53 protein-coding genes and 2 pseudogenes (1 of these 55 cut by a window edge) are annotated in these 55,999 nt (G+C 58.2%); 23 read left to right on the top strand and 32 right to left on the bottom strand.

Going from position 1 to position 55,999, the window contains the following annotated elements:
- Both ACRC4F_RS26740 and ACRC4F_RS26735 read right to left on the bottom strand, forming a co-directional pair.
- Nucleotides 1-126, bottom strand: partial view of a hypothetical protein gene (locus ACRC4F_RS26740; protein ID WP_178082308.1) — the 5' portion only. It extends 51 nt beyond the left edge of the window; the window shows 126 of its 177 coding nt (coding positions 1-126); its start codon is at nt 124-126; its stop codon lies beyond the left edge, outside the window.
- Between the two features lie 29 nt (nt 127-155).
- On the bottom strand, nt 156-458 hold the full coding sequence (locus ACRC4F_RS26735; protein WP_007946189.1) for a DUF1883 domain-containing protein: 303 nt from the start codon (nt 456-458) through the stop codon (nt 156-158).
- A gap of 212 nt (nt 459-670) precedes the next feature.
- On the opposite strand from ACRC4F_RS26735, the gene ACRC4F_RS26730 reads away from it, so the two are divergent.
- Both ACRC4F_RS26730 and ACRC4F_RS26725 read left to right on the top strand, forming a co-directional pair.
- On the top strand, nt 671-1,027 hold the full coding sequence (locus ACRC4F_RS26730; protein ID WP_438662050.1) for a hypothetical protein: 357 nt from the start codon (nt 671-673) through the stop codon (nt 1,025-1,027).
- A 72-nt stretch (nt 1,028-1,099) separates the two neighbouring features.
- Complete coding sequence (locus ACRC4F_RS26725; protein WP_438662049.1) at nt 1,100-1,330, top strand: hypothetical protein; 231 nt, start codon at nt 1,100-1,102, stop codon at nt 1,328-1,330.
- An 11-nt stretch (nt 1,331-1,341) separates the two neighbouring features.
- Here the strand turns inward: ACRC4F_RS26725 and ACRC4F_RS26720 are convergent, their stop codons facing one another.
- Both ACRC4F_RS26720 and ACRC4F_RS26715 read right to left on the bottom strand, forming a co-directional pair.
- Nucleotides 1,342-1,623 carry a hypothetical protein gene (locus ACRC4F_RS26720; protein ID WP_438662048.1) on the bottom strand — a complete coding sequence of 94 codons (282 nt, stop codon included), beginning with the start codon at nt 1,621-1,623 and terminating at the stop codon, nt 1,342-1,344.
- A gap of 141 nt (nt 1,624-1,764) precedes the next feature.
- Entirely contained in the window at nt 1,765-1,953 is a 189-nt protein-coding gene (locus tag ACRC4F_RS26715; protein ID WP_438662047.1) for a hypothetical protein, read from the bottom strand.
- A gap of 258 nt (nt 1,954-2,211) precedes the next feature.
- Here ACRC4F_RS26715 and galU point away from each other — a divergent pair, with 258 nt between their 5' ends.
- The gene (gene galU / locus ACRC4F_RS26710) at nt 2,212-3,051 is read left to right on the top strand and encodes a UTP--glucose-1-phosphate uridylyltransferase GalU (RefSeq protein ID WP_064678069.1); all 840 of its coding nucleotides are present in this window, start codon (nt 2,212-2,214) and stop codon (nt 3,049-3,051) included.
- Between the two features lie 130 nt (nt 3,052-3,181).
- A complete protein-coding gene (gene gorA, locus ACRC4F_RS26705; RefSeq protein ID WP_438662046.1) occupies nt 3,182-4,540 on the top strand; it encodes a glutathione-disulfide reductase in 1,359 nt (452 codons plus the stop codon).
- On the opposite strand, the gene ACRC4F_RS26700 is transcribed toward gorA, so the two are convergent.
- Nucleotides 4,537-5,556 carry a DNA-binding protein gene (locus tag ACRC4F_RS26700; RefSeq protein ID WP_438662045.1) on the bottom strand — a complete coding sequence of 340 codons (1,020 nt, stop codon included), beginning with the start codon at nt 5,554-5,556 and terminating at the stop codon, nt 4,537-4,539. The genes gorA and ACRC4F_RS26700 overlap by 4 nt on opposite strands.
- Nucleotides 5,557-5,734: 178 nt before the next feature.
- Here ACRC4F_RS26700 and ACRC4F_RS26695 point away from each other — a divergent pair, with 178 nt between their 5' ends.
- From ACRC4F_RS26695 to ahpF, 3 genes are all read left to right on the top strand, one after another.
- On the top strand, nt 5,735-6,673 hold the full coding sequence (locus ACRC4F_RS26695) for a site-specific integrase (RefSeq protein WP_438662044.1): 939 nt from the start codon (nt 5,735-5,737) through the stop codon (nt 6,671-6,673).
- A 150-nt stretch (nt 6,674-6,823) separates the two neighbouring features.
- Nucleotides 6,824-7,387 carry an alkyl hydroperoxide reductase subunit C gene (gene ahpC / locus ACRC4F_RS26690; protein ID WP_438662043.1) on the top strand — a complete coding sequence of 188 codons (564 nt, stop codon included), beginning with the start codon at nt 6,824-6,826 and terminating at the stop codon, nt 7,385-7,387.
- A 128-nt stretch (nt 7,388-7,515) separates the two neighbouring features.
- Nucleotides 7,516-9,078 carry an alkyl hydroperoxide reductase subunit F gene (gene ahpF, locus ACRC4F_RS26685; protein WP_438662042.1) on the top strand — a complete coding sequence of 521 codons (1,563 nt, stop codon included), beginning with the start codon at nt 7,516-7,518 and terminating at the stop codon, nt 9,076-9,078.
- 175 nt (nt 9,079-9,253) lie between these two features.
- On the opposite strand, the gene gloA is transcribed toward ahpF, so the two are convergent.
- Nucleotides 9,254-9,775: a lactoylglutathione lyase gene (gene gloA / locus ACRC4F_RS26680; protein ID WP_438662041.1), complete on the bottom strand. Its 522-nt coding sequence runs from the start codon at nt 9,773-9,775 to the stop codon at nt 9,254-9,256.
- Nucleotides 9,776-9,920: 145 nt separating this feature from the next.
- On the opposite strand from gloA, the gene ACRC4F_RS26675 reads away from it, so the two are divergent.
- Entirely contained in the window at nt 9,921-10,445 is a 525-nt protein-coding gene (locus ACRC4F_RS26675; protein ID WP_438662080.1) for a DUF4946 domain-containing protein, read from the top strand.
- Nucleotides 10,446-10,620: 175 nt separating this feature from the next.
- Here ACRC4F_RS26675 and ACRC4F_RS26670 read toward each other — a convergent pair whose 3' ends face one another.
- The 3 genes from ACRC4F_RS26670 to ACRC4F_RS26660 all read right to left on the bottom strand — a co-directional run bounded on the left by ACRC4F_RS26670 (nt 10,621) and on the right by ACRC4F_RS26660 (nt 13,740).
- Entirely contained in the window at nt 10,621-10,983 is a 363-nt protein-coding gene (locus tag ACRC4F_RS26670) for a histone-like nucleoid-structuring protein, MvaT/MvaU family (RefSeq protein WP_403097998.1), read from the bottom strand.
- A 233-nt stretch (nt 10,984-11,216) separates the two neighbouring features.
- Nucleotides 11,217-12,752, bottom strand: a complete 1,536-nt coding sequence (locus tag ACRC4F_RS26665) for an EAL domain-containing protein (RefSeq protein WP_438662040.1) — start codon at nt 12,750-12,752, stop codon at nt 11,217-11,219.
- Between the two features lie 115 nt (nt 12,753-12,867).
- Complete coding sequence (locus tag ACRC4F_RS26660; protein WP_438662039.1) at nt 12,868-13,740, bottom strand: LysR family transcriptional regulator; 873 nt, start codon at nt 13,738-13,740, stop codon at nt 12,868-12,870.
- A 78-nt stretch (nt 13,741-13,818) separates the two neighbouring features.
- Between ACRC4F_RS26660 and ACRC4F_RS26655 the strand changes: the two genes are divergently transcribed.
- Together ACRC4F_RS26655 and hppD are read left to right on the top strand one after the other, a co-directional pair.
- Complete coding sequence (locus ACRC4F_RS26655) at nt 13,819-14,757, top strand: DMT family transporter (RefSeq protein WP_438662038.1); 939 nt, start codon at nt 13,819-13,821, stop codon at nt 14,755-14,757.
- A 249-nt stretch (nt 14,758-15,006) separates the two neighbouring features.
- Nucleotides 15,007-16,083 carry a 4-hydroxyphenylpyruvate dioxygenase gene (hppD, locus tag ACRC4F_RS26650; RefSeq protein ID WP_438662037.1) on the top strand — a complete coding sequence of 359 codons (1,077 nt, stop codon included), beginning with the start codon at nt 15,007-15,009 and terminating at the stop codon, nt 16,081-16,083.
- A 127-nt stretch (nt 16,084-16,210) separates the two neighbouring features.
- Here the strand turns inward: hppD and rarD are convergent, their stop codons facing one another.
- The 3 genes from rarD to ACRC4F_RS26635 form a co-directional block, all read right to left on the bottom strand.
- On the bottom strand, nt 16,211-17,092 hold the full coding sequence (gene rarD / locus ACRC4F_RS26645) for an EamA family transporter RarD (protein ID WP_438662036.1): 882 nt from the start codon (nt 17,090-17,092) through the stop codon (nt 16,211-16,213).
- Between the two features lie 344 nt (nt 17,093-17,436).
- Nucleotides 17,437-18,450, bottom strand: coding sequence for an aldo/keto reductase (locus ACRC4F_RS26640; protein WP_438662035.1), 1,014 nt, complete (start codon nt 18,448-18,450; stop codon nt 17,437-17,439).
- Between the two features lie 393 nt (nt 18,451-18,843).
- Nucleotides 18,844-20,154, bottom strand: a complete 1,311-nt coding sequence (locus ACRC4F_RS26635) for an MFS transporter (protein WP_438662034.1) — start codon at nt 20,152-20,154, stop codon at nt 18,844-18,846.
- 170 nt (nt 20,155-20,324) lie between these two features.
- Between ACRC4F_RS26635 and ACRC4F_RS26630 the strand changes: the two genes are divergently transcribed.
- From ACRC4F_RS26630 to ACRC4F_RS26615, 4 genes are all read left to right on the top strand, one after another.
- Nucleotides 20,325-21,437 carry a sugar diacid recognition domain-containing protein gene (locus tag ACRC4F_RS26630; RefSeq protein ID WP_438662033.1) on the top strand — a complete coding sequence of 371 codons (1,113 nt, stop codon included), beginning with the start codon at nt 20,325-20,327 and terminating at the stop codon, nt 21,435-21,437.
- 331 nt (nt 21,438-21,768) lie between these two features.
- Nucleotides 21,769-22,911, top strand: coding sequence for a glycerate kinase (locus tag ACRC4F_RS26625; protein ID WP_438662032.1), 1,143 nt, complete (start codon nt 21,769-21,771; stop codon nt 22,909-22,911).
- A 395-nt stretch (nt 22,912-23,306) separates the two neighbouring features.
- The gene (locus tag ACRC4F_RS26620; protein WP_438662031.1) at nt 23,307-24,932 is read left to right on the top strand and encodes a methyl-accepting chemotaxis protein; all 1,626 of its coding nucleotides are present in this window, start codon (nt 23,307-23,309) and stop codon (nt 24,930-24,932) included.
- Between the two features lie 43 nt (nt 24,933-24,975).
- Entirely contained in the window at nt 24,976-26,163 is a 1,188-nt protein-coding gene (locus tag ACRC4F_RS26615; protein WP_438662030.1) for a pyridoxal phosphate-dependent aminotransferase, read from the top strand.
- Nucleotides 26,164-26,290: 127 nt separating this feature from the next.
- Here ACRC4F_RS26615 and ACRC4F_RS26610 read toward each other — a convergent pair whose 3' ends face one another.
- From ACRC4F_RS26610 to ACRC4F_RS26590, 5 genes are all read right to left on the bottom strand, one after another.
- Nucleotides 26,291-27,268 (bottom strand): NAD(P)-dependent oxidoreductase, encoded by a 978-nt coding sequence (locus ACRC4F_RS26610; RefSeq protein ID WP_438662079.1) that lies wholly within the window; start codon nt 27,266-27,268, stop codon nt 26,291-26,293.
- A gap of 21 nt (nt 27,269-27,289) precedes the next feature.
- Complete coding sequence (locus tag ACRC4F_RS26605) at nt 27,290-28,582, bottom strand: MFS transporter (protein WP_438662029.1); 1,293 nt, start codon at nt 28,580-28,582, stop codon at nt 27,290-27,292.
- Nucleotides 28,583-28,627: 45 nt separating this feature from the next.
- Nucleotides 28,628-29,689 carry a sugar kinase gene (locus ACRC4F_RS26600; RefSeq protein WP_438662028.1) on the bottom strand — a complete coding sequence of 354 codons (1,062 nt, stop codon included), beginning with the start codon at nt 29,687-29,689 and terminating at the stop codon, nt 28,628-28,630.
- On the bottom strand, nt 29,682-30,464 hold the full coding sequence (locus ACRC4F_RS26595; protein WP_438662027.1) for a sugar phosphate isomerase/epimerase family protein: 783 nt from the start codon (nt 30,462-30,464) through the stop codon (nt 29,682-29,684). Before ACRC4F_RS26595 ends, ACRC4F_RS26600 begins: the two co-directional genes overlap by 8 nt.
- Before the next feature lie 166 nt (nt 30,465-30,630).
- On the bottom strand, nt 30,631-31,656 hold the full coding sequence (locus ACRC4F_RS26590; RefSeq protein WP_438662026.1) for a LacI family DNA-binding transcriptional regulator: 1,026 nt from the start codon (nt 31,654-31,656) through the stop codon (nt 30,631-30,633).
- A 229-nt stretch (nt 31,657-31,885) separates the two neighbouring features.
- Between ACRC4F_RS26590 and ACRC4F_RS26585 the strand changes: the two genes are divergently transcribed.
- The 3 genes from ACRC4F_RS26585 (at nt 31,886) to ACRC4F_RS26575 (ending at nt 37,273) form a co-directional block, all read left to right on the top strand.
- Nucleotides 31,886-32,692 carry a hypothetical protein gene (locus ACRC4F_RS26585; protein WP_438662025.1) on the top strand — a complete coding sequence of 269 codons (807 nt, stop codon included), beginning with the start codon at nt 31,886-31,888 and terminating at the stop codon, nt 32,690-32,692.
- Between the two features lie 103 nt (nt 32,693-32,795).
- A complete protein-coding gene (locus tag ACRC4F_RS26580) occupies nt 32,796-34,814 on the top strand; it encodes a hypothetical protein (RefSeq protein WP_438662024.1) in 2,019 nt (672 codons plus the stop codon).
- 206 nt (nt 34,815-35,020) lie between these two features.
- Complete coding sequence (locus ACRC4F_RS26575) at nt 35,021-37,273, top strand: autotransporter outer membrane beta-barrel domain-containing protein (protein ID WP_438662023.1); 2,253 nt, start codon at nt 35,021-35,023, stop codon at nt 37,271-37,273.
- A 63-nt stretch (nt 37,274-37,336) separates the two neighbouring features.
- On the opposite strand, the gene ACRC4F_RS26570 is transcribed toward ACRC4F_RS26575, so the two are convergent.
- The 7 genes from ACRC4F_RS26570 to ACRC4F_RS26540 all read right to left on the bottom strand — a co-directional run bounded on the left by ACRC4F_RS26570 (nt 37,337) and on the right by ACRC4F_RS26540 (nt 45,648).
- Nucleotides 37,337-37,819 carry a hypothetical protein gene (locus ACRC4F_RS26570; protein WP_438662022.1) on the bottom strand — a complete coding sequence of 161 codons (483 nt, stop codon included), beginning with the start codon at nt 37,817-37,819 and terminating at the stop codon, nt 37,337-37,339.
- Between the two features lie 162 nt (nt 37,820-37,981).
- The gene (locus ACRC4F_RS26565; protein WP_438662021.1) at nt 37,982-38,602 is read right to left on the bottom strand and encodes a LysE family translocator; all 621 of its coding nucleotides are present in this window, start codon (nt 38,600-38,602) and stop codon (nt 37,982-37,984) included.
- Between the two features lie 48 nt (nt 38,603-38,650).
- Complete coding sequence (locus ACRC4F_RS26560) at nt 38,651-39,490, bottom strand: AraC family ligand binding domain-containing protein (RefSeq protein ID WP_438662020.1); 840 nt, start codon at nt 39,488-39,490, stop codon at nt 38,651-38,653.
- A 76-nt stretch (nt 39,491-39,566) separates the two neighbouring features.
- The gene (locus ACRC4F_RS26555; RefSeq protein WP_438662019.1) at nt 39,567-40,208 is read right to left on the bottom strand and encodes a DUF1345 domain-containing protein; all 642 of its coding nucleotides are present in this window, start codon (nt 40,206-40,208) and stop codon (nt 39,567-39,569) included.
- A 77-nt stretch (nt 40,209-40,285) separates the two neighbouring features.
- Nucleotides 40,286-41,245: a hypothetical protein gene (locus ACRC4F_RS26550; protein WP_438662018.1), complete on the bottom strand. Its 960-nt coding sequence runs from the start codon at nt 41,243-41,245 to the stop codon at nt 40,286-40,288.
- A 125-nt stretch (nt 41,246-41,370) separates the two neighbouring features.
- Nucleotides 41,371-44,475: a multidrug efflux RND transporter permease subunit gene (locus tag ACRC4F_RS26545; RefSeq protein WP_438662017.1), complete on the bottom strand. Its 3,105-nt coding sequence runs from the start codon at nt 44,473-44,475 to the stop codon at nt 41,371-41,373.
- A 15-nt stretch (nt 44,476-44,490) separates the two neighbouring features.
- Nucleotides 44,491-45,648, bottom strand: coding sequence for an efflux RND transporter periplasmic adaptor subunit (locus ACRC4F_RS26540; RefSeq protein ID WP_438662016.1), 1,158 nt, complete (start codon nt 45,646-45,648; stop codon nt 44,491-44,493).
- Nucleotides 45,649-45,943: 295 nt separating this feature from the next.
- Here ACRC4F_RS26540 and ACRC4F_RS26535 point away from each other — a divergent pair, with 295 nt between their 5' ends.
- Together ACRC4F_RS26535 and ACRC4F_RS26530 are read left to right on the top strand one after the other, a co-directional pair.
- On the top strand, nt 45,944-46,645 hold the full coding sequence (locus ACRC4F_RS26535; protein WP_109631796.1) for a response regulator transcription factor: 702 nt from the start codon (nt 45,944-45,946) through the stop codon (nt 46,643-46,645).
- Between the two features lie 4 nt (nt 46,646-46,649).
- A complete protein-coding gene (locus tag ACRC4F_RS26530) occupies nt 46,650-47,951 on the top strand; it encodes an ATP-binding protein (protein ID WP_438662015.1) in 1,302 nt (433 codons plus the stop codon).
- 163 nt (nt 47,952-48,114) lie between these two features.
- Here the strand turns inward: ACRC4F_RS26530 and ACRC4F_RS26525 are convergent.
- Nucleotides 48,115-48,634 (bottom strand): annotated as a pseudogene (locus tag ACRC4F_RS26525) (isochorismatase family protein).
- 177 nt (nt 48,635-48,811) lie between these two features.
- Between ACRC4F_RS26525 and ACRC4F_RS26520 the strand changes: the two are divergent.
- Nucleotides 48,812-49,072, top strand: coding sequence for a hypothetical protein (locus ACRC4F_RS26520; protein ID WP_438662014.1), 261 nt, complete (start codon nt 48,812-48,814; stop codon nt 49,070-49,072).
- Nucleotides 49,073-49,135: 63 nt separating this feature from the next.
- Here ACRC4F_RS26520 and pncA read toward each other — a convergent pair whose 3' ends face one another.
- The 5 genes from pncA to ACRC4F_RS26495 form a co-directional block, all read right to left on the bottom strand.
- Complete coding sequence (gene pncA, locus ACRC4F_RS26515; RefSeq protein WP_438662013.1) at nt 49,136-49,765, bottom strand: bifunctional nicotinamidase/pyrazinamidase; 630 nt, start codon at nt 49,763-49,765, stop codon at nt 49,136-49,138.
- A gap of 50 nt (nt 49,766-49,815) precedes the next feature.
- Nucleotides 49,816-50,583, bottom strand: a complete 768-nt coding sequence (locus ACRC4F_RS26510) for an anti-sigma factor family protein (RefSeq protein ID WP_438662012.1) — start codon at nt 50,581-50,583, stop codon at nt 49,816-49,818.
- Nucleotides 50,580-51,065 carry an RNA polymerase sigma factor gene (locus tag ACRC4F_RS26505; RefSeq protein ID WP_438662078.1) on the bottom strand — a complete coding sequence of 162 codons (486 nt, stop codon included), beginning with the start codon at nt 51,063-51,065 and terminating at the stop codon, nt 50,580-50,582. Before ACRC4F_RS26505 ends, ACRC4F_RS26510 begins: the two co-directional genes overlap by 4 nt.
- Before the next feature lie 66 nt (nt 51,066-51,131).
- A complete protein-coding gene (locus ACRC4F_RS26500) occupies nt 51,132-51,662 on the bottom strand; it encodes a tetratricopeptide repeat protein (protein WP_438662011.1) in 531 nt (176 codons plus the stop codon).
- A gap of 27 nt (nt 51,663-51,689) precedes the next feature.
- Entirely contained in the window at nt 51,690-52,250 is a 561-nt protein-coding gene (locus ACRC4F_RS26495) for a cytochrome b (RefSeq protein WP_438662010.1), read from the bottom strand.
- A gap of 127 nt (nt 52,251-52,377) precedes the next feature.
- Between ACRC4F_RS26495 and ACRC4F_RS26490 the strand changes: the two genes are divergently transcribed.
- The 3 genes from ACRC4F_RS26490 (at nt 52,378) to nudC (ending at nt 55,019) form a co-directional block, all read left to right on the top strand.
- Nucleotides 52,378-53,151, top strand: a complete 774-nt coding sequence (locus ACRC4F_RS26490; RefSeq protein ID WP_438662009.1) for a methyltransferase domain-containing protein — start codon at nt 52,378-52,380, stop codon at nt 53,149-53,151.
- Nucleotides 53,152-53,369: 218 nt separating this feature from the next.
- Nucleotides 53,370-54,182: a crotonase/enoyl-CoA hydratase family protein gene (locus ACRC4F_RS26485; protein WP_438662008.1), complete on the top strand. Its 813-nt coding sequence runs from the start codon at nt 53,370-53,372 to the stop codon at nt 54,180-54,182.
- Between the two features lie 6 nt (nt 54,183-54,188).
- Nucleotides 54,189-55,019 carry an NAD(+) diphosphatase gene (gene nudC / locus ACRC4F_RS26480; RefSeq protein WP_438662007.1) on the top strand — a complete coding sequence of 277 codons (831 nt, stop codon included), beginning with the start codon at nt 54,189-54,191 and terminating at the stop codon, nt 55,017-55,019.
- On the opposite strand, the gene ACRC4F_RS26475 is transcribed toward nudC, so the two are convergent.
- Both ACRC4F_RS26475 and ACRC4F_RS26470 read right to left on the bottom strand, forming a co-directional pair.
- Nucleotides 54,987-55,766 (bottom strand): TSUP family transporter, encoded by a 780-nt coding sequence (locus ACRC4F_RS26475; protein WP_438662006.1) that lies wholly within the window; start codon nt 55,764-55,766, stop codon nt 54,987-54,989. The two genes, nudC and ACRC4F_RS26475, sit on opposite strands and share 33 nt — an antisense overlap.
- A 107-nt stretch (nt 55,767-55,873) precedes the next feature.
- Nucleotides 55,874-55,999, bottom strand: a pseudogene (locus ACRC4F_RS26470) (IS481 family transposase); the annotation flags it as partial.

The raw sequence follows: 55,999 nt of genomic DNA, 5'->3' as shown, positions 1-55,999 counted from the left end.
ATGAATGGCGTCCAGCGCGGCTTTGGCTTCTTCTTCGGTGCCGTTTTCAAGCTGGGCGAATTCGAAGCGGCGTTCGCCGTTGAGTTTGTATTTGATGACGTACTTGGTCGTTTGGGCCACGGTCATACCTTCCTGTCGTTGTGTGGGAACGTCACTCAGCTCAGTTTCGTGCTGGAGCGACGGATGATCTTGATCGAGTGCGTGAGCGTCGGTTTGCGGGTCACGCTGATCGGTCGGCGATTGACCGTGTCGATGGTGATGTTCCAGAAACCGGTGCTCGGTGCAGTAATTCGCGCAGGGAAAGTGTCGAACGCACCGCCGTGATAAGTGTGACGGCCGCCGTTCTTGAAGCTGCGGAAGTTGGCGTCGTTCATCAAGCGGATGTTGCATGTTTGGGAGCACTGGATGACGACGATGTCGTCTTCGTTGAGGTGCTCGCGCTGGTGGATAAATTTCATGAGGCGCCTCCAGAAGGGCTTTTTCTACAAAATCAAAACGATAGCATGGGCGATTGGCGCAGTTTATCAGCCCGAACAGGTTATTATCCGGTCGTCGAGGTGCGCTTTGACAATTAAAAACTGTTATTCGGAATTCTATGAGCGATAAACGCAACGAGCCTCGGAGAAAATCAGCATTTGTGCTGTCGGAGGGTCTTTATCGGAGGTTTTGTATGAAGTGGGGCGTGTTGGTATTGCCGTTGGCATTGGTAGTGGGTGGCTGTGCGAATGTTTCGGAGATTAACGAGACACTGCCTACCATGAACGTGATCTCAGGTAAAAAACCCAATGAGTACGCGCAATGCCTGGTTGAAAAACTGGCCGACAGTCGTGGCGCCCTGCAAGTGGAGTCGCACAAGGACGGGATGCGCGTGATCGTTCCGGCGAAATTCTCGTCGGCCCCGGCAGCCGTATTCGATATCGAAGACCGCTCGGGTGGCAGCGGTATCAAGCTGCATGAGCGTATGTCCAATGTGCCGGTGCGTCCGAGAGACGTGCAGAAAGCCGCCAATGCGTGCATTTCCGGCTGATAGACTGACCACCGTTCATACCGATGCCGTCAAAGTCATGCTTTGGCGGCATTGTCATTTCTGGAGTCGAGCATGAAGCGAGAGCAAGTTCGGGAGTGTCATGCAGAGGGGCTGATCTCTGCCACTCACGTCATTCAAAATCCGGCGAACCCCGGGGAGTGGATCGTGTTTTTCAAGAAAAGCGCCGGACGCAGTTATTTCCTGGTGGATGATAACGATGAGGTCGAATCGTTTGGTCGTCTCGACGAATTGATCGAGACCGTGCGTGGTCTCGGGATCAAATTCGCGGAAATTCACATGTAGGGCAGGGCGCCCTACTTGCAGACCACCACAACGCTGCGGTTCTTGAAGTTGCCGACATCGACGCCCAGGGTCTTGTCGCTTTCCCGGGTGGAAGGCGTGCCGTCGGTACCGACGATCCGGTAGCCGGTGCCGGCGCAAGAGGCATCGGCTTTTTCATAGCATGTGGCCCAGGAATTGGCTTCGCCGGAGCAGTCGATCGTCAGGCCCAGTTCGCCGTTGTTCAGGACTGTCTTTTCGGAAGTGGCGCAGCCGCTCAGGGCCAGGATCGCAATCAGGGGCAAAAATCTGTTCATGTTCATAGTCGTCTTCAGCGAGGGGGGGCTAGACGCTCTGACAGCGCCAGTGTGAAAAGGTTATAGCGATTGGCCACTTGTTTGCACCTGGCCACAAAAAAGCCCTGCTCGATGACAGGGCTCTGCGAGTGCCGCAGGAGATCAGTCCTGACTCTTGCCGCGTCGCTTCGTCGCGGGAGGTGTGTAGTCGAGCACCGACGCCACTTCAACCGCCATCGCTTCGGTGGGTAACGGCCCGGAAACATCTTCGCCATTGGTGGCGGTAATGTGCCACTGGCCATCTTTTGCTTTATCGACCGTGTACCCGTTGATGATTTTTGCTGCGGTCATCTATCTGTCTCGTTCACTGGTTCAAAGTCGCCATGATACCGGCAAACGCTCGCATTGGGGGACGATAAGCGTATGGTGGTCCAGTTTGCCGGCGTCTTTGAGCTACGCTGATTTGACCGCGCAAAAATCCGGATGGAACTATCCGCGGGATTATTTCTCTATGATGGCATCGGTTAGCCAGTGCGGGGCATTGTAAGGTGCTCACTGCCTGATTAGACTGCGCCGAAACTCGTACACACAGCCCTTTCAAGGACTTATATGATCAAGAAATGCTTGTTCCCAGCAGCCGGTTACGGTACTCGCTTCCTGCCAGCGACTAAAGCCATGCCCAAAGAAATGCTGCCGGTGGTAAACAAGCCACTGATCCAGTACGGCGTCGAAGAAGCACTGGACGCCGGTTTGACTGAAATCTCCATCGTCACCGGTCGCGGTAAACGCGCCCTGGAAGACCACTTCGACATCAGCTACGAGCTGGAAAACCAGATCAAGGGCACCGACAAAGAGAAATACCTGGTCGGTATCCGCAAACTGCTCGACAACTGCTCGTTCTCCTACACTCGCCAGACCGAAATGAAAGGCCTGGGTCACGCGATTCTGACCGGTCGTCCACTGATCGGTGATGAGCCGTTCGCCGTGGTACTGGCGGACGACTTGTGCGTCAACCTCGATGGCGACGGCGTCCTGACCCAGATGGTCAAGCTGTACAAGCAGTTCCGCTGCTCGATCGTTGCCATCCAGGAAGTCGATCCGCAGGAAACTCACAAGTACGGCGTGATTGCCGGTGAGATGATCCGCGACGACATCTATCGCGTTCACAGCATGGTCGAGAAGCCAAAGCCTGAAGATGCACCGTCGAACCTGGCGATCATCGGTCGATACATCCTGACTCCGGACATCTTCGACCTGATCGAACAGACCGAACCAGGCAAGGGCGGTGAAATCCAGATCACCGACGCCCTGATGAAGCAAGCCCAGAACGGCTGCGTCATGGCTTACAAGTTCAAAGGCAAGCGGTTCGACTGCGGTGGCGCCGAAGGCTACATCGACGCGACCAACTTCTGCTTCGAAAACTTCTACAAGACTGGCAAGGCTTACTGATAGCGCCTGACCTGCTTGTATTGAAAAGCCACCTTCGGGTGGCTTTTTCGTTTTTCGCCCCCATATCGCTTGCAGCGCTTGCCCAACAGACGGCTGCGGGTATGCTGGTTGCCTGCCGAGGAGATTGAAAATGGCCTTTGATTTTGACCTTTATGTAATTGGCGCCGGTTCCGGCGGTGTACGGGCTGCGCGTTTTGCCGCCGGGTTTGGCGCGAAGGTGGCTGTCGCCGAAAGCCGTTACCTGGGCGGTACGTGTGTGAACGTCGGCTGTGTGCCGAAGAAGTTGCTGGTCTACGGCGCGCACTTCGCCGAAGACTTCGAGCAGTCTTCGGGCTTCGGCTGGACGCCGGGCGAGGCGAAGTTTGATTGGGCAACGCTGATCGCCAACAAGGATCGCGAGATCAATCGACTGAACGGCATTTACCGCAACCTGCTGGTCAACAGCGGTGTGACCCTGCATGAAGGCCATGCCAGGATCGTCGACCCGAACACGGTCGAAATCAATGGCGAGAGCTTCACCGCCAGGAACATCCTGATTGCTACCGGTGGCTGGCCGCAAATCCCGGAGATTCCGGGGCACGAGCACGCGATCAGTTCCAATCAGGCGTTCTTCCTCAAAGAACTGCCCAAGCGCGTTCTGGTGGTGGGCGGTGGTTACATCGCTGTCGAATTTGCCGGGATCTTCCACGGCTTGGGTGCCGAGACCACGTTGTTGTATCGCGGTGAGTTGTTCCTGCGCGGCTTCGATGGTGCGGTACGCAAGCATTTGCAGGAAGAGCTGACCAAGCGCGGCATGAATCTGCAATTCAACGCCGACATCGAGCGCATCGACAAGCAATCCGATGGCAGCCTGAAGGTGACGCTCAAGGATGGTCGCGCGCTGGAGGCCGATTGTGTGTTCTACGCCACCGGTCGCCGTCCGATGCTCGACAACCTCGGGCTGGAAAACACCGGTGTCAAACTCGACAAGAAAGGTTTCGTCGAGGTCGATGATCAATATCAGACTGCCGAGCCGTCGATCCTTGCGCTTGGCGATGTGATCGGCCGCGTTCAGCTGACGCCGGTCGCTCTGGCGGAAGGCATGGCTGTGGCGCGTCGTTTGTTCAAGCCTGAGCAATATCGTCCGGTGGACTACAAGATGATCCCGACCGCCGTGTTCAGCCTGCCGAACATCGGCACGGTCGGCCTGACCGAGGAAGAGGCTCGCGAAGCCGGCCACGAGGTTCAGATTTACGAAAGCCGCTTCCGGCCGATGAAGCTGACCCTGACCGAATGCCAGGAGCGCACGCTGATGAAGCTGGTGGTCGATGCCAAGACCGACAAGGTGCTGGGCTGCCACATGGTCGGGCCGGATGCTGGTGAGATCGTTCAGGGTCTGGCGATTGCCTTGAAGGCTGGCGCGACCAAGCGCGACTTCGATGAAACCGTCGGCGTGCATCCTACTGCCGCCGAAGAGTTCGTCACCATGCGCACGCCGGTTGCCGGTTAATCGCTTTTTTCGCTCCCTGAAGCGTCTGGCGCTGTCGCAATGACAGCCGCCAGACGCAGGCTTTCATCGAGGCTTGCCTGAGTCTTGAGCAATTCGATTTCCAACCCTTTGTTTACCTGCGACTGCTCGTCGACGCTTTGCTTGAGCGACTGACTTTCCAGCAAGGCGGCGCGCAAGCGTTCCTGGAGGAGGGTGCGTTCGCTGTCGATGCGGTTGACCTGCTCCAGCAGTTGATCCTGGCGGCTGTGGGTGTGTTTGAGTTGCTCCTGCAATAGCCCCAGTTCACGTAGCGTTCCACGGTTCTCGGTGAGCAGGCGCTCGTTGTCGCGGTGCAGTTGAGTGATCTCGTCCTGGCGCACCAATGCGCTTTGCTGGGCCTGGCGCAATTCCATCTGAATCTGCTGCACCTGACCTTCATGGCGACTCTGCTCCTGCTCGCGCTGTTCCTTGACGGCGTTGCGGTAGTGTTCCAGGGCGTCGCGTGCGTGCAGATGCTTTTCTTCCAGTGAGCGGATCTGCTCATCCTTGTCTTGCAACCGCAGTTCGAAGTCGGCCAGCGCCTGATTCAGTCCGGCGTTGCGGGTTTGCTCGGTCTGCAGCATGGCGTGGGTTTCTTGCAGGGTCTCGGACTCTTGAGTCAGCGCAAGGCTTTGAATTTCGTATTGCTGGTTGAGTTCGGTGTTGGCTTCCCGGGCCTCAGTCAGCTGGATTTCCAGCTCCTTTCGTTGCTGATCGAACTGCGCGCGTGCCTGCTCGATGGGTTCTTGCGCCTGTTCCTTGAGGCGTTGTGCCAGGCGCGAGACCAGGCTCGCCAGCTCGTCATCAATGGGTTCTGCAGGCGTTTCGGCGCGTTCGCTGCCGTCATCCAGCTCTTTCAGATAGCGGTGGATAGTGGTTTTCGAGCCGGTATTGCCCATCTCGATCCGTACTGCGTCGATGCTGGGGTTTTCACCGCGGGCGAGAATTGCCAGGCGTGCCGCCTGAACTACCGCTTTATTTACGCCGCCACGAGCCATGTGTTCTCCTACGATTTCATACTGTGGTACATACCACTAAAGTACACAGTGTACCATCTTTGCCAAAAAGATAAAAAGCGTAAGTTCTTGATGCGGGATATACTGGTATTACCCCGCGTGATGCGCTTTTCAGCGCGTTTTCACCTGCCATCGCAGTACGTTTTAGAGAATTGAGCGAATGACCGATCTGGATCGCTATCTGCAAGCCGCCACCCGCGACAACACGCGTCGCAGCTATCGGGCGGCCATCGAGCACTTCGAAGTCGGTTGGGGTGGTTTTCTGCCCGCAACAAGTGACAGTGTGGCGCGCTATCTGGTGGCTCATGCGGGCGTGCTGTCGATCAATACATTGAAGCTGCGGTTGTCAGCGCTGGCGCAATGGCATAACAGCCAGGGCTTCGCCGATCCCACCAAGTCGCCGGTGGTGCGCAAAGTCTTCAAGGGCATCCGTGCGCTGCACCCGGCGCAGGAGAAACAGGCCGAGCCGTTGCAGCTTCAGCATCTGGAGCAAGTGGTCGCGTGGCTGGAGCTGGAGGCGCAAACCGCCAGGGCGCAAAACGATCAGCCGGGCTTGCTGCGCGCCAGGCGCGACACCGCGCTCATCTTGTTGGGCTTCTGGCGTGGCTTTCGCAGTGATGAGTTGTGTCGTGTACAGATCGAGCACGTGCAGGCAAGCGCCGGTTCCGGCATCACCCTCTACTTGCCGCGCAGCAAGAGCGATCGCGAGAACCTGGGCAAGACGTACCAGACCCCGGCACTGCAGCGGCTCTGCCCGGTGAACGCCTATATCCAATGGATCACCGAAGCCGCCCTTGTCCGCGGGCCGGTGTTCCGGGGTATCGACCGTTGGGGCCATCTGAGTGAGGAGGGCTTGCACGCCAACAGCGTGATCCCCTTGCTGCGCCAGGCCCTGGAGCGTGCCGGCATCCCCGCAGAACACTACACCAGCCATTCCCTGCGACGCGGCTTTGCCAGCTGGGCCCATCAGAGCGGCTGGGATTTGAAATCGTTGATGAATTACGTGGGTTGGAAGGATGTGAAGTCAGCCATGCGCTATGTTGAAGCCAGCCCATTTCTCGGGATGGCCCGAGTCGCTGAAAAGCCGTTGGTGCTCTAGATACCGTTTTCTTCTATTAATACTGTCCGCTAATAGCGAAAACCAATCAGCAGCATGAGCTTTGCCAATGAGCCAGGCGGCGATCGAGTGGGTAGGATTCACTCCATCAACTTTTCAACCAAACATTTCAACCCTGACGGAGAGTCATCGATGCCTATCATCAACAGCCAAGTTAAACCGTTCAAAGCTGACGCCTTCAAAAATGGCGACTTCGTAAAAGTCTCGGACGCTGACCTGAAAGGCAAGTGGTCTGTCGTGTTCTTCTACCCAGCAGACTTCACCTTCGTTTGCCCGACCGAACTGGAAGACCTGGCTGACAACCACGACGCTTTCCAGAAACTGGGCGTCGAGATCTATAGCGTTTCCACCGACACTCACTTTGCTCACGCTGCCTGGCACAACACTTCGCCAGCCATCGGCAAAATCCAGTACACCATGATCGGCGACCCGACTCACGCCATCTCCCGCAACTTTGACGTGCTGATCGAAGACGCTGGCCTGGCTGACCGTGGCACCTTCGTGATCAACCCTGAAGGCCAGATCAAAATCGTTGAACTGAACGATGGCGGCGTTGGCCGTGACGCTTCCGAGCTGCTGCGCAAAATCAAGGCCGCTCAATACGTCGCTGCTCACCCAGGCCAGGTTTGCCCAGCCAAGTGGAAAGAAGGCGAGGCCACTCTGGCTCCGTCCCTGGACCTGGTCGGCAAGATCTAAGTCTGTGAAAGCACTATCAGGGCGGGTTTCCGCACCTAAGTAAGCTGCAACCGCCCTGAAAAACGCCCGGGCGAGATTCGCTCGGGCGTTTTTTTTCGTCTCAAGTAAAGTAAAAGGAAATCGCCCGTATGTTGGACGCCACTCTTAAAGCCCAGTTGAAATCGTACCTGGAACGGGTCACCCAGCCGATCGAGATCGTTGCCTCCCTCGACGACGGTGCGAAATCCCAGGAAATGCTCGCATTACTCAAAGACGTTGCCAGTCTTTCCAACCAGATTATCTTGCTCGACAACGGTGACGATGCACGCAAACCATCGTTCTCGATCAACCGTCCGGGTGCCGATATCAGCCTGCGTTTCGCCGGCATCCCGATGGGCCACGAATTCACTTCCCTGGTGCTCGCCTTGCTGCAAGTCGGCGGTCATCCTTCGAAAGCCAGCGTTGAAGTGATCGAACAGATCCGTTCGCTCAAAGGCGAGTTCAGCTTCGAGACTTATTTCTCGCTGTCCTGCCAGAACTGCCCGGACGTGGTCCAGGCGCTGAACCTGATGGCGGTCCTGAACCCGAACATCCGCCACGTCGCCATCGACGGCGCGCTGTTCCAAGCGGAAGTCGATGAACGTCAGATCATGGCCGTGCCAAGCATTTACCTGAACGGCGTGAACTTCGGCCAGGGCCGCATGGGCCTGGAAGAAATCCTCGCCAAGATCGACACCAGCGGTATCGAGCGTCAGGCCGAGAAAATCAGCGCGAAAGAAGCGTTTGACGTACTGGTCGTCGGCGGTGGCCCGGCCGGTGCGTCGGCTGCGATCTACGCTGCCCGTAAAGGCATTCGCACCGGTGTAGCGGCTGAGCGTTTTGGTGGGCAGGTGCTCGACACCATGGCCATCGAGAACTTCATCTCCGTACAGGAAACCGAAGGGCCGAAACTGGCCGTGGCGCTGGAAGAGCACGTCAAGCAATACGACGTGGACATCATGAACCTGCAACGCGCCGACAAACTGGTGCCGGGCAAGAACGGCGAGCTGCACGAAGTCCACTTCGCCAGCGGCGCGACCCTGAAAGCCAAAACCGTGATCCTCGCGACCGGTGCACGGTGGCGTGAAATGAACGTCCCGGGTGAGCAGCAATACCGCAACAAAGGCGTGGCGTACTGCCCGCACTGTGACGGCCCGCTGTTCAAAGGCAAGCGTGTGGCAGTGATCGGTGGCGGTAACTCCGGCGTCGAAGCGGCCATCGACCTGGCGGGCATCGTGTCTCACGTCACGTTGCTGGAGTTTGATGTACAGCTACGCGCCGACGCGGTATTGCAGCGCAAGTTGCACAGCCTGCCGAACGTCACCGTGATCACCAGTGCACAAACCACTGAAGTGTTGGGCGACGGTCAAAAGGTCAATGGCCTGCGTTACAAGGATCGTCAGTCGGACGAGTTGCGCAACGTCGAGCTGGAAGGGATCTTCGTGCAGATCGGTCTGCTGCCTAACACCGATTGGCTCAAAGGCACCATCGAGCTGTCGCCTCGCGGCGAGATCATCGTCGATGCCCGTGGTGAAACGTCGATGCCCGGCGTGTTCGCGGCCGGTGACGTGACCACCGTACCGTACAAGCAGATCGTGATCGCGGTGGGCGAGGGCGCCAAGGCTTCGCTGAGCGCATTTGATCACCTGATCCGAACCTCCGCGCCGGCTTGAACGCAGACGCTGAAAACACAAAACCCCATGAGTGATCATGGGGTTTTTTTGTGCCTTACACATCCTGATGTGGGAGTGAGCCTGCTCGCGATTGCGGACTGTCAGTCACATCCATTTTGAATGTACCGACGCCATCGCGAGCAGGCTCGCTCCCACAGGGGATCTGTGGTGGGGCTTACAGCGGGGCTGGCTGGATGATCTCAACCCAGTAAGCGTCTGGATCCTTGATGAACGCCAGGCTCTTCATGCGACCGTCGTTCAGACGTTTCTGGAAATCGCAGCCCAGCGCTTCGAAACGTTCGCAAGCAGCACGAATGTCCGGCACGGAGATGCAGATGTGGCCAAAGCCGCGAGGGTCGGTGTTGCCGTTGTGGTAGGCGAAATCCGCGTCAGTCTCGGTGCCGTGGTTGTGGGTCAGTTCGAGAATGCCGGGGATCGATTTCATCCATTCGGTACGGGCCGCAGCGTCGGCTGGAATCTGGCTTTTATCGACCAGTGCCAGGAAATACAGGCTGAACTCCGCTTCTGGGAAGTCGCGTTTTTCGACCAGCGTAAAACCCAGGATGCGCGTGTAGAAATCCAGGGACTTGGTGATGTCCTTGACCCGCAGCATGGTGTGGTTGAAGACGAACTTCTGGGTGGCGCTGTCAGGTTGGGCGGTCACGCCAGGGAAAGTATTCAATTCGTGCAGGCTCATGGGCCCTCCGGAAAATAAGTGGGGCTAACGAATGGTGACAATGATACGCAAGGGCTGGGACATCACCAAACGCAAACAGTCGGCTATTGCCTGACAGGCGGGCGGGGCTCAGACTTTACGGTTCAAACCGTGAGTGCTCATTGCAATGATCCGATTCTGTAAATCGACTTTGATCCTGATTTGCCTGGCCTCAGGTGCTACTGGCGCTCAGGCTGATGCGCCAGTGGTGACCTGGCCAAATGGCTGGGAGGTCGAAGCTGTGCCGCAAGATGAAGCCAAACCAGAAGTCGTCCGTCAGCGCGCGGTGAAAGTCGACCCGGGCGGAACGCCGGTGATGGTGATGGAATTGACCATGACGCCAGTGGAAAGCGGTCATCAGGTCAATCTGCAAGGCGTGTTGCTGGAAATGCGCAAGTCGGTGCAGAAGGACTTTTTTCAAAGCGGCTATCAAAGTGTCTGCAATAAAATTCACCCAGCGACGTTGAGCCGTTTATCGGGATTGGAAACTACCTGCACGATTACACAGAATGGTCGACATGTGCTGTCGCAAACATTGGTCGCGGCGGTGGATGCCGATAACGCCTATGTTCTTTCCTACGCCGGGCAGGCTGAGGCTTATAAGGCGAGTCAGGACGAAATAGAAGCAGCTCGCAACAGCTTGAAACTTTAATTGAGGGTTTGCTTGACTGCGGATTTCCGCACGATCCGAAATCTTTAGATACCCAAACGGATTAAGCATAAAGTTCGGTTGGCAAGTAGCGAGTTGCTCGACTCCTTTCGTTGTATGAGCGAGCGTCCATAAAAAAAGCCCTGCATTGGCAGGGCTTTTTTATCACCGAAAGTGCTTAGCCTCGCAGCCAGGAGTCAACGGTAGCGGCACCGTACTGTTCCTTCCAGGCTTTCAGGCCGCGGTGGTTGCCACCCTTGGTTTCAATCAGTTCGCCGGTGTGCGGGTTATGATAAACCTTGACCACGCGAGCACGGCGGGTTTTGGGGGCTGCTGCCTGCAGACCGGATTTTGCCGGGTTCGGATCGAGGATGGCGATGATGTCCTTCAGGCTTTTGCCGTAGGTTTTCATCAGCCCCTGGAGCTTTTCTTCGAATTCGATTTCTTTCTTGAGCCCGGCGTCATTCTTCAGCGATTCCAGCTGCTTGAGCTGTTCTTGAAGGGCCTTCTCAGCGGCACGAAATTCAGCGAGTCTGGACAAATTCATTACTCCAATAGTGTGTTTGGCTGATACCAACCGCAAACAAAGCTATAAGCCAAGAGCCTTGAAGCGACTCGGTGATAGTGGCTCACCTGCCAATCTTGCACAGGCATGAAAAATTGTAGTAGTTAATTGGCCAAGAGTAAATCCTGACTTTTTCTTCATGTAACAACAGTAGTCTTTTGATTCAATTTGGTGCGCCGTTTCGTTGCCTCGTCGCTTAAAACCACCGGTTAATGGTGCCTTAATGCATTAATGAATTCTGCGCCGGGCATCGGTCGACCGAACAAATAACCTTGCAGGAAGTTCACGCCATGGGCCGCCAGATAGTCACTTTGCTCTTCGGTTTCCACGCCTTCGGCGACGATCCCCAGATCTAGCTTGGCCGACAGTTCGATAATACTGTCCAGAATGTGCCGTGAAAGCGCATCTGCGCCGATCATCGCGACAAAACTCTGATCGATCTTCAGAAAGTCCACGTTGAACTGTCGAAGGTATCCGAGGCTTGAGTGACCCGTGCCAAAGTCATCGATCGCGATCCTTACGCCCAATGCGCGGAGCTGTTCGAACAATTGGTAAGTGATGGCCGTGGGCTCGATGAGTTCGCGCTCGGTCAACTCCAGCACCAGATGGACCGCACCCGGCGTAAAGGCACCGAGAAACTCCCGGCAATCCTCGATCAGGTCCAGATCCTTGCAATGGCTGGCGGTAATGTTGATGCCGATGTGGAATGGTGCGCCGAACGAGGATACCGCTGGCGCCAACAACGCCGCGGTCTGTCGCATCAACGAACGAGTCATCGGCACGATCAACCCGGAATGCTCCGCAAAAGGAATGAACAGGTCCGGGCGCACCAGGCCTTCCTGCGGATGATTCCAGCGCATCAACACCTCGGCGCCGGACCACGTTTTGGTGTCGCCATGCACCACGGGTTGAAAATACGGGACGAACTCGGCAGCCTCCAGCGCACGTTGCAGTTCGTGGCTGGGGGATGACGAGCGCTTCTGCAAGACATGCCCGATTGCACCCGATACCACCCCGAAGAAGATCAGCAAACTGAACAGCGATGGGTATTCGCTTTTCATGTAGCGCCAGGTTTCTCCCTCGGGGAAACCGGCCGCGACCTTAAAGGCGTAACGCGAGGATGTCAGTTCATTCGACGCCACTGGCGAAGCCGGCGGAACACCTTGATGAAACGCACCATCGGCGGATAACCAGCTGGGACCGACCTGCAGCAGCAACACGGTCTTGCGGCCGATCATGCGCAGCACGTTGCTCAGGTGATATCCGTCCAGCGTGCTCATTGCACCGTGTTTACCTTCACCGAGTCGATACACCAGTAACGCCGAATCGGGCGTGACCGGGTTGCCTTTCATCAGCAGCAACTGGCCTTTGGAGTAGTCGCCGTTACTGGTTTTTTCCTGGACGTCGCCGAACAGCGAACTGCAATAAATGTTGTTGTCCCACACCAGATTCGTCGAGCGCACGAACGGCCGGCGGGTGACCTGTTCGCGCAGGGCCAGTTTGACGTCATTGCAAGGCTGGCCGGCCAGCGGCAGCAGTTCGCGTGCGGCCTGAGAGGTATTGTCGAGCATCAACTCGAATTGGCGGACGGCTTCTTCGGCCGTCAACTCAGTACTTTGCTGGAGCGCACGTTCAGCCTGCATATAAAGGATGACGACCCCCAGCAGCACCGGGAGCAATCCGCTCAGCAAGGTTAAAAACATTCGTTTGCCGCGTTTTCGACGGCTTTTGACGTTCAGTGGCATTCGCGAAGCCTGTGACGTTGAGTGACGGCTCTCAAATGCTGGAAGAACAAAGGCGCGCCTTCCAAAAAGAGTTCAGGTAGTGGGCATGATAGATGGCCGGCGGTGCTTATGCTGCTCAACGATAGTTCAGGCTTGACGCCAGTTGGATAAATGCCAGTGTGGCGGGCGACGACTGACGCTGGTCGAGCACCGCCAGGCCCACCTGCCGATTGACGGAGGGTGACAGTGGTTTTTTCACATAACGGCTATCGTTGTCGTCGGGTAATGAGCCTTCGGCGACCACGGTGACGGCATCGCCACGGCCCACAGTGTCGAGGGTGCTGAGCAACTGCGAGCAGCGATAACGGATGTTCGGTGTCAGCCTTGCAGCACTGAACAGTCGCGAAACCAACTCCGAAGAGCCGGCCTCGGTCAGCACGAACGGGTCGTGACACAAGTCGCTCAACCCCAGGCTGTCGCGACCCGCCAGCGGATGATCGGCGGGCAGTAACGCGACCATCCGGTCTTCGATCAACGCGAAGGTATCGAAGCGTTCTTCAGGCAGCACCACAAAACCGACATCGATTCGCCGCTCTTCCAGCCACTGGATTATCTGGCGGTCCGGACCTTCGTCGATGTGGACTTCGATACCGGGGTGAGCGGCGCGGTAGTGCTGCAGGATCTGTGGCAGCAGTTTGATCGACGAAGTCGGGCCGAACGAGCCGATGCGCAAGGTGCCGCGCTTCATTCCGCGGGCATCGGCGGCTTCCTGGCGCAAGGTGTTGGCCAGCCCGAGCATCGCCCGGGCGCGCGACAGGAGTTGTTGGCCGATGTCGCTCAATTCGATTTGAGACTGGTGGCGCCTGAATAACTCGACGCCCAATTCCTGTTCCAGCGATTTCAGGGCATGAGACACCGCGGACTGGGAAATCCCCAGCCGATTGGCCGCCGCCGTGAATCCACGTAGTTCGGCGACGAGAGAGAAAATCTCGAGTTGTGTAAGGGTCATGAGTCTTTACTCATTTTACGATGATCGCGCATTAGCCGAATGATACGTCATCCATCCCTCAAACAGTCCTTCCGCCTTATGAATAGCTATGCGCAAACAACCTCATCCGATGTCCCGGTTTACCTGAAGCTCGCCGCCGTCACCATGATTTGGGGCGGGACTTTCGTGGCTGGCCGGTTTCTCGCGGACAGCCTGAGCCCCTTGTTCGCTGCCAGCCTGAGATTCCTGCTGGCTAGCGTGGCGTTGCTGCTGTACGTGCTGTTGGCCAGGGTGCCATTGGCGAAACCGAGCGCCAGGCAATGGCTGCAACTGGCGCTGCTGGGGTTTTTCGGGATCTTCTTTTACAACCTGTGCTTCTTTTACGGGCTGCATTATATAAACGCCTCACGGGCGTCATTGATCGTGGCGCTGAACCCGGCGGTCATCGGCCTCGCATCGTGGCTGCTGTTCAAGGAGCGCCTGAGCCGGGCGAAAGTCTTCGGCATCGCGGTTTGCATTGCCGGGGCAAGTCTAGTGATCGTAAGCCGCAACCCGCAACTATTGGCCGGCAATGCCGATGCCTGGGTCGGCGACCTGTTGATTCTCGGCTGCGTGCTCGGCTGGGGAATTTACTCGCTGTTCTCCAAAGAGCTGAATCACACGCTGGGGCCGGTGCAGACGGTGACGTATTCGATTCTGCTGGGCACGCTGATGCTCTGGGTGACCAGTGCGGTGCGCGGTGAACTGAGTGTCAGCGCGCTTATCGGCCTCGGTCCACAACAATGGTTGAGCGTGATGTATCTCGGCGTATTGGGCTCGGCACTGGCCTACATCGGCTATTACGACGGTATCCGCCAAATCGGCGCGACCCGTTCGGGGGTGTTCATTGCCTTGAATCCGCTGACCGCGGTCATCCTCGGCGCGCTGCTGTTGGGCGAGCAGTTGACACTGGCGATGTGCCTGGGAGGAGGGCTGATTGTCGCGGGGATTTTCCTCTGCAATAAACCCCTTGCGCGATCAGGGAAAAAGGGGATTTGATACAGAAGGCGGACAAACCTATTTACGCTGTGTAGAATCGGGTTACGCATACAATAATAATCGTCTTCTGGAAACAGAAGCCTCGCCCGTATCAGCCTTGGGTCGACAATGAAAAGTTTCGGGTTTCAATTGATCTACGGTGACTTCCTCGCCCGCAGCGTGCGGGGCATCTCCTGCGCGCCACCCGCCGACTTCAGCATTCTTAGCATCTAACGTTCCGTTAATTCTAAAAAATGATGAGGCGCCAAAATGGCAGATTTATACGAAAACCCAATGGGCCTGATGGGCTTTGAATTCATCGAGCTCGCATCGCCGATCCCGAATACCCTGGAGCCGATCTTCGAGATCATGGGCTTCACCAAGGTCGCGACCCACCGCTCCAAAGACGTGCACCTGTATCGCCAGGGCCAGATCAACCTGATCCTCAACAACGAGCCGCACAGCGTCGCCTCGTACTTCGCGGCCGAGCACGGCCCGTCGGTGTGCGGCATGGCGTTCCGCGTCAAGGATTCGCAACTGGCCTACAAGCGCGCGCTGGAAATCGGTGCCCAGCCGATCCACATCGAAACCGGCCCGATGGAGCTGAACCTGCCGGCGATCAAAGGCATCGGCGGCGCGCCGCTGTACCTGATCGACCGTTTCGGCGAAGGCAGCTCGATCTACGACATCGACTTCGTGTTCATCGAGGGTGTGGACCGCAACCCGGTCGGCGCCGGTCTGAAAATCATCGACCACCTGACCCACAACGTCTATCGCGGTCGCATGGCTTACTGGGCCAACTTCTACGAGAAGCTATTCAACTTCCGCGAAATTCGTTACTTCGACATCAAGGGCGAATACACCGGCCTGACCTCCAAGGCCATGACCGCACCGGACGGCATGATCAAAATCCCACTGAACGAAGAATCGTCCAAGGGCGCCGGGCAGATCGAAGAGTTCCTGATGCAGTTCAACGGTGAGGGCATCCAGCACGTGGCCTTCCTCAGCGATGACCTGATCAAGACCTGGGATCACCTGAAAAGCATCGGCATGCGCTTCATGACCGCACCACCGGAAACCTACTACGAGATGCTCGAAGGCCGTTTGCCAAATCACGGCGAGCCCGTCGATCAGCTGCAGTCGCGCGGGATCCTGCTGGACGGCTCGTCCGAGTCGGGCGACAAGCGTCTGCTGTTGCAGATCTTCTCGGAAACCCTGATGGGCCCGGTGTTCTTCGAATTCATCCAGCGTAAAGGCGACGATGGCTTCGGCGAAGGCAACTTCAAGGCGCTGTTCGAATCGATTGAGCGAGATCAGGTTCGTCGTGGCGTGCTTGCCACCGAGTAAACCGCCTCACCGCTAAAAAACTGTGGGAGCCAGCCTGCTGGCGATAGCGTCTTCAGAGCCAACATTGATGTTGACTGACAGATTGCAATCGCCAGCAGGCTGGCTCCCACATTTGTTTGTGCTGTATTTAAGGTCTGCGATGGCGCATCAGGTGTTTGAACCCTTCAAACACCAACACCACTACCGCCAACCAGATCGGTATATAAGTCAGCCATTCCCCCGGCTTGATGCTTTCCCCAAGCAGCAACGCAACGCCGAGCAACAACACCGGCTCTACGTAACTCAACAGCCCGAACAGACTGAACGGCAACAGCCGGCTGGCGATGATGTAGACCACCAGCGCCGACGCGCTGATCACCCCGAGTAGCGGGATCAGCAGCGACAACCACGGGTATTGATCAAACACGCCGAAACCCTGTTCACCACTCTGCACGAACCAGAACGCCACCGGCAGCGTCAACGCCATGTCCAGCCATAAGCCGCCAAGGTTGTCCGCCGCCAGACGCTTGCGCAGGATGAAATACAGGGGATAGCCGATGCAGACCAGCAAGGTGGCCCAGGAAAAACCACCGACCTGATACACCTCGTTGATCACGCCAAGGCAGGCCAGCACCACGGCGATTTTCTGCAGATAGGAGAGACGTTCTCCGTAGGCGATCCGGCCGGTCAGCACCATGGTCAGCGGCAACAGGAAATAGCCGAGCGACACATCCAGGCTATAGCCGTTGAGCGGCGCCCACATAAACAGCCAAAGCTGCACACCGAGCAGGGCGGAGGAGGCGACCAGGCCCGCCATCAATTTGCGGTTGCCAGCGATGCGTCGAAAGATTTCGAGCACACGCTTCCATTCTCCGGAAACCACCATGAACACGGTCATGCACGGAACGGTCAGCAACATGCGCCAGCCGAAAATCTCCACGCCGCTCAGGGGGGTGAGCAACGATGTGTAGTAATACATGACGGCAAACAGCACCGAGGCCGAGACCGATAAAGCAATACCTTTAGACAAACTGCCCTCGCGAAGCTGGACGTGAAACGGGCGCAGAGGATACGTGTTTTTTGTGCTGAATATTGGCCGGGCGATCAATATTTCCAACATCCCGGTGAATGATAGACCGCCATCGCGAGCAGGCTCGCTCCCACATGAGTCCTGCGCCGAACACCACATCCGCGTCCGGCACAAATCCCCTGTAGGAGCGAGCCTGCTCGCGAAGAGGCCATCACATCCAAAATCAACGTTGCCCGACACACCGCTATCGCGAGCAGGCTCACTCCTACATGAGTCCTTTGCTGAGCACCAAATCTGTGTCCCACACAAATCCCCTGTGGGAGGGAGCCTGCTCGCGATAAATCTCAAGCCGTACGCGTTTTACGCCCCGACACGAAATGGCTCACATCATTAAACCCCGGTGTCGACGAATGCCCCGGTGTCACCAGCGAATCAATAAATGCCTCGTCCTGCGCCGTAATCTTCACCGCTTGAGCCTTGGTGTAGGCATCCCATTGTTCCTCGGTCCGCGGGCCAACGATGGCCGAGGCAACGGCGCTATTGTTCAATACCCAGGCAATCGCAAACTCGACAATGCCCACGCCACGTTCCTGCGTGTAGCGCTGAATCTGCTGGGCGATGCGCAACGACTCGACTCGCCATTCAGTTTCCAGAATGCGTTTGTCGGCGCGGCCGGCTCGGCTATTGGCATCCGGCTTCACGTCCGGCGCGTACTTGCCGCTGAGCACGCCACGCGCCAACGGACTGTATGGCACCACGCCCAACCCATAATTTTGCGCGGCGGTGATCTGCTCGGTCTCGGCCTGACGGTTAACAATGTTGTACAACGGCTGACTGATCACCGGCCGATCGACCCCCAGTTGATCCGCCACCCGAATCACCTCGGCAATCCGCCAGCCGCGATAGTTTGACAGCCCCCAATAACGAATCTTGCCCTGGCGAATCAGATCGCCAATTGCCGACACGGTCACTTCCAGCGGCGTGTTGTGGTCTTCGCGGTGCAGGTAATAGATGTCGAGGTAGTCGGTGCCCAAACGCGTCAGGCTGGCGTCGAGGCCATTGAAAATGTGCTTGCGGCTCAACCCGCTGCGGTTCGGCACACCGTCCACCGGGCCGAAACCGACCTTGGTCGCCAGCACCCATTCGTGGCGGTTCCCGGCAATCGCTTCGCCGACGATCTCTTCAGAACGGCCACCGGTGTACACGTCTGCGGTGTCGATGAAATTGATGCCCTGGTCCCAGGCCTTGTCGATGATCCGCAGGGAATCTTCAGTGCTGGTCTGTTCGCCGAACATCATGGTGCCCAGTGTCAGGGTCGAGACCTGTAAACCCGAATGACCCAGCGTGCGATAGCTCATGTCGAAATCCTTTTACCGGTGGGAGAAAGGCTCAATCAAATACCAGAACCGTTACGCGTAGCAAAGTGAATTATCGGAGTAGGGCGTGACACCGGGTGTTGGATAACGTAGCCCCGCAGGGCTAAACGCCAATTTCGAAGAACGCACAATACCTGTGGCGAGGGAGCTTGCTCCCGCTCGGCTGCGCAGCAGTCGTAAAACCGGTTAACGCGGTTTGCCCGAAAGTCCGAGGTTGCAGTTTTTGGGGCCGCTTCGCAGCCCCGCGGGAGCAAGCTCACTCGCCACAAAAGCCAAGGTGGTCACAAAAGTGCGTCTGACCCGATAAAGCCTTCAGCACACGCGCAATGAAAAACGGCCCGAAAGGGCCGATTTTGTAGGTGCGGATCAGCCTTATTACACCCGCAGCGTCCGCGTCATGCGCAACGCCAGCAAACTCCCGCAAACAATCACACCCGCCAGCAGATACAGCGCCGCATCAGTCGACCCAGTGCTGTCCTTGACCCAACCCACCAGGTACGGGCTCAGGAAACCCGCCATCTGCCCCATGGAGTTGATCAACGCAAGACCACCCGCCGCCGCACCCGCGCTCAGCAGCGCCGTCGGCACTGGCCAGAACATCGGCAAGCCGGTGAGGGCGCCCATAGTGGCAATGGTCAGGCCGAGAATCGCAATGGCCGGCGTGGTCGCAAAGTTCACGGCGATCAGCAGACCCACCGCGCCCATCAGCATCGGCACCACCAAGTGCCAGCGACGTTCTTTGCGCAAGTCCGCCGAACGGCCCACCATCAACATGAACAGCGCCGCCAGCAGGTACGGAATCGCACTCAACCAGCCGATCACCAGGTTATCGCTGAAACCCAGGTTCTTGATGATCGACGGCAGCCAGAAGTTGATCGCGTAGACGCCGCTCTGGATGCAGAAGTAGATCAAGCCGAACGCCCAGATCGCCGGGTTCTTGAACACGGCCAGCAGCGAGTCGGTGGTAGTTTTCGGTTTGTTGGCCAGGTCCTCGGCGTGGTCGGCTTCCAGCACCGAACGCTCGAACGGCGTGAGCCACTTGGCGTTGGCGTAGCTGTCGCTCAGCAGGAAATAGGCGAGGGCGCCGAGGATCACGGTCGGAATGCCTTGCAGCAGGAACATCCACTGCCAGCCGGCCAAACCGCCCTGGCCCGCGGCGAAGTGGTTGAGGATCCAGCCGGAAAACGGGCTGCCAAGCAGGCCGGACACCGGGATCGCCGACATGAACAGCGCCATGATGCGGCCACGGCGGAAGGTCGGGAACCACTGCGAGAGGTAAAGCACCACGCCCGGGAAGAACCCGGCTTCGGCCGCGCCGGTGAACAGGCGCAAGGTGTAGAACTCGGTCGGGGTGGTGACGAACAGCAGGCAGGTCGACAGCGTGCCCCAGACGATCATCATCAGCGCGATCCAGCGCCGTGGGCCGAATTTGGTCAGGGCCAGGTTGCTCGGCACGCCGCACAGCACGTAGCCGATAAAGAAGATCCCGGCGCCGAGGCCGTACACGGTTTCGCTGAATTTCAGCGCGTCGAGCATCTGCAGTTTGGCGAATCCAACGTTGACCCGGTCGAGGTAGTTGAACAGGTAGCAGATGAAGATGAAGGGGATCAAACGCAGGGTAATGCGTTTGTAGACGGCGTTTTTGTCGTCAACGATGGCCTGGGTAGCGGCGGCGCTCTGTGACATGGCGGGCTCTCTCTTTATTATGATTTTTTGCGATGCGCAGGGTAACGTTGATCGCCCTGAGAGTCTCGGCCACCCTCGGGGTTGCTGTCTTTGTGCCTGCGCACAGGGTTTGCAACCAAGCCCTGTGCGGGTGAACAACCCCGTCCCATCACGCTTTGAAGGATCCCGTTATGTTCGAACTCGATCACGACCTGGCCCAGGACATCGTCGACCGGGCGATGGCCATCCTGCCGTACAACGTCAACGTCATGGACAGTCAGGGCTTGATTCTCGGCAGCGGCGAACCGGAGCGCATCAATACCCGCCATGAAGGTGCGCAACTGGTGCTGGCCAACGGGCGGGTGGTGGAAATCGATGCGCAGACGGCGATTCATCTCAAAGGTGTGCAGCCGGGGATCAACCTGCCGTTGCTGCTCGATCAGCGCTTGATTGGCGTACTGGGGATTACCGGAGAACCCGAGCAATTGCGTACCTATGCCGAGCTGGTGCGCATGACGGCGGAGATGCTGGTGGGCCAGCGCAATCAGCAGGCCGAGCAGCAATGGCGGCGTCAGCGCTGCGATGATCTGCTGGCGTTGCTGTTGAGCGAGGCGGGGGATTCGCCACGATTGCTGGACGAAGCGCAGCAACTGGGACTCAAGCCGCAGATGACGCGAGTGCCGTATCTGTTCGAGTTGGGCGTGGAGCACGGGCCGGGACAAACGGTGGATGCACTGAGTGCGTGGCTGACGTCTCGATACCCCGACAGTTGGTGCGTGAGTTCGGCGAAGTCTTCGTTGCTGTGGTGCCGACCGGCTTCCCAAGCGATCGAGAATGATCGGCTGCTGGAGAAACTCGACGGGCTGGGCTGGAACATTGTACGCATTGCCGTGGGCGGGCAGGCGGATGGCCTGTCCGGGTTGCGTCGCTGTTATCGACGGGTCGGCGACTTGTTGGCGTACGGGCGTGATGTGTTGCCGCGTTCGCGCCTGTTGACGCTCCACCGTTATCGGCTGCCGGTGATGCTGTGGCGGCATCGCAACGACGATGCGCTGGATGAATTGCTCAAGCCACTGCGCAAAGTCATCGCCAAGGACGGCAACGGTCAACTGCTGGCGACCTTGCGCAGTTGGTGCGAGCACGACGGGCAAAGCCAGGCGTGTGCCGATGCGCTGGGGATTCATCGCAACAGCTTGCGCTATCGGATGGAGCGGATTGCCGAGCTGAGCGGGGTTGATCCGCTGAAACTCGACGGGATGCTTGCGCTGTACTTGGGCGTCCAACTCCTCCCCCAAACCGACTGACAAACCCCAATCTTGTAGCTGCCTTGTGGCGAGGGGATTTAGCGAAACGTCGCACCGCCCCGTTCGGCTGCGCAGCAGTCGTAAAAACCTGAGCACACGGGCTTTCTGATGCACCACATTGTCTGAATTCACGACTGCTTCGCAGCCGAACGGGGCGGTGCGACGTTTCGCTAAATCTCCTCACCACAACGGCAGCTGCTACAACAGAGAGTGTGAGCCGGGAGGGTTTTGTGGAAATGAACAATAAACGCCACACCCGCTTGTGCAGCGGACCGGCGTTATTGTTCGGGGCTGCTGGCAGCATGGAATGCATTGGAACTGGAGAATTCGCATGAAAATCGTCATCGCCCCCGATTCGTTCAAGGACAGCCTGAGTGCCCAAGGTGTGGCCGACGCCATCGCCCTCGGCCTGGCGCAGGTCTGGCCGGATGCGCAACTGGTCAAGTGCCCGATGGCCGATGGCGGTGAAGGCACGGTCGAGTCGATTCTGGCAGCGTGCGAAGGTCAATTGCGCAGGACGCAGGTTCGCGGCCCGCTCGGGGTGGCCGTCGATGCCGCGTGGGGCTGGTTGCCGCAAAGCCATACCGCGATCATCGAAATGGCCGAAGCCAGCGGCCTGCAATTGGTGCCGCCGGGGCAACGCGATGCGTGCATCAGCAGCACGTTCGGCACCGGCGAGCTGATTTGCGCGGCGCTCGATGCCGGGGCACAACGGGTGATCCTGGCCATTGGCGGCAGCGCCACCAATGATGCCGGTGCCGGCGCGATGCAGGCGTTGGGGGTGAAGTTGCTGGACGCGCACGGGCAAACGCTGGCACCGGGCGGTTTGGCGTTGGCGCAACTGGCTCAGATCGATCTGAGTGCAATCGATCCGCGCCTGGCCAACGTGCGTTTCGACATCGCCGCAGACGTCAACAATCCATTGTGCGGTCCTCACGGCGCTTCTGCGATTTTCGGTCCGCAGAAAGGGGCTTCGCCCGAGCAGGTCCGGCAACTGGACGCTGCCCTCGGGCACTTTGCCGAGCAGTGCGCCCAGGCGTTGGGCAAGGACGTCCAGGACGAGCCGGGCAGCGGCGCGGCGGGTGGCTTGGGGTTCGCGGCAAAGGCGTTTCTGGAGGCGCAATTCAAGGCAGGCGTGGAAGTTGTCGCGGAGTTGGTCGGGCTGGCTGACGCGGTAAAAGGTGCCGACCTGGTGATTACCGGCGAAGGGCGTTTCGATGCGCAGACCTTGCGCGGCAAGACGCCTTTCGGCGTGGCGCGTATCGCCCAAGGGCAGGTCGTGCCGGTCATTGTGATCGCTGGGACGTTGGGCGAGGGATATCAAGAATTGTATGCGCATGGCATCGACGCGGCCTTTGCCTTGGCCAGTGGGCCGATGACGCTGGAACAGGCCTGCGCCGACGCGCCGCGGTTGTTGCAGGATCGCGCCAGTGATATCGCACGGGTCTGGCGCATGGCCCGCCGTAAAACCTGAAGTTCAACCCTTTCCTGTAGCAGCTGCCGAGCCTGCTTAGTGGTGAGGGGATTTATCCCCGTTGGGCTGCGAAGCGGCCCCCAGCGTTCCGCCATTCACACCGCACTTGCAGGATTCACGACTGCTTCGCAGCCGAACGGGGATAAATCCCCTCACCACTAATCAAGCTCGACAGCTGCTACAGGGATCAGTGTTTCAAGGTTGAAACACTTGCAGTGCCGCGAAATATTTTTCTTAATTCCCCGCGAAAAACCTCATCCCCAGCCGATACACCCATTAGGCGCACACAAACCTATTACAACAGTGGCGCCGGGCTGGCTCCGCGCGCCTCGATGCCCGCCACCCAGCAATCACCGCAAGGACGCTCGCCGCCTCAATCACCCGAGTATCGTCCTATGTCCCTGCGTAACCTGAAAATCGCGCCCCGAGCTTTCCTGGGTTTTGCCTTCATTGCCTTGCTCGTCATCGTGCTGGGCGTGTTTGCGGTGAATCGCATGTCGATCATCCGCCAATCCTCGATTGACATGGGCAGCACCCAATTGCCCAGCGTCAGCTATCTGGGCAATGTCACCGAAAACATCTTGCGTATGCGCATTCTGTCGTTCCGGATTCTGGTCAACCGCGAGCCGGCCAGTTTGCAGGAGGCTGAAACCCGCATCGGCGTGCTCACCGACAAGGCACGCAAGGCGCAGGCCAGCTATGCCGAGTTGCCGGCGGGTCCTGAGGAAGCGGCGCTGTACAAGGTGTTCAGCGCGACACTGGACAACTACATGCAAGCCCAGCGCGAAATGATGGACCTGTCGCGCCAGAACAAGGTCGATGAGATGCGCACCTTGATCAACACGCGGATCAAGGAAGGCACCGACCAGATGGGCGAACAGCTCAACCGACTGGTGGCGTACAACAACGATGGCGCGAAAGCGGCCGGTGTTGTCGCTGAAGAAAACTACAACAGCGCCGTGAACGGAATCATTGCGGTGTCGGTGGTGGCGTCGCTCATGACCGTGCTGCTGGCCTGGCTGTTGACCCGCAGCATCGTCACGCCGCTGAATCGCGCGGTGCAGGCCGCCGAAACCATTGCTGGCGGCAACTTGACCAAGACCATCGAAGTCGACGGCAAGGACGAACCGGCCCGTTTGCTAGGCGCCTTGTCCGTCATGCAGGCGAACCTGCGCAAAACCATCGAACAGATCGCCGGTTCCGCCACGCAACTGGGTGCGGCGGCTGAAGAGCTGAGCACCGTGACCCAGGAAGCGTCTCGCGGCCTGCAGCAACAGAACAACGAAATCGAACAGGCTGCGACAGCAGTTAACGAAATGACCGCCGCCGTTGAAGAAGTAGCGCGCAACGCCGTATCGACCTCCGAAGCCTCGAACCAGTCGACCCAAGCTGCACGCGAAGGCCGCGACCGCGTGGTGGAAACCGTCGACGCGATCCAGACCATGACCCACGACGTGCAAAACACCTCGTTGATGATCGAAGGCCTGGCTGCGCAGGGCCGCGATATCGGCAAAGTGCTGGACGTGATCCGCGCCATCGCTGAACAAACCAACTTGCTGGCCCTTAACGCTGCGATTGAAGCGGCGCGCGCCGGTGAAGCCGGACGTGGCTTTGCCGTGGTCGCCGACGAAGTCCGGGCGCTGGCCCACCGCACCGCGCAATCGACCCAGGAAATCGAAAAAATGGTCGCCGGCATCCAGAACGGCACGGGTGAAGCGGTCTCGTCGATGCAGCAAAGCAATCAGCGCACCCAGAGCACGTTGGAGATGGCTCGCGCCGCCGGTGTCGCACTGGAGCAGATCACTCAGTCGATCCACTTGATCAACGAGCGCAACCTGGTGATCGCCAGCGCGTCGGAAGAACAGGCCCAAGTGTCCCGCGAAGTCGACCGCAACCTGGTGAACATCCGTGACCTCGCCACCCAGTCCGCCGCCGGTGCCAATCAGACCAGCGCCGCGACCCATGAGCTGTCGCGTCTGGCGGTAGATTTGAATGCGATGGTGGCGCGTTTCGTGATTTGAGATAGGGTTGAGGCTGGGAGTCCGCGCGCGACAGGAGAAACACATGCGCTATTCAGCCTTGACCCAACGAATCGCCGGCGATGGAGCGGCAGCCTGGCAGATTCATGACCGAGCGCTGGAAATGCGCGAGCAAGGAATCGATGTGTTGCTGTTGTCCATCGGCGATCCCGATTTCGACACACCGCCGCCCATCATCCAGGCGGCCATCGACAGTTTGCGGGCCGGCGACACGCATTATCCGGAGGTGCGCGGCAGCCGCGGATTGCGCAGCAGCATCGCGCGACGGCATCGAAAACGCAGCGGTCAGGCAGTGGATGCCGATCATGTGATCGTGTTTCCGGGGGCGCAGTGTGCGGTGTATTCAGTCGCGCAATGCCTGCTCGATCCGGGCGATGAGGTGATCGTCGCCGAGCCGATGTACGTGACCTACGAAGGCGTGTTCGGCGCCTGCTCCGCCAAAGTGGTGCCAGTGGCGGTGCGGCCGGAGAACGGCTTTCGCGTTGATCCGGCGGATGTCGCGGCGCTGATCACGCCGAAGACCCGCGTCCTGTTGCTCAACAGTCCGAACAATCCGTCGGGTGCCAGCCTGTCTTTGAAGACATGGCAGGCGCTAGCCGCGTTGTGCGTGCGCCATAACCTGTGGCTGATCAGTGACGAGGTCTACAGCGATCTGTTATTCGAGGGTGAACACATCAGTCCGGCGAGTCTGCCGGGCATGGCTGAAAGGACCGCGACGATCAACAGCTTGTCCAAATCCCATGCCATGAGTGGCTGGCGCGTGGGGTGGTCAATCGGCCCGAAAAGGCTGGCGGAACACTTGGTGCATTTATCGTTGTGCATGCTGTTCGGCATTCCGGATTTTGTGCAGAAAGCCGCGCAAGTGGCGCTTGATGAAGACTTGCCGGAAGTGGCGCTGATGCGTGAGGAGTATCGCCAACGGCGCGATCTGGTGTGCGCGCGGTTAAGCAATTGCGCGGGGCTTCGACCGATCCGGCCGGATGGCGGGATGTTCGTAATGGTGGACGTGCGCCCGACCGGGTTGTGTGCCCAAGGCTTTGCCGAGCGCTTGCTGGAGGGTTACGGCGTATCGGTGCTCGCCGGGGAGGCATTTGGACCGAGCGCGGCGGGGCATATCCGGCTCGGGTTGGTGGTGGATCAACTGAAGCTGGCGGATGCCTGTCGGCGGATTGCCTTGTGTGCGGCGGACCTGCTGGAAGCGCGGCGGGCCTGACAGTTTTGCGTTGGTCATGCCGACCTCATCGCTAGCAGGCTAGCTCCCACACTGGATCTGTGGCGTACACAAAACCCCTGTGGGAGCGAGCCTGCTCGCGATGGTTGCCTGACAGGCACCCAATGTCCTAAGCCTGCCACGCCCCGGCATTCACCAGATTCTTCGGCCGCTCCCCCGCCAACGCCATCAGCAGATTGTCCACCGCGCATTGAGCCATCGCTTCCCGCGTCTCATGCGTCGCCGACCCTATGTGCGGCGTCGCCACCACGTTGTTCAACGTCAACAACGGCGAATCAACATTCAGCGGCTCACGCTCAAACACATCCAGCCCCGCTGCGCGAATCTGCCCGGTGCGCAACGCCTCAATCAGCGCTGCTTCATCCACCACCTTGCCTCGGGAAATATTGATGAAAATGCTCTCCGGACGCATCAAGGCGAATTCTTCAGCGCCAATCAGCCCTTCGGTCTCAGCCGTCAGCGGCAAGGTCAGGCAAATGAAATCGGCCTGCTGCAACAGCTCGGTCAGGCTGCGGTATTGAGCGTTGAAGCGTTGTTCGACCGCCGGTTTCGGCGAGTGACTGTGATAGATCACCGGCATGCCAAAACCGAAATGCCCACGTTGCGCCAACGCCTCGCCAATACGCCCCATGCCAATGATGCCCAGCGTCTTGCCGTGCACGTCGGTGCCGAAATGCACCGGGCCGATGTTGCGGTTCCACTGCCCGGCGCGGACCATGTTGGCCAATTCCACCACACGTCGGGCCGTCGCCAGAATCAGCGCGAATCCCGTGTCAGCCGTGGTTTCGGTCAGCACATCCGGCGTGTTGCTCAGCAGAATGCGCCGCTCGGTCAGGTAATCGATGTCGTAGTTGTCGACGCCCACGGAGACGCTGGCGATGGCTTCGAGGTGGGGCGCCAGATCGAGAAGTCCGGCATCCAGCTTCAGGCTCGCACCGAGCAAGCCATGGGCGCGGGGCAGGGCGTCGCGCAGTTGTGCGATGCCCTCCGGATTGAGGTTGTCGATCAATATCACGTCGGTGTGCTCATGCAGGCGAGCCATCAACAGCGGCGAAAGTTTCTTGTACAGCACGACCTGCTTTTTCATCGTCATCATCTCAACTTCAATTCAAGGGTGAGCAGCCACTGGCGCAGCAGCCTTGGCCACGACCCGGTCACTGGCGCCAGGCTTGAGGAAAATCGTCAGCACCACCGAGAGCATCAACGCGCCGCTCATCAGCAAATACGAAGCGCCGGGCGACCCGGTGGAGCTGTTCAGGTAACCGACCAGATACGAACCGCCAAACGAACCCAGCGCGCCCATGCTGTTGATCAGCGCCATGGCGCCCCCGGCAACGTTGGCGGGAAGGATTTCCGGAACGATGGCGAAAAACGGTCCGTACGGTGCATACATGCAGGCGCCGGCAATCACCAGCAGGGTGTAGGACCACCAGAAATGTTCGGCGCCCAAGGCGTAGGAGCCGTAGAACGCAATGGAGGCAATCAGCAGCGGCGGCCAGACGAAGCGTTTGCGCTTCTGCAATTTGTCCGAGCCCCAGGACACCAACAGCATGCCGATCACCGCGGCCAGGTATGGCAGCGCCGAGAGCCAGCCGGCTTCGATCATGTCCATCTGCGCGCCGGCCTTGAGGATCGACGGCAACCACAACACGAAACCGTAGACACCAATGCTCCAGCAGAAAAACTGCAACGCGAGGATGATGACTTTCGGCGAGCGGAAGGCTTCGGCGTAGTTCTTCACCGCTTTGATGCCGACCTGTTCGGCGGCAAGAGCGCTTTCCAGATCCTGCTTCTCCTGATCGGTCAGCCACTTGGCCTGGGCCGGACGGTCATCGGCCAGACGCCACCAGATAAACGCCCAGAACACCGCTGGCAAACCTTCAATGATGAACATCCAGCGCCAGCTGTAATGCTGCACCAGATAACCCGAGACTACCGACATCCAGAGCATGGTCACCGGGTTGCCGAGGATCAGGAAGGTGTTGGCCCGCGAGCGTTCGGCCCGGGTGAACCAGTGGCACAGGTACACCAGCATCGCCGGCATCACCGCGGCTTCGACCACGCCGAGCATGAAACGGATCACGATCAGCCAATAAGCGTTGGACACGATGCCGGTCAACGTGGCGAGCCCGCCCCAGAGGATCAGGCTGACGAAAATCAGCTTCTTCACGCTGTGCTTCTGCGCGTAGATCGCACCCGGCACCTGGAAGAAAAAGTAACCGAGGAAGAACAGTGCGCCGAGCATCGACGACAGGCCGGGCGTGATCATCAGGTCGGCGGCCATCCCGGAGGCGGCGGCGAACCCGTAATTGGCGCGGTCCAGATACGCCAGGCTGTAGGTGATGAAGACGATGGGCATGATGTACCACCAGCGGCGGGTGGCGAGTGATGCGGTTTTCATGGTGGTGCTCCTGAGCTTGTTGTTTTTGTCGCAGCAGGTAACGGGTCAAAGATCTTCAGTGACTGTGCGGGCCTCATCGCGAGCAGGTCGAATCGTCGCACCGTCACTCCCACATGGGTTTTGTGAACGCCACAGATCCCCTGTGGGAGTGAGCCTGCTCGCGATGGCGGCTTCAAATTCAGCGGACATCTCGGCTCGGGTCGGTAACCCCTCCATATCCCCCCGACTCTGCACCGCGCGGCTACCAATCCAGTTGGCCCGCTGCACGGCATCGGCAAAGCTGTGGTTTTCCAGCAAGGCGCTGATCATGCCGACCGCAAAGCCATCGCCAGCCCCGACCGTGTCGACTACCGTTGCCACCGGCACGCCCGCGACAAAACCTTCATCCTGATGGGTGCGGTAATACGCGCCATGTGGCCCGAGTTTGATCGCCACTGCTTCAGCGCCCTGATCGAGATAAAACGCCGCGATGTCCGCCGGGTCGTCAAACCCGGTCAGCAACCGGCCTTCACTCAACCCCGGCAATACCCAATGGGCGAGGGCGGCGAGGCGATTGATTTCTCTGATCATCAACTGCTCGTCGGCCCACAGGCTCGGGCGCAGGTTCGGGTCGAAAGACACGCTGCGTCCGGCATTGCGCATGCGGGTCGTCAGTTCGAACGACATTTCCCGGGCAGACGCAGACAGCGCCGGAGGAATACCGGTGGCGTGCAGATGCCGAGCGTTGAGCAATGACGGGGAGATCGACTGCACCGACAAATGACTGGCCGCCGAACCGCGACGGAAATACTCGACCGCCGGATCGCTGCCATCGTCGGTGCGGGACTTGAGCTGAAAACCGGTCGGGTGTGCCGGGTCAATGGCGACATGGCTGCAATCCAGGCCTTCTTTTTCCAACGTGTCTACGACAAACCGGCCCAGAGAATCAGCACCCACCCGGCTCAACCACGCCACATTGAAACCCAGCCGCGAAAGGCCAATCGCAACGTTGTTGTCCGCCCCGGCAATGCGCTTGTGGAATTGGCTGACGGCCGCCAGCTCACCGTTCTGCTCGGCGACAAACATCGCCATGGTTTCGCCGAACGAGAGGATATCGAACTCAGACATGAGCATTCTCCAGGCGGGATTGGCCCAGGCGGGCGAGGGTGGCGACGTGTTCGGTGGTCAACTGCACCAGGTCATCGCCTTGCAACGGATATTCCGCCGCCCGCATTACGCCTTGGGCCATGTGCCGCAGCAGTTGTTCCCACAGATGCACGTCGCTGGCAGCCGGCGGGATGGCGACCAGCTTGCCGTCGGCCCGGCGCGCAACGGCTTTGCAATGCACATAGCCAACATGCCGGCCGAGCAACCGCGCAGCGCTGGCGGCGGACTGGTCCTGCCATTGCCAGTTGCCGATGTCGAAGGTCATTTTGATCGGCAGCGTGTGCTGCTCGACTTCGCCGAAGAAGCGCTGGAACGGTTCGATACGGCCGCCGTGCAAGGTCTGGTCGTTTTCCACCAACAGCTTCACAAGGCTTTGCGCGAGGATTCGGCTCAAGGCCTGGAGATCGTTGTTGTCGGTGAAGTAACCCAGAGAGACTTTCAGCCATTTGGCGCCGAACGTTTCAGCGCGCTGGAGGGCGATGAGCAGTTCAGGACTGGGCTTCGACTGGCCGGCCAGCCACAATTCCATCGGCGAGGAATAGATGCTTTCCAGCCCTTGGGATTGGGTAGCGTCGGCCAGCTGCTTCGGGCTTTCATCGGTCAGCAACTCTTCGCGCCATTCAATGTGCGTGGCGCCAGCCGCAGCCAACACGGCGATAAAACTGCCTTGGCCACGGTGGCGGACCAGGTCGGCGCCGTAGCTGGAAAGGCTGATGGAAACGGGTGGTTTATTCATTGTTTTGCACCTCTGAAACCGGTTTCATTTTTGTTCAAAAAAATGCTGCTTAAGGAATGTGGTGTTCTTCAGGGCCCCATCGCGAGCAGGCTCACTCCCACAGGGGATCTGTGGCGTACACAAAACCAGTGTGGGAGCGAGCCTGCTCGCGATGAGGCCATAACAGTCACCGAAGATTTCCAAGGGTCGACCCCCGCACAATCAACCGCGCCGCAAAATCCATCGTCCGCACCGCCCCGTCATCCCCGCGCAACCGCTTGAGCAGACACTCAAACGCACTCGCGCCGATCTCCTCCGTCGGCTGGGCAAGGGCGGTAATCCCGCTGCCCACCAGCGGATACCAATCCAGATCATCCAGCGCGATCAGCCCGACATCCTCAAACAGATTGCACTGCAACTCCCGCAAGGAATGGGTCCCGGCCAACGCCGCGATGCCATTGGCACAGAACAACGCTTTCGGACCAGGGCCGGGTGTGTCCAGGAAGGTTTTCAGCTGCGCAGTCAACTCACTGCCAGTTTCCACCACGGCACCGACCAGTGTCGGACGTTGCCCGATCTGCGCCTTGAAACTGCTGACCCGCTCAATCCGCGAACTGGTACCGTCAAACGGTTCAGTCACCATCAGCACGTCGCGATAACCGCGTTCCTGTAAATGGGCAATGGCCATTTCCACTGCGGCCGGGTTGTCCAGACCGACCAGATCACTCTCAAGTTGTTCGACCTTTCGATCCACCAGCACCATCGGCATTTCGCGATGCAGTTCCTGCAATTCGTCGCGGTGGTGGCCAAGGGTGTTCACGATCAAGCCTTCGATGTTGTACGAACGCAGCAACGCCAGGTGCTGACGTTCCTGCTCGTCATCGCGATCGGTGTTGCACACCACCAGGCTGTAACCGTGCTGACGGCAGGCGGTTTCCACCCCGTGCATCACGGCTATCGAATAAGGGTTACGGATATCAGCCACCAGCATGCCGATCAGGCGAGTACGCCCGCGTTTAAGGCCGCGGGCCATCTGGTTGGGGCGATAGCCCAGTTCGGCAATGGCTTGCTCGATACGCAGGGCAATGGCATCGGAGAGCAGGGCGCGGTCATCGCCGATGAAGCGCGAGACGCTGGCTTTGGAGACGCCGGCGTGTTCGGCGACGTCGAGCATGGTGACGCGGCTGCGCTGGGCGGCGGAGAAGTCGTTCACGGTGGCTGGACCTTATTATTGAAATCGGCTTTGAAACCGGTTTCAGAAGACATCATTCGAATTGGTGCGTCAAGCCTGAGCGCTAGGTAGTCCAGTGACGAATCCGACAAACGGTCGCTTTACCTGTCAGATCTGACAGTAGTCAACCTTTCAAACTCAGCGCCTAATTCGTGCAACGGTTGCTTTCGACACCAGAGCGTGTTTAACCCGCGCGAGAAGGAATGACGGCATGGCTGCTGACACCACACCTCTTACATTCGAAACGCCGAGAGTTATTGGAGTACTTGATTCAGGTGTCGATCCGGACGGCAATATTCCGCTTCCACTGCTGTTGAGTGGTATAGAAGTGGTTATTCCCTTATGGCCAGAACCGGCGAAGGATCCGGGTGAGATCGATACGCTGACGGTCCACTTTGAACAGCCGGGGCAAACTCCGGTAATAATCGTTAATACCTATACGTCCGAGGATTTGAAGCCGGAGTTCATTATTCGAATTGGCCCGGAGCATCTGAGAATTAATGGTGTAGGTGAGCTGTGGTATGAACTTGAAAATAGCGCCGGAAATACCTCGGAATCCTTTAAACGTCGACTGACTATTGATCACACACCCGTTCCTGAGAATATGAAAGAAGCTGACTTTACATATGCCAACTTGTGGGGATATCTGAATTGCGAAACAATTCCTCCATTGTGGGAGGGTGTAACAGTCGCGATTCCGGCACTTCCGGGGTTCCGCGCCGGTGATAGATGCGAAGTACTTTGGCGGGGTTATTCAACACTGAATGGAAGTGGTGCGGAAATCAGCGGTGCACGAAAGGTTGTTATCCGACCATCGTTAAGTGAGCAAGACATTCGGGAAGGGTTTTCCTTGGTCATCGCACCCTACGACATCCATATAAAGCCGATGGTGGACAATGATTCTGCCACTGTCATTTATCGCGTGTATCGCGGGACAAAGCTTGTAGGGACGTCGAAAGTTGCGCTGGTAAAAATCGACAGAGTTATAAGTGGCAATGATCTTCCATGCGGGCCATGAGGTCGGTATGGATACTAGGGGTGACATTCAACGCGTGCGAAGAGGCTGATGGTTTCTTGGAGTCGTGTCGCAATTAATTGTGAATGCAATGGAGATGGAAAACATGAATGCTAAAGTTGAACAGGCGGAATTGTCCAGAATGGCAGTGCTTCAAGAGAGCAGGGCTCGGCGTAACAGTACACTTTCTGATGCTCCGCCCCCTGTATTATTGGCGCTAACCTTACCTGGTGGCGATCTGCGTATACCCGTCGACAAATTACAATCGCCCTTGCAATACACCGTCCCCAAACCCACCGATGAATACGATGACGATCTACTATGGCCACAGGTACGAAAAAAAGGAGCGATCGACTGGGTTGATTTTTTACCTCTACCACATTACATCGAGTTGGGTCCCGTTGCTGACAGGGACTGGGATGTGCCTTTCGAAATTCCCCTGACTTACATGATTGAGGACCCCGCTCCGGAACTTCCGACTGAATATGAGTTTAGGTATCTGTTGTATGCGAACGGAACCAACGAGTCGATTTCTCTCCCAGTCACATACGCTATTGACAGGACCTATCCATACAAAATAAAAAATCCACCTGCAGACCGCACGCCGGGAGCCCCTTCGTGGCCGGCAGATTTGGGACCGAACGACCCGATCGATGAGGCTTACCTGGAAGGAAAGACGGGGATTCTTGTCAAGCCTGCCGTCTCCCCGACCCATCATCCAACTGACATCTACCAATTTTATTGGGGAGATGCACCTGATCCTGATCGCGACACCCCGGTGTTTGAAGGCGTATTGACGGCCGGAGAGGCCCTGATTCCGGCTGACGTGTTCAAAACAAATGAGGGCACGAAACGGCTTATTTATCGCGCGAGAGACTTGCCTGGCAACCGGGGGAAAAGATCAAATCCCAGCCAGCGAACCGTCGTTATTCTGCCCGATCCGAACGTTATATTGCCGCCAGTGATTACGCTGGCAAACGGTCCGAGTGGCGATGGCCTGATCGACCTGGCGGATACTCAATTTGATATCCGCGGCGTTGAAGTCAAGGTGACCGTACCAACACCCAGTGCAGAGTCCGACACAATTGTCGTTTATTGGGGAGGGAAGCCGATTTCTCCGGAACAACGAGTAGGAACGAATACCGAGCTTTCGTTCTTTGCCAGTTATGACCTTGTAAAAGAGGTGTATGGCAATACCGATGGAAGCGTGGCGACAGAAATCAGTTATAAAATGTTTCGCTCAATCCGTGAAATAGCCACCCATAATGCGACCATCGACGTAGATGTTTCATTTATTGGTCCTGATCCAATTCTTATTGGCTTGGAGGCTCCAGAGTTGGAGACAACAGCCGGCAGCATCGATGAAATTCTCGAAACGGATTACGGCGATACTGGAATAAAGATCAAGATTCCTCTTTTTGCTGCTCCTCCAACGGAAGAAGGCTGGTTGATTGATGTCTTTTACGACGACATCAAGATTGGCAATACCATTGCGTTGACGTCTGGCCAGGAAGATACAACTCTTGAAATTCCTTTGCTTTGGGCGACGGTGCTTGCACAGCAAAGCGGAACCAAGGTGTTGCGCTACACCTTGTTTACACTAACCGGGGTTAACCCAACGCAATCAAGACCAAAAGACATCGAAGTAGAAGAGTTCCCGATCGAAATGGTTGCACCGGAAGTTATTAATCTGGGTGGGCCGCTTAGAAGGATCAGCTGCCCGACTCTAAACTTTCCTGTTGTCGGAAATCCTGGGGACGGGACGGCGCGGCGAAACCTGACAGTGCGCGTACCGAAAAATACGTACACCGTTGATGGAGAGACCATTACCTTGAAATGGGTGCCATATGACACTGCAACCCCACCAGCCCCCATTTCGGGCGCAGCCACTACACAGACTTACCTTATTACCGGAACGTATCCCGATGCGGGTGCATTGATTCAAATCGGCGTGTATGACACTCACTTTAAACCCGCTCATCTCGGCAAAGGTAGAGTCACCTATTCCATTTCGCGAGGGGGAGCGGGGAATAATCCAACGCCTGATTCATTGCCTGCTGAGCACGTGGTTTTTCTGACAGATAACCAAGGCAAATATTGCGAGGAAACGCTTCCTGGGAATTGATTGTAATCCCACGGCGAGCGCAGTGCGCTCGCCATCTTTTTTTTTGCCTCAAGTGAGTGCCAACGCGTAACTCTGAAGGGTTTTCGCCGGTGAAAGTCAGAAACGTCCTACAGAAAGCCGTGATGTGTCCAGCTACTCTAGCGCCGCTCAAATAGCTGGCCTGTTCTAAGTGTCAGCGCCGAATTGTTATTGAAGGCAGGTGCCCGGTGAAAAAAATTGTTTTATCGAAAGTCAGTAAAACATGTGGGCTGACAGCAACAAGTCTATCGCTGCTGACACTCTATGGCTCATACGCGAACGCTGCGCCTATTGTTGGAGGAAATGTAACCATCACTGGCGGCGCACCAGAAAGCTGGGGCTTGAGCCAGCAAGCAACACTGACTGTCAATGGCGCCCAGACACTTGCCATCAGCTCCAACAACTCGATACTCAATGTAAACACGGGCAGTACCACTCAGCAGATTTCGGCCAGCAATGCATCGATCATCAACCTGAATGGCGCCACCGTGTCAGGTGCTGGCGGTCTTGCTGCTGTCCTGCTGACCAATAGCAATGCGACCATCGATAACAGCACTGTTACCGGCAATCGTCTAGGACTGCAGGCGGTTCGCAACACAGCGACTCAGACCGGTTCCAACGTCGTCGTGACGGGTAAAAGCAATATCACGGGTGTCTTGGGGGGGGCCTTGGTTAGCGCTCATAGCAGTCTCGACGTCAGCGATTCAATCATTCAAGGCACCGGTGCCACGAGTTACGGTCTTCGATTGAGCAGCGGACAAGCTGTTGCCAGTAACAGCACTTTTGCAGGCGGACAAGACGGTGTACGTATTGATGTTGATGTGAATGACGCACAACCTGCCGTATTGAAACTTGAAAACAGCATTGTCCAAGGTCACTCCGGTTCGGCGATCGTTGTCGACTTCAACAACGCTTCAACGCTGCCTGCAACCATCTCGCTGACCAATTCCAGATTGCTGGCCGGTAATGAGACGTTGCTGGACGTGAGAGGCGGCGCCAACGTCTCCTTGACCGTCAATGGCAGTACTCTGGACGGGAATTTTGTTTCCGCGCAAGGCAGTACCACTCAACTGGTCCTGCAAAACAATTCGGTTTTGACCGGACGCCTGGACAATATTGCCAGCACCACGATCAACGACACTTCCCGATGGGTAATGGTGGAAAACAGTGACGTTGACACGCTTGTACTCAACCGCGGCGGATCGGTGGTGTTTGGAGACACGAACGCTTTCTATCAACTGAACGTGACCAACCTCTCCGGCAACGGTCGATTCGTGATGGGAACGGATTTCAGTACGGGCCGAACTGACTTGCTGAATGTAAGCGGAAGCGCCACTGGCAGTCACGAACTGCTGATCACCAGCAGTGGCCTGGATCCAGCGGCCGGTCAACCTATCCGTGTCGTGCAGACTGCCGGGGGCGATGCGAATTTTTCTTTGGTCAACGGCGCGGTTGATCTGGGGACCTTTTCTTACGGTCTGGCCAAAAGCGGCAATGACTGGATACTCGACCCAAGCACCCGGACAGTGAGTCCTGGCGCACGATCTGTACTTGCACTGTTCAATACCGCATCGACCGTTTGGCTGGGTGAACTGACCTCATTGCGCACTCGGATGGGGGAACTGCGTTTCAATGGCGGCCAGGCAGGCGCATGGGGACGTACATATGCCAACAAATACAACGTCGCCGATGGCTCGGGTGTCGGTTATCAACAAACCCAGCAAGGTTTCACCTTGGGTGCGGATGTTCTGCTGCCCTTCGGAGACGGTCAATGGTTAGTCGGGGTGATGGGAGGGCATAGTCAATCCGATCTCAACCTGAATGCCGGCACTTCAGGCAGTGTGGAAAGTTACTACCTGGGTACGTACGTCACTTGGCTGGATGCCCGGACAGGCTACTACTTTGATGGTGTTCTGAAGGCAAACCGTTTTCGTAATGACGCAAAAGTAGGGTTGAGCGATGGCGCCCGGGCCGAGGGATACTTTGACAACTCGGGGCTGGGTGGATCTCTCGAGTTCGGCAAACACATCACCTTTGCCAATGGCAACTTCATCGAACCCTTCACTCAATGGTCTGCCGTGGTCATTGAAGGCAAGGATTATTCCCTGAGCAACGATCTGCGAGCTGAAGGAGATCGTTCACGTTCGTTTATCGGGAAGTTGGGGGCGACCGCCGGTCGAAATATAGAACTGGGCCAGGGACGTGTGGTACAGCCGTACCTACGCGCCGCATGGGCTCATGAATTCGCAAAAAACAATGAGGTGCAGGTCAACAACAACGTTTTCAATAACGATCTGTCAGGTTCCCGCGCGGAGTTGGGGGCGGGTATCGCCGTAGCGATGACAAAAAATCTTAATATGCATGCGGACTTTGAATACAGTAGCGGTCAATACATCGAGCAACCTTATGGTGTCAATTTCGGCCTTCGTTATATGTGGTAAATCACTCTGTAATGATTAATTAAAAAGGAAGCAATGCTTCCTTTTTAATTTGCAGATTTTCAGTTATGCCGCCAACGTTCGGTAGCCGATGGCTCCCTTGGCAGTAAAGGTCACATCAAGCGTCAACTGTTTGAGGTCATCGTCGTCTCGATTCACGACGACTGCCTTTTTCAAAGTCCCCGAGAATATACCCGAAACGTCATCATATTCGAGTTCGGCTGTTCCTGAAATCTGAGTGTAAACAACAGCTTTTTCTGGATTGCTGTTGTCAACAAAGGTCAGGCGAACCTGATGCGACTCTGCATTCAGATCGTAGGATGTATTTTCCAGTCCCTTAGAAAATGAAAGGGTGAGTTCTTTCGTCGTGTACTCCGGATCGGGCTTGCGATGACGAGCAAACAACATGTGAGCCTCGCCATGAGGCGGCGGGAACGTGTGCTCTGAGAGTTCCACAAGGCCGGCGTCGAATGCTTCTGTGTCATTTATTGTTCCTTTACATTTACCAGCGCCCACGGCGTTTCTTAGTTTCTGCGTGATCATCTTCATCAATACGGGCTCCATTGTCATGACAGGGTATCCCGCTATTAAGGAAACGTTCGGGATGGGGTATAAAACCGCCATTGGATGCCGCTGTAAACTGTCAAACCTGACAGTTTACAGCGCCTTCCAGGTGTGATTTATCTGCGTGTTAGTGGTGGTTGAAATTTTTTATTTTTGGATCAAGACACTGAACCACGTCGAACCTGCGAGTAATAAACCCATGGAGCGATTGAAATATTGCAAGGCCTTGGGTGAACGGAGCCATTGATTGACACTTGATCCAAGCAGCGCCCAGGCCGCCATACAGGGCAGCGCTATCGCGAAGAAAACAAAACTCAAAATCAGGACATGATGCAAACGATCGGAGCCGTTGCTGGCAAACACACTGATGACCGCCATGGCCATCATCCAGGTTTTTGGATTTATCCATTGCAGGGTCGCTGCCGTTACAGCACCGGGCTGTCGATGATTGTCGGGTGAGTCCGGATCGCGGATTTCTGGCGTCGAATGGAAAATCTGCCAGGCGAGGTAACTCAGCCATGTAACCCCAAGCCATTGCAGGGCGGTTTGAAGCAGGGGGATTCGTTGCAGGGGCTCGCCCATGCCGCAACCCACTAGCAGAACAATGAGCGCAGCACTGGCGCAGGCGGCCAGGATGATGGGCAGCGTGGCTTTGAAGCCATACCGGGCGCTGTTGTTCAACACCAGAATATTGGTCGGCCCCGGCGTGATCGAGGCAACAAAAGCAAACAGCAAGAAAGGCAACAGCGTGGGGACAGTGGACGGCATGGAAGCGGCTCCGTAAATAATTCAGGAGTCGACCTCACAACATCTGCCTCAAGCGTCTGGAACGTTTGAGCAGCGCTTGCGGTACAACGCCGGCGTCAACCCATAAGCCCGGACAAACCAGCGTCCCAAGTGACTTTGATCGGCAAACCCCAACTCCACCGCCACCGCCGCAGGCTGCACGCCGCTGGCGAGCATTCGCCGAGCCTTGGACAGGCGCAGTTGCACCAGATAGGCGTGGGGCGCTAGCCCATAAGCCGCCTTGAAAGCGCGGGTCAGACGGAAGCGGTCGACGCCTGTTACCGCTGCAAGCTGGTCAAGGCCGATGTCGAAATGAGCGTTGGCGTGCAGGTACTCCCGAGCCTTCTGGGCCACCAGCGGCAGGCGCGGGTCTTCGCCATAACGGGCGCGCCAATGCAGGTGGCTGGTCAGGCGTTCGAGCAAGGTGTCGATGGCGGTTTCGCGGACAATCTTCAGTTCACCGCCATGCAGGGTTTGAAATGCCAGACTGGTCGCCTGAGACAGTCGGGTGTCGCTGGCCAGGGTGGTGGCGAAACTCAATTGGCTGTTGAGCGGCGCGCCTTCGAACAGTGCGCTCAACTCACGCTCCAACCACTGCGGATCGAGGTACAACATGCGGTAGGTGAACCCATCCTCAGTCGGCGCTTCGCCGTCATGAATGTCCCCCGGTTCGAGCATGAACACTTTGCCCGGCGTGCTCTGGTGCCGGGCTCGCCGGCAATTGAATTGCTGAACGCCTTGTTCGGTCACACCCACCAGGTAACTGTCGTGCCAGTGCGGGTCGTAAGCATGACCTTCGAAATGCGCACGCAGGGTCTCGATGCCAGTATCGGCGTCCTGGGCCAAATCGAGCCAATTGTGAGTGGTCATGCTGCACCTGCGAGACGGATTACCGACTTATTTAACGCCCGCGCCGGGAGTAATGACTAGAACGTTTGTGCAACGGTCAGCCAAACAACCCCGCTGCAATATTGATCGAAAACCCGAGAATCGCCGTGTTGAACAGAAATCCGATCAATGATTGCGCCAGCACAATCTTGCGCATGCTCCGTGTTGCCACGCCCACGTCCGAAGTCTGCACCGCCACGCCGATGGTGAAAGAGAAATACAGAAAGTCCCAGTAATTGGGGGTTTCCAGTCCTTCAGCGAAGCGCAACGCCAGGTCCTTGCCGTCCCAGGTGTAGAACAGACGGGCGTAGTGCACGCTGAAAATCACCCCGATCAGTAACCACGAACCAATGACCGTCAATGCGGTGAAGCCGTAATGCAGCAGCTTGCGATTGGTTTCCAGGTCTTTGCTGCCGGCCAGTTCGAAGGTGATGGTCGCGAGGCTGGCAAGCGCGGCGATGCAGACCACGAAAAGCACCAGACCGGCGTTTTCGTCTTCGATCTCGGCAATGCGCTTTACGTCAGGCGCCTTGGCGCGGGCGGTGAGCCAAAGCATCAGGATCAGGTAAGTCCAGACCCCGACATTCCAGCCAATGAGGATTTTGCTGATGACCGAATCGGCCGGAGCCAGAATGCCTGCCGCGACACCGAGAGTGGCGGCGGCGGACAGGCGAGGGTGGGTGCGGGCGAGGAAGGGCATGAAGACTCACGGTCAGGGGCTTTGCAGCACCATAGCCCTGCCGTGAGTGAAGCGGCAAGCCGGGGCGTCAAAAGCACTCAGGCCGGACGCTGTATGCCGTCAAAATGGAACACTCCGTTTTCTACGTTGATGGTTTTTGACCCGTCCGAGAGTTTGGCTTCGAAATGGATAACGCCCTCCAATACACCCGCGGATGAACCTTTCGGTGGAGAGGTGTTTATCGTCAATGTTCCACTGACCGCGGGGTAGGCATGAATCCCGTCATACTCGATATAAAGCGCAAAAATCTTGTCCCTGTGCTTTTCCAGGTCATACGTGTCAGGTACAAGATCATCGGAGATGGATACGGAGATAATGTCTACAGTGGTTTCGGGAGTGCTCGATTCATCAACGTAACTGGACCAACCACGCCAGTGGGGGCCTTTAACGCCCGCACCGACACTATCTGGCCGCCAGTCAAGGCTGAACCTGTTGGCCTCGTAACCACGATTGATATCCCCAGTGATGTTCGCTGTGAACGAGTCGCTTACCGAGTAATTTTTATTCGAGGGCAGGAATTCTTTAAATCGGCCTTCATCCAGACCCTTGAGAATGAAATTGCCAGATTGCACAGTCACAACTTCAGAGCTGGGTGCTCCCGGAATCGAACCTTTACCCTCGAATTCGAATGACCCGCTTGCAGTTTGAGTCGTTGTGTCAATGGTAAGAGTGACCGCGCCGGTAAAGCCGCCAAATGGACTGAAATTGCTACCCTCGGAGATCGCCCAGCTTGCGAAGGCCAGGCCTGATCCTGTGGTCGGCAAGCACTCCGTTTGAACTCGGTATACCTTGTTCTGGACGTCACCGTCGTCGGGTAAGTCAATATAAATGTTGCGGAAAATTTGCCGTTCTTGGTCAATAAGTTGCCTTGACGATAACGTCAAGACACCCTCCCAGTAATACAGTTGCATCCACCGTTCATCGCCGGCGTAATGTTCTGTGCTCCCATCGGCCCGCGTGACCTCGGCCTTGAAAGTACCTTCTGTTTTCCTGTTCATAAAAGCTCCCTGCTGTGCGATAGGTCGAATAGACAAATGCTGCACAGGGAGCTTAATGAGCGGGTTAGTGATCGGATACTGTCATATATGACAGGCATAAAAACCAGGTTTCATAGTACAAAAATTCAATCCCGGCTTTTATTGGAACTCCTCTTTACCAACTTCATCACCACCACAAAAAACACTGGCACAAACATCACCGCCAGCGTCGCCGTGATCATCCCGCCAATCACCCCCGTGCCGATCGCTTGCTGACTGGCCGAACTGGCCCCGGTAGCAATCGCCAACGGCACCACCCCAAGAATGAACGCCAGCGACGTCATCACGATCGGCCGCAACCGCAGGCGCGCGGCTTGCAGTGTGGCGTCGATCAAGTCATGGCCTTCGTCGTACAGGCTCTTGGCGAATTCGATGATCAGGATCGCGTTCTTCGCCGACAGGCCGATGATGGTGATCAGCCCGACCTTGAAGAACACGTCGTTGGGCATTCCGCGGAATGTCACCGCCAGCACGGCACCGAGTACACCCAGCGGCACCACCAGCAACACCGAGGTCGGAATCGACCAACTCTCATACAACGCCGCCAGGCACAGGAACACGATCAACAGCGACAGCCCGAGCAAAATAGGCGCCTGGCTGCCGGACAAACGTTCCTGCAACGACAACCCGGTCCATTCCTGACCCAACCCCGCCGGCCCAAGCGCAACCAGCCGCTCGATTTCCGCCATGGCTTCGCCGGTGCTGTGGCCGGGCGACGGCTCGCCGGAAATGCTGATCGCCGGATAGCCGTTGTAACGGGTCAACTGCGCGGGGCCTTGGGTCCATTTCGCCTGGACAAACGCCGACAACGGCACCATTTTTCCGGCATCGTTGCGCACGTTGATCTTCAGCAGGTCGGCGACCTGACTGCGCTGATCGCCTTCGGCCTGGACCACCACCCGTTGCATCCGTCCCTGATTGGGGAAGTCGTTGATATAGGCCGAACCGACCGCCGTGGACAGCACGTTGCCCACGTCGGCAAAGGACACGCCCAGCGCGTTGGCCTGTTTGCGGTCGACTTCAAGCTGCACTTGCGGCGCTTCCGCCAGCGCACTTTCGCGCACGTTCATCAGGATCGGACTTTTCTCGGCGGCGGCGAGCAATTCGCTGCGCGCTTTCATCAGCGTGGCGTGACCGAGGCCGCCACGGTCCTGCAAGCGGAACTCGAAGCCGCTGGACGTGCCGAGGCCGTCAACCGGCGGCGGCAGCACCGAGAAGGCCACGGCGTCCTTGATCTGGCTCAGCGCGATGTTGGCACGGTCGGCAATCGAACTCGCCGAGTCATCGCTGCCCCGATCCGACCAATCCTTCAGCGTGGTAAACGCCAGCGCCGCGTTCTGCCCGCTGCCGGAAAAACTGAAACCGAGAATCACCGTGCTGTCGCCAACACCCGGTTCAGTAGCGTTGTGCGCTTCAATTTGCTCAACGACCTTCACCGTGCGGTTCTTGCTCGCACCCGGCGGCAGTTGGATGTCGGTGATGGTGTAGCCCTGATCTTCAACCGGCAGAAACGAGGAGGGCAGGCGACTGAAGCACAGGCCCAGACCGATCAGCAGCACGCCGTAGATCAGCAGATACCGGCCGGTGCGTTTCAGCGCATAGGCGACCCAACCTTGATAACGCGCGGTCAAACGCTCGAAAGATCGGTTGAACCAGCCGAAGAAACCGGTTTTCTCGTGATGCTCGCCCTTGGCAATCGGCTTGAGCAACGTCGCGCACAACGCCGGGGTCAAGGTCAGCGCCAGGAACGCCGAGAACAGAATCGAGGTCGCCATCGACAGCGAGAACTGGCGGTAAATCACCCCGACCGAACCCTGCATGAACGCCATCGGAATGAACACCGCCACCAGCACCAGGGTGATGCCGATGATCGCCCCGGTGATCTGCGTCATCGCCTTGCGCGTCGCCTCCTTGGGCGACAGGCCCTCGGTGGCCATGATCCGTTCGACGTTCTCCACCACGACAATGGCGTCGTCCACCAGAATGCCGATGGCCAGGACCATGCCGAACATGGTCAGCACGTTGATCGAGAACCCCAGCGCCAACATGGTCGCGAAGGTGCCCATCAGCGCAACCGGCACCACCAGGGTCGGGATCAGCGTGTAGCGGATGTTCTGCAGGAACAGGAACATCACCGCAAACACCAGCAGCATCGCTTCGCCAAGGGTGTAAACCACTTTGGTGATCGAGACTTTGACGAAAGGTGAAGTGTCGTACGGGATCTTGTATTCCACGCCCGCCGGGAAGTAGCGCGCCAGTTCATCCATCTTCGCCCGCACCAGGGTCGCGGTGCTCAGGGCATTGGCGCCCGGCGACAACTGCACGCTGACCGCTGTGGACGGCTTGCCGTTCAGGCGCGTGCCGAACTGGTATTCCTGGCTGCCGATCTCGACCCGCGCCACGTCCTTGATCCGCACGGTCGAACCGTCGGAATTGGCCTTGAGGACGATGTCGGCGAATTCTTCCGGCGTCGACAATTGGCCTTTCACCAGAATCGTCGCGGTGATTTCCTGGGTGGTGCGCGTCGGCAAATCGCCGATGCTGCCGGCCGAGACTTGAGCGTTCTGCGCGACGATGGCGGCGTTGACATCGGCTGGAGTCAGATTGAAGCCGATCAGTTTCTGCGGGTCGATCCAGATGCGCATCGCCCGTTCGGCGCCATACAACTGGGCCTTGCCGACGCCGTCCAGACGCTTGATCTCGTTCATCACGTTGCGCGCCAGGTAATCACTGAGCGCCACATCGTCGAGCTTGCCGTCGCTGGAGGTCAGGGTGATCAGCAGCAGGAAACCGGCGGAGACTTTCTCCACCTGCAAACCTTGCTGATTGACCGCTTGCGGCAGACGCGATTCCACCACTTTCAGGCGGTTTTGCACGTCGACCTGAGCCATCTCCGGGTTGGTGCCCGGTTGGAAAGTGGCTTTGATGGTGGCGCTGCCGAGGCTGCTCTGGGATTCGAAATACAACAGGTGATCGGCGCCGTTTAGCTCTTCCTCGATCAGGCTGACCACACTTTCATCAATGGTTTGTGCCGAGGCGCCGGGATACACGGCATAGATTTCGATTTGCGGCGGCGCGACGTCGGGGTACTGCGCCACTGGCAACTGTGGAATGGCCAATGCGCCGGCCAGCAGGATGAACAGGGCAACCACCCAGGCGAATACCGGGCGATCGATAAAGAACTGCGGCATAAAAAAGCGTCCTGCTTACTGACCAGAAACCTGGGCAAGTGGAAGAGGGGTGTTGTCGATCTGGACTTTGTCACCGGGCTTGGCGTGTTGCAGGCCTTCGGTGACGATGCGGTCGCCGGGCTTCAGGCCACCGGTGACGATCCAGCGATCGTTCTGCACGGCACCCAGTTCGACCGGTTGCTGGCCGACGCGCTGCTCGGCGTCGAGCACCAACACTTGGGCAATACCGGCGCTGTCACGCTGGATAGCTCGCTGCGGCACGCTGATGCCTTGCTGATTCACCGCCTGCTCCAGACGCACACGCACGAAGCTGCCCGGCAACAAATCGAGGTCCGGGTTGGGAAACTCGCTGCGCACGATGATCTGGCCGGTGCCCGGGTCGACGGTAATGTCGCTGAACAGCAACTTGCCCGGCAGCGGGTAGAGGCTGCCGTCATCCTGAATCAGCGTGGCTTTGGCCTGACCTTGGCCCACTTCCTTCAACTGGCCGGAACGGAAGGCGCGGCGCAGGTCGTTGAGTTCGCGGGTCGATTGGGTCAGGTCGGCATGAATCGGGTTGAGTTGCTGAATCAGCGCGAGCGGCGTGGTTTCGTTCTGCCCGACCAGCGCACCTTCTGTCACCAGCGCACGGCCGATACGCCCGGAAATCGGGGCGGTGACGGTGGCGTAACCGAGGTTGAGTTTCGCTCGGTCCACGGCAGCTTTGCTGGCCGCAACATCGGCGGCGGTGTGCCGGGCGCTGGCCCGGGCGTTGTCATAATCCTGGCCGCTGATAGCGTTGCCTTCGATCAACTGGGCATAACGCTGTTCTTGCAGCTTTGCCTGAAACGCATTGGCCTCAGCCTTGCGCAACGCTGCTTCGGCGCTGTCGAGGTCTGCCTTGAAGGGGGCCGGGTCGATACGGAACAGAACATCGCCTTTTTTCACGTCGCTGCCTTCGCGAAAGGCGCGTTGCAACACGACGCCGGCCACCCGGGCGCGGACTTCGGCAATCCGTGGCGCCGCAATCCGCCCGCTCAATTCGCTGGTGATCGACAGGGGCCGGGCTTCGATGGTTTCGACCCGCACCGTGGCCAGGGGCGCCTGTTCTTCAGCGCTTGAGGACTTGTCACAAGCGCTCAGTGTCAACGCCAAAGCCATCAGGCTGAGCTTGGCAAGCAGGTTCTTTGACATGTACATACCCCAATAATGACTGCCCGCATCCTACGGGGAGGCGAGGAGAGTAGCGGTGAAGCTTTGTTGGTGCTGTGTGAAATTGTGTAAGGGTTTTACTCACGGGCGGGCGTGGGCGTATATCCTTGGCCGCTTGAGACTTTTTGCGACAGGCAGGCCGCCATCGCTAGCAGGCTAGCTCCCACAGGAGTTTGATGTGAGCACAGATTTTGTGAACATCCCCAATCTACTGTGGGAGCTAGCCTGCTAGCGATGGCGGCATGCCAGTCGCCACTGCACTTTCTGGAAACACCCCATGCCCAACATCCTCCTGGTCGAAGACGACACTGCGCTTTCCGAACTGATTGCCAGCTACCTGGAACGCAATGGCTATTGCGTCAGCGTGATCAGCCGTGGCGACCACGTGCGCGAGCGGGCCCGGGTCAATCCGCCGGACCTGGTGATCCTCGATCTGATGCTGCCGGGGCTCGACGGCCTGCAAGTCTGTCGTCTGCTCAGGGCCGATTCCGCGACCTTGCCGATTCTGATGCTCACCGCTCGCGACGACAGCCACGACCAGGTGCTGGGCCTGGAAATGGGCGCTGACGACTACGTCACCAAACCCTGCGAGCCCCGCGTGTTGCTGGCCCGTGTGCGCACGCTGTTGCGACGCAGCAGCCTCAGCGAACCGCAGACTGCGAACGACCGCATCCTCATGGGCAACCTGTGCATCGACCTGTCCGAGCGCACCGTGACCTGGCGCGAGCAACTGGTCGAATTGTCCAGCGGTGAATACAACCTGCTGGTGGTGCTGGCCCGGCATGCCGGCGAAGTGCTGAGCCGCGACCAGATCCTGCAACGCCTGCGCGGCATCGAATTCAACGGCACCGACCGCTCGGTAGACGTGGCGATTTCCAAGTTGCGGCGCAAGTTCGACGACCACGCGGGCGAGGCGCGCAAAATCAAGACCGTGTGGGGCAAGGGTTACCTGTTCAGCCGTTCCGAGTGGGAATGCTGAGACGATGTTCAGAATTCTGTTTCGCCTCTACCTGGTGATGATCGTCTCGTACAGCGCGGCGATCTACCTGGTGCCGGACCTGGTGATCAAGGTTTTTCATGAGCGCTTTGTCACCTACAACCTCGATTATTCGCGCGGGCTGCAAACCCTAATCGTCAAACAGTTCCACGCCGTGCCCGAAACGCAGTGGCCGGCGCTGGCGAGCGAGATGGACAAGGAGTTCTCACCGCTGCACATCGTCCTGACCCGCAATGACGACCCCGATTTCACCCTTGATGAGCAGGAGCGTTTGCAGCGCGGCGAGAAGGTCGTGCGTATCGGCGACTGGGGCTGGCGCACCCTGGCCGTGGCACCGTTGAACAATACGACGGTGGTGCAAATGGTCGTGCCGCCGGACCCGATGGACGTCAGCCTGTTGTACTGGAGCATCAACGTCCTGATCGGCGCGACCATGCTTGCCTGCCTGTTGCTGTGGCTGCGCCCGCACTGGCGCGATTTGGAACGACTCAAAGGCACCGCCGAACGCTTCGGCAAAGGTCACTTGAGCGAGCGCACACAGATTTCACCGCACTCCAATATCGGCAGCCTGGCCAACGTCTTCGACACCATGGCCGGCGATATCGAAAACCTGCTCAACCAGCAGCGTGACTTGCTCAACGCTGTGTCCCACGAGCTGCGCACACCGCTGACTCGCCTGGATTTCGGCCTGGCCCTGGCGCTGTCCGACGACTTGCCGGCCGCCAGTCGCGAACGTTTGCAAGGGTTGGTCGCGCATATTCGTGAACTGGATGAGCTGGTGCTGGAGTTGCTGTCCTACAGCCGATTGCAAAACCCGGCACGGCTGCCGGAACAGGTCGAAGTGTCGCTCGATGAATTTATCGACAGCATTCTGGGCAGCGTCGACGAAGAGCTGGAATCGCCGGACATCGTGATCGATGTCGTGCTTCACGGGCAGCTCGAACGCTTCGTGCTGGACCCGCGACTGACCGCTCGTGCGATTCAGAACCTGTTGCGCAATGCCATGCGTTATTGCGAAAAACGCATTCAGATTGGCGTTCAGGTGTGCGCGAAGGGGTGCGAAATCTGGGTCGATGACGACGGCATCGGCATTCCCGATGATGAACGCGAGCGGATCTTCGAACCGTTCTATCGGCTGGACCGCAGCCGCGACCGGGCCACTGGCGGGTTTGGCCTGGGCTTGGCCATCAGCCGTCGAGCGCTGGAAGCGCAGGGCGGCACATTGACCGTCGAACCGTCGCCATTGGGCGGCGCACGGTTCCGGTTGTGGCTACCCACTTCAGCCTGACGCACGCGCTGTAGCAGCTGCCGAGCAGCGCGAGGCTGCGTTCGAGGACGCAGTCCTCGTAAACCCTGCGAACGCGGTTTTACAGGGGCGCCGCGGGGGCTGATTTCACAACGACTTCGTCGCCGAACGCAGCCTCGCGCTGCTCGGCAGCTGCTACAAGGGATTAGCCTGGTACTTCGGTGGAGGGAATCAACCCGACCCCAGCCACCTGCATCCGCTCAATCGCCGCCGCCAACGATCCGTCAAGATCAATGGCCCGACAGGCATCCATCACCACAAACGCATTGAAACCCGCCGCCCGTGCATCCAGCGCCGAGAACATTACGCAGAAATCCAGTGCAAGGCCGACCAGGTAAACCGTGTCGATGCCGCGTTCTTTCAGATAGCCGGCCAGTCCGGTGGTGGTCGTGCGATCCGCTTCCAGAAACGCCGAACAGCTATCGATGTCCGGGTTACAGCCCCTTGCGGATAATCGAAAGGCTTGCAGCCGGGGTGGCTCGACGCGAATGAGGCGTGGCCGGGCGGGTGCCAGTCCTGGGCGATGATGGCCTGTTTGAACTGGCTCCGAGGCGATTGTTCAAGGGCACGATCAGGTCACCCTCCGGCACGGGGAGTTGGCCACCGGGAATGAAGTCGTTCTGTACGTCGATGACCAGCAAGGCTGTGCGAGAAGCGATTGGCAAGAAGTTATGGGAGACAAAATGCGATAAACGATAGCGTTTTAATCTCGTTTGTAGATGCTGACTGTTATATCTGACAGTAGTTGTAATTGCTCGCTTGGTATCTAATTATTTCTGCGTAGCAAGCATCAGGCAGCGTGAAATTTTCATGAAAGTTATAGGAATGCAAGGAGAGCAAAAATGGTGAATTCAAGCGTCGCAACTAACTCTACCGGGATTGTCAAAGATTTTAAACCGTATCCACCTCCTTCTGAAATGGAACTGAATTGGCCGCCTTCTAAAATTTATGCAGTTGTTCAGCCTGAAGGCGGGGGGGCGGAGGTGTTATGTAGTGTGGAGGAATACAGTCCTTTCGGTCCCGATCGTCTTTATATAGGGGATAAAGTGAGCTACAAAACTTATGGTACTCAATTCGGCGATGAGATAAAAAAAATCTTCTGAAATGTAGTTACTACCGAATCTGTGAGGTTGCGTTAAACGCAGCCTCGCAGATTCGGCAGGGGATTAATCCGGTACTTCGGTGGAGGGAATCAACCCGACCCCAGCCACCTGCATCCGCTCAATCGCCGCCGCCAACGATCCGTCAAGATCAATGGCCCGGCACGCATCCATCACCACAAACGCATTGAAACCCGCCGCTCGCGCATCCAGCGCCGAGAACATCACGCAGAAGTCCAGTGCCAGGCCAACCAGGTAAACGGTGTCGATGCCGCGTTCTTTCAGATAGCCGGCCAGTCCGGTGGTGGTCGTGCGATCCGCTTCCAGAAACGCCGAATAGCTATCGATGTCCGGATTACAGCCTTTGCGGATGATCAATTGTGCATGGGGCAGGTCCAGCTCCTTGTGCAACTCGGCCCCGGCGGTCGCTCGAACACAATGCTCCGGCCACAGCGTTTGTTCGCCGTAAGGCAGCTGAATGACGTCGAAAGGCTTGCGGCCGGGGTGGCTCGAAGCGAACGAGGCATGGCCCGGCGGGTGCCAGTCCTGGGCGATGATGACCTGTTTGAACTGGCCGCCGAGGCGGTTGATCAAGGGCACGATCAGGTCACCTTCAGGCACCGGCAGTTGGCCGCCGGGAATGAAGTCGTTCTGTACGTCGATGACCAGCAGGGCTGTGCGAGAAGCGTTTGGCATGGATGGGTTCCTCCTTGGAAAGTTGGACGCCAAGCATAGGACAACTTCGCTCAGGCGCTAAGCCGGCTGCGCAATAACTTCGCCATGTTCTCCAATTCCGCCGCAGGGTTATGCCCGATCAGCATCCAGGCATGTTCCATGTCCGCCCAATACACCACATTCATCTTGTGTCGAACCTCGTGGGCGAAATGCCGGCTGCCGCTGTTGGAGCGCTTGGCGCACAGGGCTATCGGGCCGTGCGCCGGGTCCAGATAGGTAATCTGTGCGATCGGCATGCCGTCGTATTCGAGGATTTGCGCGCGCTTCAGTTCGGACCGTGGCAGGGCCAGTTGTGCAGGCGAAAGGCTCAGGCCCAGACGCGCGTCGAGGATACGCAATTGCGCCCGTTGCGAAGCTTCATCGACGGGCAAGTGCTCCAGGGTTTGCGGCACGTACAGCGACATGTAGTCGGCGACCAGTCCGCGCCAGTTGCTCTTTTCCTGACTCAATTGCCAGCCGAGGAACAACCGGTCCGCCACCACGCCGCTGACCACCAGTCCCGCCGCCGCGGCGAGGAACCAGCGGCGATTCATCACCGGGCGTTCAGGCGAAGGCAAGGTGTCGAGCATCGACTGCAAACGGTCGACGGGGGCTTGTTGAGCCAGCTCATCGTAGGCTTCTTTGAACGGCAGGCTGCTGCGGGCCAGCCATTGCACGCGCAGATTAAGGGTCGAGTCTTCGGCAATGGCCGTGTCGATGCGGGTGCGCTGATCGACATCAAGTTGATCGTCGAGGTACGCCACCAGTTGCTCGTCCGAAGGTGTCGTGCGGTCGTTCATCGACGTTCTCCCGTGAAAGGGTTCGGTACGGCGTGCAATGGCGGGTATTCCGCCAGTTTCACCCGGGCAGCGGCGAGGCGGCTCATGACGGTGCCGATGGGCACTTGCAGCACCTCGGCGACTTCGCGATACGACAGGCCTTCAACGTAAGCCAGGTACACCGTTTCGCGCTGGGCCTCGGGCAGGGCGTCGACGCGCCGGATGACCTGGGCGGCGAGCACATGGGTCTGCGCCGCGGATTCTCCGTCAAAAGACAACTGACTGTCGCCATCGACCAGGCCCTGGCCCTGGCGCACCCGCCGGGCGCGCACTTCGTTGAGCCAGATCGAATGCAGAATGCTCAGCAGCCAGCGGTCCATCCGGGTCCCGGGGACAAATTGCCCGGCACGCTCAAGCGCCCGAACACAAGTCGCTTGCACCAGGTCTTCGGCGACATGCTTTTGCCGGGACAGCAGCAGACCGTAACGCCACAAGCGCGCCAGATGCTGGCCCAGTTCTGCCCGTATTGCCTGATCGCTGGCGATAGCGACCTCCGTCTGTTCGATGTGTCAGGTTTTCGATGAATCGTGGATGGCTTCGGCCAGGTCCTGGTATTCCTCGCATGTGCTGCCGCAAATGGATTTGATCTGCTGCAACTGCTCTTGCGCCAGGTCCAGCCGACCTTTGATCACGTAAGCCTCACCGAGGTATTCACGCACTTGCGCATACTGCGGATCGAGTTTGACCGATTGCAGGTAATAACCGATGCCTTCGTCGGTGCGCCCCAGTTTACGCGTGGCATAGCCGCGATAGTTCAAGGCCTTGGCCGTATTCGGGTTTTTCAGGGTGTCGAGCAGCGCCAAGGCTTCTTCATAGCGCCCGTCCTTGGCCAGGCGATAAGCGTATTCGGTACGGTCGGCGTCCGGGACCAGACTGCTGGTTTGCTTCAGACACCTTTGCTGCTTGCTGTCCCAGACCTGGCCTTTGGGGCAATTGGGTTTGGCGGGTTCTTCTTCGTCACCGTTCGCCCAGGCAAGAGAACCAGTCAACGCGACGGCGAGCAACAGCGGGGCGGTAAAAACAGCAAAACGGATAGTCATGGACGATGCTCCACAGGTTAATTCGTTTCAGTTCGAACCACGCCCCGGCAGCATCCGGCGCAAGGTATTGTCGCGTAGGCCGTAATGGTGAACCAGCGCCATTACCGTATGCAGGCCGGCCAGAATCACGATGGCCCAGGCCACTTGTTCGTGCAGGCTGCCGAAGACCGAACGCATGCTTTTATCGAACGTCAGCAGAGTTGGGACATCGAACAAACCGAAAAAGTTGAAAGGTTCTGCCTGAGCCCAGCGAAATACAAAACCCAGCGCAATCTGGCTCAGCAGCAAGCCATAGAGCGCCCAGTGCGCCGACTTCGCCAGCACATTCATCACACCCCGGTTGGCCGGTGGCAACCGACGGCCGCGAGACAGGCGCCAGAGCAGTCGACCGATCACGATCACGGCCAGCAGGATGCCGCAGGAAATGTGCAACGACTGCAATTCCTTGCGCAACGGCGTGCCTTTTTCCAGTTGCTGCCAGACCTGTGCGCTGGCGAACATACCAATCACCAGCAGGGCGGTCAGCCAGTGCAGGGTCATGGTGAGGCGGTCATAACGGAGCGGCGAATCGGGGTGCAGGTTGTTCACAGGCAATCCTCATGGGGCGTTGATTGGAGAACACCGCAGGGTGAACAATTATTCATTTCTTTCGCAGGGAAAGCGCGGATCGAGACGCTATGCTCGACAGCATTCGTTGTCGATCGGGAGCACTGCCATGAAAGATCAGGTTCATCATTCTGCGGCTGCGGGCTATAAAACCGGCGCGGACACCTATGTTCGCGGCCGCCCGGACTATCCGCCGCAGGTGGCCAGATGGCTGAGCGAGACCCTGGAATTGAACGCGGACAAAACCGTCATTGATCTGGGCGCGGGCACCGGCAAATTTACCGGGCGGCTGGTGGCGACCGGCGCGCAGGTGATTGCCGTGGAACCGGTGCCGCAGATGCTTGAGAAGTTGTCCGAGGCATTCCCCGATGTGCTGGCGGTAAGCGGCACCGCGATGGACTTGCCACTGCCGGATGCATCGGTGGATGTGGTGGTCTGCGCCCAGGCTTTTCACTGGTTTGCCGGTATCGAAGCACTGACCGAAATCGCCCGGGTCCTCAAACCCGGCGGCAAGCTGGGCCTGGTCTGGAACCTGCGGGATACCAAGGTGAGCTGGGTGCCAAAACTGGATGCGATCGTCAATGCGCTGGAGGGCGATACACCGCGTTATTACACAGGAGCCTGGCGCCGGGCTTTCCCACATCCGGCATTCGGGCCGTTGCAGGCGCAGCATTTCAGCCATGGGCACACAGGAGCACCGGAGGATGTGATTTTCAATCGGGTGCGCTCGACCAGTTTCATTGCGGCGTTGCCTCATGAGCAACGGGCGAGGGTGGATGAACAGATGCGGGCGTTGATTGCCGGGGAACCTGCGTTGCGTGGGAAGGATGTGGTGACGGTGCCTTATGAAACCGTAGCGTTTGTGGCGGTGAAGGGCCGTTAGATCGGCGGTGCGGCCAATCGCGAGCAGGCTCGCTCCCACAGGGGATTTGTAAACGACGCAGAACCAATGTGGGAGCGAGCCTGCTCGCGATGGGGCCGGATCAGGCACCACAGAACCGGTACCAGTCCCGCTTTTGGCCGAACCACTGCCTTACTCCCCCAGGCAATGCCTTGTTATAGTCCGGACCTCATTTTTTGCCCGGTAAAAGGATCACTGCCATGTCTCAGTACACCGCGTTCACCGTCGAACTGGCCGATAAGATCGCCCATGTGCAGATCAACCGCCCGGAAAAGATCAACTCGATGAACGCCGCGTTCTGGAGCGAGATCATCGAGATTTTTCAGTGGATCGACGACACCGACGAAGCCCGGGTGGTGGTGCTCAGCGGGGCCGGCAAGCACTTTTCCTCCGGTATCGACCTGATGATGCTGGCCGGGGTGGCCAATGAACTGGGCAAGGACGTCGGCCGCAATGCGCGCCTGCTGCGTCGCAAGATCCTCGCCCTGCAAGCCTCGTTCAATGCGGTCGATAATTGCCGCAAGCCGGTGCTGGCAGCGATTCAAGGGTATTGCCTGGGCGGCGCCATCGACCTGATTGCCGCGTGCGACATGCGTTACGCTGCCGAGGACGCGCAATTCTCGATCAAGGAAATCGACATCGGCATGGCCGCCGACGTTGGCACTTTGCAACGCTTGCCGCGGATCATCGGTGACGGCATGCTGCGTGAACTGGCTTACACTGGTCGCACCTTTGGCGCCGAGGAAGCGCGCAACATCGGCCTGGTCAATCGCGTTTACAGCGACAATGCCAGCCTGTTGGACGGAGTGATGGGCATTGCCCGGGAAATCGCCAGCAAGTCGCCGATTGCGGTCACCGGCACCAAAGAGATGATCAGCTACATGCGCGACCACCGCATCGACGACGGCCTCGAATACGTCGCCACCTGGAACGCCGCCATGCTGCAATCCACCGATTTGCGCGTGGCCATGGCCGCCCATATGAGCAAACAGAAACCCGAATTTCTGGATTGATTAAACATGACTTCACGCTGGACCACCGCAGTACTGGACACCGATCAACCCGGCGGCTGGGCCGTGGCTCGCAGCCCCGAAGGCTTTCTGTTCGATGACAATGGCGCGCTGTTCCCCCGCGAATGGCTCAAGCGTCAGGAACTGTCGATCCTTGCCGAACACGGCATCGGTCACCTGGACGGCGAACCGGTCTATTTACTGGAGCTGCGCAGTCACAGCGACGTGCCGGGCTGCAACTGGAAAGGCCTGCGGGCGTTCATGCTCGACGGCGATCACACGGTGTACAAGGTGCTCGGTTACGCCGCGCAAATCGGCACCTGGTACCGCGAGCATCGCTTTTGTGGCAACTGTGGTCAGGCGGCGAAGCAAATCCCGCTTGAGCGTGCGATGTACTGCAAGCCATGTGATTTGCGTTATTACCCACGCATCTCGCCGAGCATGATTGTGCTGGTCACCCGTGGCGACGAGATTCTGCTGGGGCGTTCGCCGCGTTTTGTGCCTGGGGTGTACAGCACGCTGGCGGGATTTGCCGAGCCGGGTGAGTCAGCTGAGGACTGCCTGATTCGCGAGGTGCGCGAAGAGGTGCAGATCGAGGTCAAGAACATCCAGTACCTGGGCAGCCAGTGCTGGCCGTTCCCGCATTCGATGATGCTCGGTTTCCACGCCGAGTACGCCGCAGGCGAGATTGTCTGTCAGGAAGACGAGATCGAAGACGCCCAGTGGTTCAACGTTCATGCGTTGCCGCCGTTGCCGGCGTCGCGCTCGATTGCCCGCTACCTCATAGACGTCTACGTGGCGCGGCGCTTAGGCCACGCTGAACCAGTGTTGCCAGGCTAACCGCACGGTCAAGCCCAGCACCACGGTGATGAACACCGGACGAATGAACTTCGCGCCGCCGCTGATGGCGGTGCGAGCCCCGAAAAACGCGCCGACCATCACCGACAGGCCCATGCTCAGGCCGATGATCCAGTCCACCTGCCCGGAAAACACGAACACCGACAGCGCCGCAATGTTGCTGACGAAGTTCATGCTGCGCGCCACGCCGCTGGCCTTCACCAGGTCAATCGGGTACATCAGCAGGCTGCTGACGGTCCAGAAGGCGCCGGTGCCCGGGCCGGCCACACCGTCGTAGAAACCGAGGCTGAAGCCTTGGGTCGATTGCCACTTTTTCTTGATCGGCGCGTCGCTGTCCAGCGGCGCTTTCGGGGTGCCGCCGAACAACAGGTACAGGCCACAGGCGAAGACGATTACCGGGAGCATTTTGTTGAGCCATTCGGCCGGCAGGTAATGCGCGACGACGGCGCCGGTCAGCGCACCGACCAGCGTGCCGACGATGGCGTGGACCCACTGCCTTGGATGAAACAGCTTGCGCCGGTAGAAGGTGAAACTGGCGGTGGCGGATCCGAAGGTCGAACTCAGTTTGTTGGTGCCCAACACGAGGTGCGGCGGCAGGCCGGCGGTCAACAGCGCCGGGGTGGTCAGCAGACCGCCGCCACCGGCAATGGCGTCGATGAAACCGGCAATGAAGGCGACGACGGCCAGAATGGCCAGGGTGGTGAGGTCAACGCTGAGTTCGAAAGGCATGGAAATCGGCTTATTCGGCGGGGTGCAGCAAGGGGCTGCGGGGAAGGGCCGATATCTTACCTATATCTAAAGTTTGCGGCGACTGGTCTGGCCTCATCGCTAGCAGGCTAGCTGTGTAAACCCACCACGTTGTTCACGGATGCTATTCGGCTAATCGGTGGCAAATAACTCAGGCTGGCATGCGGGCGATGCCAGTTGTACTCGTGCAACCACGACGTCAGGTAGGTCGCGCG

Origin of the sequence: Pseudomonas sp. (assembly GCF_051660785.1) — a bacterium.
Taxonomy (GTDB): domain Bacteria; phylum Pseudomonadota; class Gammaproteobacteria; order Pseudomonadales; family Pseudomonadaceae; genus Aquipseudomonas.
The sequence above is the reverse complement of the archived record's forward strand: the minus strand, read 5'-3'. Positions and strand labels throughout refer to the sequence as shown.

Excerpts from the sequence above, each read along its gene's own strand:
- gorA (WP_438662046.1), top strand. The coding sequence starts at position 3,182 with ATGGCCTTTGATTTTGACCTTTATGTAATTGGCGCCGGTTCCGGCGGT.
- ACRC4F_RS26485 (WP_438662008.1), top strand. The coding sequence starts at position 53,370 with ATGTCTCAGTACACCGCGTTCACCGTCGAACTGGCCGATAAGATCGCC.
- ACRC4F_RS26695 (WP_438662044.1), top strand. The coding sequence starts at position 5,735 with ATGACCGATCTGGATCGCTATCTGCAAGCCGCCACCCGCGACAACACG.
- ACRC4F_RS26600 (WP_438662028.1), bottom strand. The coding sequence starts at position 29,689 with ATGTCTGAGTTCGATATCCTCTCGTTCGGCGAAACCATGGCGATGTTT.
- ACRC4F_RS26605 (WP_438662029.1), bottom strand. The coding sequence starts at position 28,582 with ATGAAAACCGCATCACTCGCCACCCGCCGCTGGTGGTACATCATGCCC.
- ACRC4F_RS26630 (WP_438662033.1), top strand. The coding sequence starts at position 20,325 with ATGTTCGAACTCGATCACGACCTGGCCCAGGACATCGTCGACCGGGCG.
- hppD (WP_438662037.1), top strand. The coding sequence starts at position 15,007 with ATGGCAGATTTATACGAAAACCCAATGGGCCTGATGGGCTTTGAATTC.
- ACRC4F_RS26665 (WP_438662040.1), bottom strand. The coding sequence starts at position 12,752 with ATGCCACTGAACGTCAAAAGCCGTCGAAAACGCGGCAAACGAATGTTT.
- ACRC4F_RS26490 (WP_438662009.1), top strand. The coding sequence starts at position 52,378 with ATGAAAGATCAGGTTCATCATTCTGCGGCTGCGGGCTATAAAACCGGC.
- pncA (WP_438662013.1), bottom strand. The coding sequence starts at position 49,765 with ATGCCAAACGCTTCTCGCACAGCCCTGCTGGTCATCGACGTACAGAAC.
- ACRC4F_RS26730 (WP_438662050.1), top strand. The coding sequence starts at position 671 with ATGAAGTGGGGCGTGTTGGTATTGCCGTTGGCATTGGTAGTGGGTGGC.
- ACRC4F_RS26475 (WP_438662006.1), bottom strand. The coding sequence starts at position 55,766 with ATGCCTTTCGAACTCAGCGTTGACCTCACCACCCTGGCCATTCTGGCC.
- ACRC4F_RS26725 (WP_438662049.1), top strand. The coding sequence starts at position 1,100 with ATGAAGCGAGAGCAAGTTCGGGAGTGTCATGCAGAGGGGCTGATCTCT.
- ACRC4F_RS26580 (WP_438662024.1), top strand. The coding sequence starts at position 32,796 with ATGAATGCTAAAGTTGAACAGGCGGAATTGTCCAGAATGGCAGTGCTT.
- ACRC4F_RS26625 (WP_438662032.1), top strand. The coding sequence starts at position 21,769 with ATGAAAATCGTCATCGCCCCCGATTCGTTCAAGGACAGCCTGAGTGCC.
- ahpC (WP_438662043.1), top strand. The coding sequence starts at position 6,824 with ATGCCTATCATCAACAGCCAAGTTAAACCGTTCAAAGCTGACGCCTTC.
- ACRC4F_RS26675 (WP_438662080.1), top strand. The coding sequence starts at position 9,921 with ATGATCCGATTCTGTAAATCGACTTTGATCCTGATTTGCCTGGCCTCA.
- ACRC4F_RS26530 (WP_438662015.1), top strand. The coding sequence starts at position 46,650 with ATGTTCAGAATTCTGTTTCGCCTCTACCTGGTGATGATCGTCTCGTAC.
- ACRC4F_RS26545 (WP_438662017.1), bottom strand. The coding sequence starts at position 44,475 with ATGCCGCAGTTCTTTATCGATCGCCCGGTATTCGCCTGGGTGGTTGCC.
- ACRC4F_RS26655 (WP_438662038.1), top strand. The coding sequence starts at position 13,819 with ATGAATAGCTATGCGCAAACAACCTCATCCGATGTCCCGGTTTACCTG.
- ACRC4F_RS26540 (WP_438662016.1), bottom strand. The coding sequence starts at position 45,648 with ATGTCAAAGAACCTGCTTGCCAAGCTCAGCCTGATGGCTTTGGCGTTG.
- ACRC4F_RS26565 (WP_438662021.1), bottom strand. The coding sequence starts at position 38,602 with ATGCCGTCCACTGTCCCCACGCTGTTGCCTTTCTTGCTGTTTGCTTTT.
- ACRC4F_RS26500 (WP_438662011.1), bottom strand. The coding sequence starts at position 51,662 with ATGACTATCCGTTTTGCTGTTTTTACCGCCCCGCTGTTGCTCGCCGTC.
- ACRC4F_RS26640 (WP_438662035.1), bottom strand. The coding sequence starts at position 18,450 with ATGAGCTATCGCACGCTGGGTCATTCGGGTTTACAGGTCTCGACCCTG.
- ACRC4F_RS26535 (WP_109631796.1), top strand. The coding sequence starts at position 45,944 with ATGCCCAACATCCTCCTGGTCGAAGACGACACTGCGCTTTCCGAACTG.
- ACRC4F_RS26595 (WP_438662027.1), bottom strand. The coding sequence starts at position 30,464 with ATGAATAAACCACCCGTTTCCATCAGCCTTTCCAGCTACGGCGCCGAC.
- ahpF (WP_438662042.1), top strand. The coding sequence starts at position 7,516 with ATGTTGGACGCCACTCTTAAAGCCCAGTTGAAATCGTACCTGGAACGG.
- gloA (WP_438662041.1), bottom strand. The coding sequence starts at position 9,775 with ATGAGCCTGCACGAATTGAATACTTTCCCTGGCGTGACCGCCCAACCT.
- ACRC4F_RS26720 (WP_438662048.1), bottom strand. The coding sequence starts at position 1,623 with ATGAACAGATTTTTGCCCCTGATTGCGATCCTGGCCCTGAGCGGCTGC.
- ACRC4F_RS26635 (WP_438662034.1), bottom strand. The coding sequence starts at position 20,154 with ATGTCACAGAGCGCCGCCGCTACCCAGGCCATCGTTGACGACAAAAAC.
- ACRC4F_RS26610 (WP_438662079.1), bottom strand. The coding sequence starts at position 27,268 with ATGAAAAAGCAGGTCGTGCTGTACAAGAAACTTTCGCCGCTGTTGATG.
- ACRC4F_RS26715 (WP_438662047.1), bottom strand. The coding sequence starts at position 1,953 with ATGACCGCAGCAAAAATCATCAACGGGTACACGGTCGATAAAGCAAAA.
- ACRC4F_RS26615 (WP_438662030.1), top strand. The coding sequence starts at position 24,976 with ATGCGCTATTCAGCCTTGACCCAACGAATCGCCGGCGATGGAGCGGCA.
- ACRC4F_RS26550 (WP_438662018.1), bottom strand. The coding sequence starts at position 41,245 with ATGAACAGGAAAACAGAAGGTACTTTCAAGGCCGAGGTCACGCGGGCC.
- galU (WP_064678069.1), top strand. The coding sequence starts at position 2,212 with ATGATCAAGAAATGCTTGTTCCCAGCAGCCGGTTACGGTACTCGCTTC.
- ACRC4F_RS26735 (WP_007946189.1), bottom strand. The coding sequence starts at position 458 with ATGAAATTTATCCACCAGCGCGAGCACCTCAACGAAGACGACATCGTC.
- ACRC4F_RS26520 (WP_438662014.1), top strand. The coding sequence starts at position 48,812 with ATGGTGAATTCAAGCGTCGCAACTAACTCTACCGGGATTGTCAAAGAT.
- ACRC4F_RS26560 (WP_438662020.1), bottom strand. The coding sequence starts at position 39,490 with ATGACCACTCACAATTGGCTCGATTTGGCCCAGGACGCCGATACTGGC.
- nudC (WP_438662007.1), top strand. The coding sequence starts at position 54,189 with ATGACTTCACGCTGGACCACCGCAGTACTGGACACCGATCAACCCGGC.
- ACRC4F_RS26660 (WP_438662039.1), bottom strand. The coding sequence starts at position 13,740 with ATGACCCTTACACAACTCGAGATTTTCTCTCTCGTCGCCGAACTACGT.
- ACRC4F_RS26620 (WP_438662031.1), top strand. The coding sequence starts at position 23,307 with ATGTCCCTGCGTAACCTGAAAATCGCGCCCCGAGCTTTCCTGGGTTTT.
- ACRC4F_RS26585 (WP_438662025.1), top strand. The coding sequence starts at position 31,886 with ATGGCTGCTGACACCACACCTCTTACATTCGAAACGCCGAGAGTTATT.
- ACRC4F_RS26700 (WP_438662045.1), bottom strand. The coding sequence starts at position 5,556 with ATGGCTCGTGGCGGCGTAAATAAAGCGGTAGTTCAGGCGGCACGCCTG.
- ACRC4F_RS26570 (WP_438662022.1), bottom strand. The coding sequence starts at position 37,819 with ATGAAGATGATCACGCAGAAACTAAGAAACGCCGTGGGCGCTGGTAAA.
- ACRC4F_RS26510 (WP_438662012.1), bottom strand. The coding sequence starts at position 50,583 with ATGAACGACCGCACGACACCTTCGGACGAGCAACTGGTGGCGTACCTC.
- ACRC4F_RS26555 (WP_438662019.1), bottom strand. The coding sequence starts at position 40,208 with ATGCCCTTCCTCGCCCGCACCCACCCTCGCCTGTCCGCCGCCGCCACT.